Annotated in this window: 48 protein-coding genes, 5 pseudogenes and 1 riboswitch (1 of these 54 running past the window's edge); of the genes and pseudogenes, 33 read left to right on the top strand and 20 right to left on the bottom strand. The window is 71.7% G+C overall.

What is annotated here, in order from left to right; translation table 11 throughout:
* The 4 genes from ABZ434_RS28540 to ABZ434_RS28525 all read right to left on the bottom strand — a co-directional run.
* Positions 1–1,160 carry the 5' portion of an amidohydrolase family protein gene (locus ABZ434_RS28540; RefSeq protein WP_359142584.1) on the bottom strand. It extends 67 nt beyond the left edge of the window, so 1,160 of the gene's 1,227 nt are visible here — the first part of the coding sequence; it begins with the start codon at positions 1,158–1,160; its stop codon lies off the left edge, out of view.
* Entirely contained in the window at positions 1,157–2,434 is a 1,278-nt protein-coding gene (locus ABZ434_RS28535; protein WP_359142582.1) for an amidohydrolase family protein, read from the bottom strand. The genes ABZ434_RS28540 and ABZ434_RS28535 overlap by 4 nt, the downstream gene beginning before the upstream one ends.
* A 178-nt stretch (positions 2,435–2,612) precedes the next feature.
* Positions 2,613–3,497, bottom strand: coding sequence for an SDR family NAD(P)-dependent oxidoreductase (locus ABZ434_RS28530; protein ID WP_359142580.1), 885 nt, complete (start codon positions 3,495–3,497; stop codon positions 2,613–2,615).
* Positions 3,494–4,294, bottom strand: coding sequence for an acetoacetate decarboxylase family protein (locus tag ABZ434_RS28525; protein WP_359142578.1), 801 nt, complete (start codon positions 4,292–4,294; stop codon positions 3,494–3,496). Before ABZ434_RS28525 ends, ABZ434_RS28530 begins: the two co-directional genes overlap by 4 nt.
* Positions 4,295–4,406: 112 nt before the next feature.
* Here ABZ434_RS28525 and ABZ434_RS28520 point away from each other — a divergent pair, with 112 nt between their 5' ends.
* From ABZ434_RS28520 to ABZ434_RS28495, 6 genes are all read left to right on the top strand, one after another.
* Positions 4,407–5,054 (top strand): TetR family transcriptional regulator, encoded by a 648-nt coding sequence (locus ABZ434_RS28520; protein WP_359142576.1) that lies wholly within the window; start codon positions 4,407–4,409, stop codon positions 5,052–5,054.
* 37 nt (positions 5,055–5,091) lie between these two features.
* A complete protein-coding gene (locus ABZ434_RS28515; RefSeq protein WP_359142574.1) occupies positions 5,092–6,096 on the top strand; it encodes a DEDDh family exonuclease in 1,005 nt (334 codons plus the stop codon).
* 63 nt (positions 6,097–6,159) lie between these two features.
* Positions 6,160–6,393 carry a hypothetical protein gene (locus ABZ434_RS28510; RefSeq protein WP_078852816.1) on the top strand — a complete coding sequence of 78 codons (234 nt, stop codon included), beginning with the start codon at positions 6,160–6,162 and terminating at the stop codon, positions 6,391–6,393.
* Between the two features lie 71 nt (positions 6,394–6,464).
* Positions 6,465–7,268, top strand: a complete 804-nt coding sequence (locus ABZ434_RS28505; protein ID WP_359142615.1) for an SURF1 family protein — start codon at positions 6,465–6,467, stop codon at positions 7,266–7,268.
* A gap of 86 nt (positions 7,269–7,354) precedes the next feature.
* Entirely contained in the window at positions 7,355–9,166 is a 1,812-nt protein-coding gene (locus ABZ434_RS28500) for a glycoside hydrolase family 15 protein (protein WP_359142572.1), read from the top strand.
* Positions 9,167–9,170: 4 nt separating this feature from the next.
* Positions 9,171–9,926, top strand: coding sequence for an SDR family oxidoreductase (locus ABZ434_RS28495; protein ID WP_359142570.1), 756 nt, complete (start codon positions 9,171–9,173; stop codon positions 9,924–9,926).
* A gap of 79 nt (positions 9,927–10,005) precedes the next feature.
* Here ABZ434_RS28495 and amaP read toward each other — a convergent pair whose 3' ends face one another.
* Genes amaP through ABZ434_RS28470 form a run of 5 tightly spaced genes read right to left on the bottom strand, consistent with a single transcriptional unit; the run spans position 10,006 to position 12,333 of the window.
* On the bottom strand, positions 10,006–10,593 hold the full coding sequence (amaP, locus tag ABZ434_RS28490; protein WP_359142568.1) for an alkaline shock response membrane anchor protein AmaP: 588 nt from the start codon (positions 10,591–10,593) through the stop codon (positions 10,006–10,008).
* A complete protein-coding gene (locus tag ABZ434_RS28485; protein WP_359142566.1) occupies positions 10,590–11,261 on the bottom strand; it encodes a DUF6286 domain-containing protein in 672 nt (223 codons plus the stop codon). Before ABZ434_RS28485 ends, amaP begins: the two co-directional genes overlap by 4 nt.
* A complete protein-coding gene (locus ABZ434_RS28480; protein WP_359142613.1) occupies positions 11,258–11,611 on the bottom strand; it encodes a hypothetical protein in 354 nt (117 codons plus the stop codon). The genes ABZ434_RS28485 and ABZ434_RS28480 overlap by 4 nt, the downstream gene beginning before the upstream one ends.
* A gap of 5 nt (positions 11,612–11,616) precedes the next feature.
* A complete protein-coding gene (locus tag ABZ434_RS28475; RefSeq protein ID WP_136330255.1) occupies positions 11,617–11,808 on the bottom strand; it encodes a hypothetical protein in 192 nt (63 codons plus the stop codon).
* Positions 11,809–11,838: 30 nt separating this feature from the next.
* Complete coding sequence (locus tag ABZ434_RS28470) at positions 11,839–12,333, bottom strand: Asp23/Gls24 family envelope stress response protein (protein ID WP_359142564.1); 495 nt, start codon at positions 12,331–12,333, stop codon at positions 11,839–11,841.
* Between the two features lie 92 nt (positions 12,334–12,425).
* Here ABZ434_RS28470 and ABZ434_RS28465 point away from each other — a divergent pair, with 92 nt between their 5' ends.
* On the top strand, positions 12,426–13,151 hold the full coding sequence (locus tag ABZ434_RS28465) for a hypothetical protein (protein WP_359142562.1): 726 nt from the start codon (positions 12,426–12,428) through the stop codon (positions 13,149–13,151).
* A gap of 48 nt (positions 13,152–13,199) precedes the next feature.
* On the opposite strand, the gene ABZ434_RS28460 is transcribed toward ABZ434_RS28465, so the two are convergent.
* From ABZ434_RS28460 to ABZ434_RS28450, 3 genes are all read right to left on the bottom strand, one after another.
* Entirely contained in the window at positions 13,200–13,991 is a 792-nt protein-coding gene (locus ABZ434_RS28460; RefSeq protein WP_359142560.1) for an enoyl-CoA hydratase/isomerase family protein, read from the bottom strand.
* Positions 13,992–14,142: 151 nt separating this feature from the next.
* On the bottom strand, positions 14,143–14,364 hold the full coding sequence (locus ABZ434_RS28455) for a helix-turn-helix domain-containing protein (RefSeq protein ID WP_018518904.1): 222 nt from the start codon (positions 14,362–14,364) through the stop codon (positions 14,143–14,145).
* A gap of 401 nt (positions 14,365–14,765) precedes the next feature.
* Positions 14,766–16,364, bottom strand: a complete 1,599-nt coding sequence (locus ABZ434_RS28450; protein WP_219572420.1) for an ABC-F family ATP-binding cassette domain-containing protein — start codon at positions 16,362–16,364, stop codon at positions 14,766–14,768.
* A gap of 280 nt (positions 16,365–16,644) precedes the next feature.
* Between ABZ434_RS28450 and ABZ434_RS28445 the strand changes: the two genes are divergently transcribed.
* Positions 16,645–17,535 carry a neutral zinc metallopeptidase gene (locus ABZ434_RS28445; RefSeq protein WP_359142558.1) on the top strand — a complete coding sequence of 297 codons (891 nt, stop codon included), beginning with the start codon at positions 16,645–16,647 and terminating at the stop codon, positions 17,533–17,535.
* A gap of 119 nt (positions 17,536–17,654) precedes the next feature.
* Positions 17,655–18,068, top strand: a complete 414-nt coding sequence (locus ABZ434_RS28440) for a VOC family protein (RefSeq protein WP_359142556.1) — start codon at positions 17,655–17,657, stop codon at positions 18,066–18,068.
* 152 nt (positions 18,069–18,220) lie between these two features.
* On the opposite strand, the gene ABZ434_RS28435 is transcribed toward ABZ434_RS28440, so the two are convergent.
* From ABZ434_RS28435 to ABZ434_RS28425, 3 genes are all read right to left on the bottom strand, one after another.
* Complete coding sequence (locus ABZ434_RS28435; protein ID WP_359142611.1) at positions 18,221–19,528, bottom strand: hypothetical protein; 1,308 nt, start codon at positions 19,526–19,528, stop codon at positions 18,221–18,223.
* A 185-nt stretch (positions 19,529–19,713) separates the two neighbouring features.
* Positions 19,714–20,841 carry a hypothetical protein gene (locus tag ABZ434_RS28430; protein ID WP_359142554.1) on the bottom strand — a complete coding sequence of 376 codons (1,128 nt, stop codon included), beginning with the start codon at positions 20,839–20,841 and terminating at the stop codon, positions 19,714–19,716.
* A gap of 316 nt (positions 20,842–21,157) precedes the next feature.
* Positions 21,158–21,820, bottom strand: coding sequence for a class II aldolase/adducin family protein (locus ABZ434_RS28425; RefSeq protein ID WP_359142552.1), 663 nt, complete (start codon positions 21,818–21,820; stop codon positions 21,158–21,160).
* A 236-nt stretch (positions 21,821–22,056) separates the two neighbouring features.
* Here ABZ434_RS28425 and ABZ434_RS28420 point away from each other — a divergent pair, with 236 nt between their 5' ends.
* The 9 genes and pseudogenes from ABZ434_RS28420 to ABZ434_RS28380 all read left to right on the top strand — a co-directional run.
* Complete coding sequence (locus tag ABZ434_RS28420) at positions 22,057–23,319, top strand: inorganic phosphate transporter (protein WP_359142551.1); 1,263 nt, start codon at positions 22,057–22,059, stop codon at positions 23,317–23,319.
* 33 nt (positions 23,320–23,352) lie between these two features.
* Positions 23,353–23,586 (top strand): hypothetical protein, encoded by a 234-nt coding sequence (locus ABZ434_RS28415; RefSeq protein ID WP_359142549.1) that lies wholly within the window; start codon positions 23,353–23,355, stop codon positions 23,584–23,586.
* A 151-nt stretch (positions 23,587–23,737) separates the two neighbouring features.
* A riboswitch (cobalamin riboswitch) is annotated at positions 23,738–23,869 on the top strand.
* Between the two features lie 143 nt (positions 23,870–24,012).
* Positions 24,013–25,056: a cobalamin biosynthesis protein gene (locus ABZ434_RS28410; RefSeq protein WP_359142548.1), complete on the top strand. Its 1,044-nt coding sequence runs from the start codon at positions 24,013–24,015 to the stop codon at positions 25,054–25,056.
* Positions 25,053–26,594 carry a cobyric acid synthase gene (locus tag ABZ434_RS28405; RefSeq protein WP_359142546.1) on the top strand — a complete coding sequence of 514 codons (1,542 nt, stop codon included), beginning with the start codon at positions 25,053–25,055 and terminating at the stop codon, positions 26,592–26,594. Before ABZ434_RS28410 ends, ABZ434_RS28405 begins: the two co-directional genes overlap by 4 nt.
* Before the next feature lie 15 nt (positions 26,595–26,609).
* The gene (locus ABZ434_RS28400; protein ID WP_359142544.1) at positions 26,610–26,732 is read left to right on the top strand and encodes a hypothetical protein; all 123 of its coding nucleotides are present in this window, start codon (positions 26,610–26,612) and stop codon (positions 26,730–26,732) included.
* A 154-nt stretch (positions 26,733–26,886) separates the two neighbouring features.
* The gene (locus ABZ434_RS28395) at positions 26,887–28,908 is read left to right on the top strand and encodes a putative cobaltochelatase (protein ID WP_359142542.1); all 2,022 of its coding nucleotides are present in this window, start codon (positions 26,887–26,889) and stop codon (positions 28,906–28,908) included.
* Positions 28,908–29,507, top strand: a complete 600-nt coding sequence (gene cobO, locus ABZ434_RS28390) for a cob(I)yrinic acid a,c-diamide adenosyltransferase (protein ID WP_359142540.1) — start codon at positions 28,908–28,910, stop codon at positions 29,505–29,507. Before ABZ434_RS28395 ends, cobO begins: the two co-directional genes overlap by 1 nt.
* Entirely contained in the window at positions 29,501–30,907 is a 1,407-nt protein-coding gene (locus ABZ434_RS28385; RefSeq protein WP_359142538.1) for a cobyrinate a,c-diamide synthase, read from the top strand. The genes cobO and ABZ434_RS28385 overlap by 7 nt, the downstream gene beginning before the upstream one ends.
* Positions 30,895–31,236: pseudogene (locus tag ABZ434_RS28380) on the top strand (precorrin-2 C(20)-methyltransferase); the annotation flags it as partial. The gene ABZ434_RS28385 and the pseudogene ABZ434_RS28380, both read left to right, overlap by 13 nt.
* Before the next feature lie 12 nt (positions 31,237–31,248).
* Here the strand turns inward: ABZ434_RS28380 and ABZ434_RS28375 are convergent.
* Positions 31,249–31,971, bottom strand: a complete 723-nt coding sequence (locus tag ABZ434_RS28375; RefSeq protein ID WP_359142536.1) for a ZIP family metal transporter — start codon at positions 31,969–31,971, stop codon at positions 31,249–31,251.
* 130 nt (positions 31,972–32,101) lie between these two features.
* Here ABZ434_RS28375 and ABZ434_RS28370 point away from each other — a divergent pair.
* The 4 pseudogenes from ABZ434_RS28370 to cobC all read left to right on the top strand — a co-directional run.
* Positions 32,102–32,404, top strand: a pseudogene (locus tag ABZ434_RS28370) (SAM-dependent methyltransferase); the annotation flags it as partial.
* Positions 32,383–33,869 (top strand): annotated as a pseudogene (locus ABZ434_RS28365) (cobalamin biosynthesis protein); the annotation flags it as partial. The pseudogenes ABZ434_RS28370 and ABZ434_RS28365, both read left to right, overlap by 22 nt.
* Positions 33,864–34,343 (top strand): annotated as a pseudogene (locus ABZ434_RS28360) (CbiX/SirB N-terminal domain-containing protein); the annotation flags it as partial. The pseudogenes ABZ434_RS28365 and ABZ434_RS28360, both read left to right, overlap by 6 nt.
* A pseudogene (gene cobC, locus ABZ434_RS28355) lies at positions 34,315–35,421 on the top strand (Rv2231c family pyridoxal phosphate-dependent protein CobC); the annotation flags it as partial. The pseudogenes ABZ434_RS28360 and cobC, both read left to right, overlap by 29 nt.
* 152 nt (positions 35,422–35,573) lie before the next feature.
* On the opposite strand, the gene ABZ434_RS28350 reads toward cobC, so the two are convergent.
* On the bottom strand, positions 35,574–36,767 hold the full coding sequence (locus tag ABZ434_RS28350; RefSeq protein ID WP_359142534.1) for an SCO1860 family LAETG-anchored protein: 1,194 nt from the start codon (positions 36,765–36,767) through the stop codon (positions 35,574–35,576).
* A 334-nt stretch (positions 36,768–37,101) separates the two neighbouring features.
* On the bottom strand, positions 37,102–38,202 hold the full coding sequence (locus ABZ434_RS28345) for an amidohydrolase family protein (RefSeq protein ID WP_359142532.1): 1,101 nt from the start codon (positions 38,200–38,202) through the stop codon (positions 37,102–37,104).
* A 157-nt stretch (positions 38,203–38,359) separates the two neighbouring features.
* Between ABZ434_RS28345 and ABZ434_RS28340 the strand changes: the two genes are divergently transcribed.
* The 6 genes from ABZ434_RS28340 to ABZ434_RS28315 all read left to right on the top strand — a co-directional run bounded on the left by ABZ434_RS28340 (position 38,360) and on the right by ABZ434_RS28315 (position 44,315).
* Positions 38,360–39,466: an aminotransferase class V-fold PLP-dependent enzyme gene (locus tag ABZ434_RS28340; protein ID WP_359142530.1), complete on the top strand. Its 1,107-nt coding sequence runs from the start codon at positions 38,360–38,362 to the stop codon at positions 39,464–39,466.
* A 320-nt stretch (positions 39,467–39,786) separates the two neighbouring features.
* Positions 39,787–40,317, top strand: a complete 531-nt coding sequence (gene ectA / locus ABZ434_RS28335; RefSeq protein WP_359142528.1) for a diaminobutyrate acetyltransferase — start codon at positions 39,787–39,789, stop codon at positions 40,315–40,317.
* Positions 40,318–40,400: 83 nt separating this feature from the next.
* Complete coding sequence (gene ectB / locus ABZ434_RS28330; RefSeq protein ID WP_359142526.1) at positions 40,401–41,663, top strand: diaminobutyrate--2-oxoglutarate transaminase; 1,263 nt, start codon at positions 40,401–40,403, stop codon at positions 41,661–41,663.
* Positions 41,664–41,726: 63 nt separating this feature from the next.
* On the top strand, positions 41,727–42,125 hold the full coding sequence (locus tag ABZ434_RS28325) for an ectoine synthase (protein ID WP_219573115.1): 399 nt from the start codon (positions 41,727–41,729) through the stop codon (positions 42,123–42,125).
* Between the two features lie 3 nt (positions 42,126–42,128).
* Positions 42,129–43,022: an ectoine hydroxylase gene (thpD, locus tag ABZ434_RS28320; protein ID WP_359142524.1), complete on the top strand. Its 894-nt coding sequence runs from the start codon at positions 42,129–42,131 to the stop codon at positions 43,020–43,022.
* Between the two features lie 270 nt (positions 43,023–43,292).
* Complete coding sequence (locus ABZ434_RS28315; protein ID WP_359142522.1) at positions 43,293–44,315, top strand: VOC family protein; 1,023 nt, start codon at positions 43,293–43,295, stop codon at positions 44,313–44,315.
* Positions 44,316–44,384: 69 nt separating this feature from the next.
* Here ABZ434_RS28315 and ABZ434_RS28310 read toward each other — a convergent pair whose 3' ends face one another.
* Both ABZ434_RS28310 and ABZ434_RS28305 read right to left on the bottom strand, forming a co-directional pair.
* Positions 44,385–45,944: an arabinogalactan endo-1,4-beta-galactosidase gene (locus ABZ434_RS28310; protein WP_359142609.1), complete on the bottom strand. Its 1,560-nt coding sequence runs from the start codon at positions 45,942–45,944 to the stop codon at positions 44,385–44,387.
* 57 nt (positions 45,945–46,001) lie between these two features.
* Positions 46,002–48,047: a beta-galactosidase gene (locus ABZ434_RS28305; RefSeq protein WP_359142520.1), complete on the bottom strand. Its 2,046-nt coding sequence runs from the start codon at positions 48,045–48,047 to the stop codon at positions 46,002–46,004.
* A 181-nt stretch (positions 48,048–48,228) separates the two neighbouring features.
* Between ABZ434_RS28305 and ABZ434_RS28300 the strand changes: the two genes are divergently transcribed.
* The 5 genes from ABZ434_RS28300 (at position 48,229) to ABZ434_RS28280 (ending at position 57,585) form a co-directional block, all read left to right on the top strand.
* Positions 48,229–49,548, top strand: coding sequence for an extracellular solute-binding protein (locus ABZ434_RS28300; protein WP_359142518.1), 1,320 nt, complete (start codon positions 48,229–48,231; stop codon positions 49,546–49,548).
* Complete coding sequence (locus ABZ434_RS28295) at positions 49,545–50,471, top strand: sugar ABC transporter permease (RefSeq protein ID WP_359142516.1); 927 nt, start codon at positions 49,545–49,547, stop codon at positions 50,469–50,471. Before ABZ434_RS28300 ends, ABZ434_RS28295 begins: the two co-directional genes overlap by 4 nt.
* Complete coding sequence (locus tag ABZ434_RS28290) at positions 50,468–51,334, top strand: carbohydrate ABC transporter permease (protein WP_359142514.1); 867 nt, start codon at positions 50,468–50,470, stop codon at positions 51,332–51,334. Before ABZ434_RS28295 ends, ABZ434_RS28290 begins: the two co-directional genes overlap by 4 nt.
* 41 nt (positions 51,335–51,375) lie before the next feature.
* Positions 51,376–52,410, top strand: coding sequence for a LacI family DNA-binding transcriptional regulator (locus tag ABZ434_RS28285; protein ID WP_359142512.1), 1,035 nt, complete (start codon positions 51,376–51,378; stop codon positions 52,408–52,410).
* Between the two features lie 1,101 nt (positions 52,411–53,511).
* The gene (locus ABZ434_RS28280; protein ID WP_359142510.1) at positions 53,512–57,585 is read left to right on the top strand and encodes a carboxypeptidase regulatory-like domain-containing protein; all 4,074 of its coding nucleotides are present in this window, start codon (positions 53,512–53,514) and stop codon (positions 57,583–57,585) included.
* The last annotated feature ends 86 nt before the right edge of the window (positions 57,586–57,671 follow it).

The raw sequence follows: 57,671 nt of genomic DNA, 5'->3' as shown, positions 1-57,671 counted from the left end.
AGGGGTTCGGCGATCTCCTCGACGGTCGGGCCCACTTCCGCGGCGATACGGTCCAGCGCCGTCAGGTCGAATCCGTAGACGCGGGCCGCGTTCCCGCCGGCCATGGCGGCCGTCTCCGCGGGCGGCAGCCCTGCGTACGCGATCCGCAGGCCCTCGCGTGAGTACGGGGCGGTGCCCTCGTCGTGCGGGTAGTCGCTGCCCCACATGATCTTGTCGAGGCCGATCCGGTCGCGCAGCGGCACCTCGTGAGGGCGCATGAAGCTGGCGCCCACGTAGCAGTTGTCGCGCCAGACCTCGCTGGGGGGCGCGCCCATCGAAGTGGCGAGCCCGGCACCGAACTTGGACTCGGCGGTCGCCGCTCGGGAGGCCGCCGCGACGAGCCGGCCGTGGTAGTAGTCGAGCATCTCCACGACGCCCGGGATCCAGCCGGAGCCCTGTTCGGTGAGGACCAGTTGCAGCCCGGGGTGACGGCGGAAGGCACCGCCGAAGATCAGGTGCCACAGTGCCCGGTGCGAGAACCAGGTGGTCTCCACCATGAAGACGGCGCGGGCCGCCGGTTCGTCGCCGAGCGGCGGGGAGGCGGAGCCGCCGTGGTGGTTGACCGGTACGCCGAGCTCCGCGCAGACCGCCCACAGCGGGTCGTACACGTCGGAGTACAGCTCCGGGACTCCGCTGCCCGGCGGAGCGCCCGGCAGGAGGATGCCGCCGGTGAGGCCCGCCTGCGTGGTGCGGCGGACCTCACGGGCCGCCTCGGCAGGGTCGTTGAGGAGGACCTGGGCGACGCCTGCCCGGCGGCCCGGCGCCGCGGCGCAGAAGTCGGCGAGCCAGCGGTTGTGGGCGCGCAGCCCCGCCCAGCGCTGCTCGTACTCCTGCCGGGACGGTGCCGGCGCCATCAGGGAGGCGGAGGGGAAGAAGGGCGGGATGGTGTTGGGGAAGACGACTTCGGCGACGATGCCGTCGGCCTCCAGTTCGGCGAGGCGGCGGTCCGAGTTCCAGTTGCGGTCGGCGGTGTCGGCGACCAGGTCCTCGTACGGGTTGACGTAGGCCGCCGCCCAGGCATCGAAGTCCTCGTGGTGCTTCGACTCCAGGTAGGGCCGGTAGTCGAGGAGGTCCGCCCCGGCGTGGCAGTCGGCGGAGATGACGGTGTAGCGGTCTGTCATGACGCCCCCAGGACCGGGAAGTCGTGGTCGGTGAGCCAGTGCCGGCCGACCTCGCGCGAGCGGGCCCAGGACGCCTCGACCGCTGCCTGGTCGGTGCTCTGGCCCAGGTCGGCGGGGGTCGGGCCGATGCGCGCGGCCAGTGGGGCGAGCTTGTCCGTGTCGAAGCCGAAGACCTCGGCGGCAGCGAGGCCGAGCATCACGCGGGTCTCGGCGACGGGGATGTCGTGGAAGGTGTTGCGCAGCCAGTTCGCGGTGTCCGGCCAGGTGCCCTCGGGGTGCGGGAAGTCGCTCCCCCACAGGATGTTGCCGACGCCGATCTCGTACCGCTGGGCGAGTTCGCGGCGTTTGGTGTTGGTGGCGCAGATGAAGACCTGCCGGTCGAGGTACTCGTGCGGCGGCCGCTTGAGTTCGGCGAACGGGGAGAGCTTCTTGCCGCCGTGGGCACCGAGATAGAGCCGGTCCATGAACCACAGGAGGTTCGGCAGCCACCAGCAGCCGGACTCCGCGACGCCGAACTTCAGCCCCGGGTGCCGTTCGAAGGCGCCCGACCAGAGGAGGAACCAGAGCGGGCGGGACGGCCACCAGGTGACCTCGGAGACGTAGATGCCGAGGTGGTCTCCGTACTCGTGGCGAGGTGCCGCGCCGGAGTGGGTGACGACCGGCATGCCGGTCTCGGCGGCGGCCGCCCACACGGGGTCGTACCGGCGGTCGTGGTAGGGGGCCTTGTCCACCCACATGGAGGGGATCATGAGGGCGCCGAGTCCGGACTCCTTCGCCCGGTGGATCTCGGCGACGACCCGGTCGACGTCCCCGGTGACGGGCAGGAGGGCGACGCCGCAGTGGCGCTCGGGGTGCTGGGAGACGAAGTCGGCGAGCCAGCGGTTGTGTGCCTGCGCCCCGGCCATGCCCAGTTCCGGGTCCTGGTCGCCGGAGAGGCCGAGGCCGACCCCGAAGGGGGCCGCGGTACGGCTGTCGACGGCGTCCGCGTCGGGGAAGACGACCTCGGCCACCACGCCGTCGCCGTCGAGCTCCTTGAGGCGCTGCGCAGTGTCCCAGCCACCCTTCAGTCCTTGCTCGTTGTCGTGGAACCACTTGTCGGCGAAGGCCTCGTTGCGTACGCCGAGGCGGGTCATCTCCTCGCGCCGGCGGTCCCGGCCGGCCAGGAAGTCGTCGAACTCCCGGTGGAAGCGGCGGTCGAGGTAGGGCCGGTACTCCTCGGTGGGCAGCCCGGCGTGGCAGTCGGAGGAGATGATCAGGTACCGGTCGTCAGTCATCGCTGGGACCTGGGTCCTTTCGTTGGGACCGGGCCGGATCAGGGAGCCCGGTCTGGTGCGTGCGGCTGCAAGGCGGAGGATCGGGGCAACGCGGAGCGTCGGTGATCGACGACAGCGCAGCGGATGCGCGTGCCGGGCCCCGCGAGCCGGCCTGATCCGAACGACGGGCCCCCGCTCCTCAGTCGAGTACGAAGCTCTCCAGGTACGACGGATTGGCCCGCTCCAGCATCGACTGCGATCTGGCGCGGATCTGCCGGTCGCTGTGCTCGCTGTCGGGCAGCATCCAGAAGCGGTCGGCGCGTATCCCGTCCACGACGGTCGCGGCGACGTCCTCCACGGGGGTGAACTCCACCTCGTGGCCCGCCGATCTCATGGCGGTCTCCCACTGGTCGAGGCTGCGGTACGGGGTGCGGCGCGGGCGCTCCTTCGCGTAGCGCTCGGGCCGGTTGCGGTGCGACTCCCACAGCCCGGTGCGCAGCATGTGCGGGCCGGGGAAGAGGACCGAGGCGCCGATCGACGTACCCTCCGCCCGCAGGTGCGCGTACAGGGATTCGGTCATCGTGACGACGGCGGACTTGGTGACGGCGTACACGGACGCGGTGGGGAGCGGGGCGATTCCGCCGTCGCCCGACGAGGTGTTGACGACGTGGCCGGGGGTGCCGTCGGCCAGCATGCGGGGCAGGAAGGCCTGGATTCCGTGGAAGACGCCCCAGACGTTGACGGCGAAGGCCCACTTCCAGTCGTTCGGGTCGTGCTCCCACATCCGGCCCTCGGCGCCGGAGCCGACCCCGGCGTTGTTGCACAGCACGTGCACGGCGCCGAAGGTGTCGTACGCGGCATCGGCGAGGGCGGTGACGGACTCGCGCTCGCCGACGTCGACGACCGCGGCGAGCACCTGCGCACCCTCGCGGCGCAGTTCACCGGCAGCCTTGTCGAGTGCACCCTCCTCCACGTCGGCGAGCACGACCTTCAGGCCCTCGGCCGCGAACCTGCGGGCCATGGCGAGGCCGATGCCGCTCGCGGCGCCGGTGACGACGGCGACCTGGCCCTCCTGAAGTCTCATCGGACGCTCCCTCGCGGCGGGCCGTCGTGGATCTGCTGCGGGTCGTCGTAGCGCTGATGGATGTACGGCAACAGCGCGTCGGCGCTCACCCGCTCGACGGCCCGGCCCTGCTGGTCGCTGGTCTTCTCGCCGATGGTGATGTCGAGTACGCGCAGCACGGGAAGATCGGCGACCGGGTCGTACATGGACTCGCGGAGCACCACGTCGCCCGTGATCCGCTCCAGTCGGCGGACCTTCTCGTGGCGGGTGCAGTGGATCAGTACGGGGCCGGAGTCGAAGCCCTCGCCGTCCGCCGCGGGCAGGAACTTGAAGTAGAAGTCGAGCTTGGTGGCCGGTGCGGGCAGCGGGAGCGGTTCGGTGACCGCGCCGCGGATCTCGACGAAGGCGATGCCGTGGCGGGCGAGTGAGGCGTGCACGACGAGTCCCTCACGCTCCACGCTCACCTCGCCGAGCTTCTTCGGCTCACCGAACACCTCGCGGCCGCCGGTCAGGGCCCGTTCGTGGGTCATCGGCATCACCAACGGGTACCAGCCCTCGTGCCCGTCGTGGACCGCGGCGACGGCGACGGAGCCCGCGCCGAGGGGGTAGCCGGGGAGATCGACCTTGCTGATGCCGGCCCGGACGAGCGGACGCGCGGCGGGTTTCAGGGGCGGCGGGAGAACGGCGGCCACCGCGTCGGGATCGCTCTCCCAGACGGCGGCGACGCCGGTGGACCAGATGTCGGGGAGCCGGGAGCGGGCCTCGCGGGCCGCCGCGATCTCGGCCTCGGTGCGCGCGCCGTACCGTACACGTGCCATGCGGTGCCACCCTTCTCGGTTGTCCGTGCCGGGTTCTGTAACACAGTTACACCGGAGCTCGTGAAGGGTAAAGAGCCGTGCGTGTAACGGAGTTCCGGAGTCTGGAGGAGTCGTGGCGCGTTCGTCGCTGACCCGTGAGGAGGTCCTCGCGGCCGCTGCCGGGCTCGTGCGGCAGCACGGCCCGCAGACCCTCACCATGCGCAGACTGGCCGCCGAGCTGGGGACTGCGGTCACCTCGATCTACTGGCACGTCGGCAACCGCGAGGCGCTGCTGGACGCCCTCGTCGAGCACACCGTCCAGGAGATGGGCACCCTGCGCCCCACCGGCCGCACCCCCGGCACCCGGATCGTCTCCGTGGCCCGCGGGCTGCGCCGGGAGTTGCGCGCGCGCCCGCATCTGATCGCGATGGTCCACGAACGAGGACTGACAGAACGCATGTTCCTGCCGGCCCAGCAGGCGCTCGTCCACGAGGTGCACGCCGCCGGGCTGCGCGGCGCCCGCGCGGCCTCCGCGGTGAGGGCGGTGCAGTTCCACACCGTCGGCTTCCTGCTCGTCGAGCGCAACCGGGAGCGGTCCCCCGTCCAGTCACCGGCCGAGGGCGAGCTGTGGAGCGCCTCGACGGCCGACGGCGACCCGGCGCTGGCCCGGGCGCTGGCGCGGCCCGCCGACCAGGACCGGCTTTTCGTCACGTCCCTACGGGCCCTGGTGGACGGGCTGCTGGCCGGCCCGCCCCACGACCGCGCGCCCGGGAGGGGGTGACCGAATAGGGGACTGTCGGTGGCGGCCCGTATTCTCTGTGACCATGCTCGACGACCGCCAGACCGCAGCACCGTGGCCGACCGCCTACCCGCAGGGGTACGCGGTCGTCGACGTGGAGACCACCGGACTCGCACGGGACGACCGGATCATCTCCGCCGCCGTCTACCGCCTGGACGCGCAGGGCAACGTCGAGGACCACTGGTACACCCTCGTCAACCCGGAGCGCGATCCCGGCCCCGTCTGGATCCACGGGCTGACGAGCGATGTCCTGGAAGGCGCCCCGCTCTTCCCCGAGGTCGCCGCCCAGCTCTCCGAGCGGCTCGCCGACCGCGTGCTCGTCGCGCACAACGCCGCCTTCGACTGGTCGATGCTGGCCCGGGAGTACGCGCGGGCCGCGGTCGTCGCCCCCGTACAACAACGGCTGTGCACGATCGCGCTCTCCAAGGAACTGCGGTTGCCGCTGCCCAACCACAAGCTGGAGTCGCTGGCCGCGCACTTCGGTGTGGTGCAGGAGCGCGCGCACCACGCACTGGACGATGCCCGGGTACTGGCCGAGGCGTTCCGCCCGAGCCTGCACGCGGCGGCGCGGGGCGGGGTGCGGCTGCCGCTGCTGGAGTGCCGGCCGCTGACCGAGTGGTCGGACTCCCCCGTCACCCCGCGGATCGGCTACCAGCCCTCGTACGGGTCGCAGAACAGCTGGCGCCCGTCGCGCAAGCGTCCGGCCTGCCCCTATCCGAATCCCGGACGGTACGAGAAGGACAAACCCCTCATGCAGGGCATGCGGGTGGCGTTCTCCGGCGACACCTCGATCGACCGTGAGCTCCTGGAGGACCGGGCCGTGGAGGCGGGGCTGCACGTGGCGACGAGCGTCTCCCGGCTGACGAGCCTGCTCGTCACCAACGACCCGGACGCCGCGACGTCGAAGACGGTGAAGGCCAAGTCGTTCGGCACTCCGATCCTGGAGGAGAGCGCCTTCACCCATCTTCTGCGGGACGTGGCCGCGGCCGTGAAGGTCCCGGGCCCGACACCGTCATCGGAGTGAACCGGGGGCGACTCGCCCGCCCGCCGCTCGCCCCCCGCCGCCCCGCGTCCCACCCTGTGGCGCATGGCACGTTGCGAGGTATGCGGAAACGACTACGGGATGTCCTTCGAGGTGCACGCGCAGGGCGCGGTGCATGTCTTCGACTGCTTCTCCTGCGCCATCCACCGCATGGCGCCCATCTGCGAGCACTGCCGGGTCCAGGTCATCGGCCAGGGTGTCGAGGTCGACGGGCACTGGTTCTGCGGAGGCCACTGCGCCCGCGCCGAGGGGAAGGTGGGCATCATCGACAAAGTCTGAGCACCGGGCGCCACACCCCTGTCCCCACCCCCTCCGCGATGCACCCCATGACGCAGTTGTACCGTCATGGGGTGTACCGCTTCCTGTTGACCCGGCAGTGGCTGATTCTCGCCCTCATCGCCCTCGTCCTGATTCCGACGATGGTCGAGCTGGGCTTCTGGCAGCTGCACCGGCATGAGCACAAGGTCGCGCAGAACGCCCTGATCACGCACAACCTCAAGGCGAAGCCCGTGCCGGTCGCCGGGCTCACCTCGCCCGGTCACGTCGTCCCGCGCTCGGACTACTGGCGTGCGGTGACGGCCACCGGGACGTACGACGAGGAGCACGAGGTCGTCGTCAGGCGCAGGACCGCCACCGACGGCAGCATCGGCGTGCACGTGCTGATCCCGTTCGACCTCAAGGGCGGCGGCACGGTCATGATCAACCGCGGCTGGGTCCCGTCCGCCGCCGACCAGCACGCCTTCCCCGACGTGCCTGCCGTGCCCGAGGGCGAGGTGACCGTCACGGGCCGGCTCAAGGCCGACGAGACGACGGGCAGCAGCGGCATCAAGGACCTCTCGGACCTGCCGGACCGCCAGGTGATGCTGATCAACAGCGCCCAGCAGGCGAAGCTCCTGGCCCGGCCGGTGCTCGGCGGCTACATCGAGCAGACCGGGCCGGAGCCGAAGGGCGACACCCCCGAGCTGATCGAGGCTCCCGACGACAGCTCCATCGGCCCGCACATGGCGTACGCCGTGCAGTGGTGGTTGTTCGCCGCCGGTGTTCCGGTCGGTTATGTGGTGCTGGCCCGCCGGGAGAAGCGCGACCGGCTCGCGGCCGCGGCCGAGGCCGACGCCGAGGCCGACGCGGCGGAGCCCGAGCCCGCGAAGGCCTGACGGCACATCCGTCCGCGGGGGTGACTCCCGCCTCTCCTGACCCCATGGCTGCTTAACGCGGGTCAGGTTCGGGAACACGCCAGAACGTGACCCCACGCATCGAGGACTACGCCCTCATCGGCGATCTCCAGACAGCCGCCCTGGTCGGCAGGAACGGTTCTGTCGACTGGCTCTGTCTGCCCCGCTTCGACTCGGGCGCCTGCTTCGCCGCGCTGCTCGGCGACGAGGAGAACGGCCACTGGCGCATCGCTCCGAAGGGCGCGGACACCTGCACGCGCCGCGCCTACCGCGGTGACTCCCTCGTCCTGGAGACGTTCTGGGAAACCCGCACCGGCACCGTCAAGGTCATCGACTTCATGCCCCAGCGCGACCACGAACCCGATGTGATGCGCATCGTCGAGGGAGTGAGCGGAACGGTCGACATGGCCTCGGTGATCCGGCTGCGCTTCGACTTCGGCTCCATCGTGCCGTGGATGCGCCGCTCCCAGGGCCACCGGGTGGCGGTCGCGGGACCCGACTCCGCGTGGCTGCGCAGCGAACCGCCCGTCAAGACCTGGGGCCAGCAGTTCTCCACGTGCTCGTCGTTCAGCGTCCGTGCGGGGGAGCAGGTGGCCTTCGTCCTGACCTGGCACCCCTCGCACTCCCCTCGCCCCGATCTCGTGGACCCGTACGAGGCGCTGGAGAACACCCTGACCGACTGGGCGGAGTGGTCCGCCCGGTGCAAGTACGAAGGGCCCTACCGGGAAGCCGTGATCCGTTCGCTGATCACCCTCAAGGCACTCACCTTCGGTCCTACCGGCGGCATCGTGGCGGCCCCCACCACCTCGCTCCCGGAGGACATCGGCGGCGTACGGAACTGGGACTACCGCTTCTGCTGGCTGCGGGACTCCACCCTCACCCTCGGCGCGCTGACCTCGGCCGGCTATCTGGAGGAGGCCGCAGCGTGGCGGGACTGGCTGCTGCGCGCGGTGGCCGGGGACCCGGCCGATCTGCAGATCATGTACGGACTCGCGGGCGAGCGGAGGCTGCCCGAGGCCGAGCTGCCGTGGCTGCGCGGCTACGAGAACTCCGCCCCGGTCCGGATCGGCAACGCCGCGGTGCGCCAACGCCAGCTCGATGTGTACGGAGAGGTCATCGACTCGCTCCGGCTCGCCCGGGCCGCGGGTCTGGACGACGCCCCGCACGCGTGGAGTCTCCAGCTCAGTCTGCTCGGCTTCCTGGAATCCACCTGGCGCGAACCGGACGAGGGGCTGTGGGAGATCCGCGGCCGGCGCCGCCACTTCGTGCACTCCAAGGTGATGGCCTGGGTGGCGGCCGATCGCGCGGTGCGCAGTCTGGAGGAGGACCCGTCGCTGCCCGGAGACGCGGACCGCTGGCGGGCGATGCGGGACGCCGTGCACCGTGAGGTGTGCGAGAAGGGGTACGACCCGGTGCGCAACACCTTCACCCAGTCGTACGGGTCGCGGGAACTGGACGCGGCGACACTGCTGATCGCCCGGACCGGGTTCCTGCCGCCGGACGATCCGCGCGTCGTCGGGACCGTGAACGCCGTCCGGGACGAGCTGGGCAGCGACGGCCTGGTACGCCGCTACAGCACCGACGGCACCACGGTCGACGGACTGCCGGGCAGCGAGGGCGCGTTCCTCGCCTGCTCGTTCTGGCTGGCGGACGCCTTGCGGATGACCGGACGCACCGACGAGGCCACCGAACTCTTCGAACGACTGCTGGCGCTCCGCAACGACGTGGGGCTGCTCGCCGAGGAGTACGACACCGTGGCCATGCGCCAGCTCGGGAATTTTCCGCAGGCCTTCAGCCACATCGGGCTGGTCGGCACGGCGGTGGCACTGGCCGAGGACCGGACCGCCGAGGACGCGGCACGGGATGACCGGGCAGGATAGGGCCATGGATCTTGGATTGAAGGACCGTGTGTACATCGTCACCGGAGCGACCCGGGGGCTGGGCAACGCCACGGCACGCGCCCTGGTCGCCGACGGCGCGAAGGTGATCATCACCGGCCGCGACGAGAAGCGCGTCCGGGAGGCCGCCGACGAAATGGGCCCGGACGCCGTCGGGCTCGCGGCCGACAACGCCGACCCGGGCGTGGCACAGCGACTGATGGAGACCGCGCAGGAGGGGTTCGGCCGGCTCGACGGCATCCTCATCAGCGTCGGCGGTCCGGCGCCGGGCTCCGCAGCGGACAACACCGACGCCCAGTGGCAGTCGGCCTTCGAATCGGTGTTCCTCGGCGCGGTTCGCCTGGCCCGCGCAGCGGCCGCGGCGCTCGGCGAGGGTGGGGTCATCGGCTTCGTGCTCTCCGGCTCCGTCCACGAGCCGATCGCCGGACTGACCATCTCCAACGGACTGCGACCCGGCCTGGCGGGCTTCGCGAAGTCACTGGCCGATGAGCTCGGCCCGCGGGGCATCCGCGTGGTGGGCGTCCTGCCGGCCCGGATCGACACGGACCGGGTACGTGAGCTGGACGCGCTGTCAGGCAACGCGGCGGCCTCACGCGCCGCCAACGAGGCAGCCATCCCGCTGCGCCGCTACGGCACTCCGCAGGAATTCGGCCGGACCGCGGCCTTCCTGCTCTCCCCCGCGGCCTCTTACCTGACGGGCATCATGGTGCCCGTAGACGGGGGATCGCGGCGCGGTTTCTGAGCCGCGCGACCGAGGCGGAACGTGACCGGGGGCCGGACGATCGCGACGTCCGGCCCCCGGTCACGTCGTCCACTGCCCGTCAGCTCACCCGTTCCGCCCGGTGCTTGACCGCCTTCAGCCGCACCTCGGCGGGCAGCTCCGCCAGCCCCGCGGAGTCCCTGGCGTGGGCCAGCGCCTCGTCGGTGAGCCGTCCCAGTGCCTCGTCCGGTGCGGCGTGCGGCTCCATCAGCATCCGGATCCTGGCCTGCGGCGCGCTGCGCCGGCCGGTCAGGACGACCTGGGCCCGGGCCACCCCGTCCAGGGCTCCCGCCTCTCCCGCGAGCACGCCCTCCAGGGCACGGCCGCGCAGCAGCGCACCCTCGCCGTCGCCGCTGTCCACCAGCACTTCGGCGAGGCGGGCGCGGCGCAGTTGGGCCAGCAGCCACCACAGGGCGAGCACCACCAGGACCGCGAGGACCGCGATCACGACCGGCCACCACCAGCTCTCGGAACGCCAGCGCTCCCGGTCGGCGTCACTGAGCAGCACGTCATGCTTGCCGTACCAGGGCCACCAGGACGGTACGGAGAGACCGAGCGCGGCGGCCAGCACCCCGCCGCCCACGCAGACCAGCACGAGTCCGGCCAGGGCCAGCAGTACCCGGTTGACGGTCCCGATCACGCCGCTCACCCCTTCTTCGCCGGACGGCGTACGTGGACGGACAGGCTCGGCTGCCTGGCCAGCCCGAGTTCCCTGATGCCGGTGGAGAGCACGGAGTCCAGATCGGCCCGTACGTCGTCGAGTTCACGGAAGTGCGAGACGGCCCGCACTCCGACCTTGCCCCGGCCCATCCGGACCCGGACCGACTGCACCCCGGCGACCTCCACCGCCCGGTCCCGCAGGACCATGGCCGCCGCCGTCCGGTCCAGGGCCGCCCGTACGCCTGGGCGCCCCTGGCGCATCGGCAGCAGATCGCGCAGTCCGGGCGTGAGCGCGAGGACGAGCAGCCACAGGCCGAGGGCCACCGCGACCGACGCGCCCGTCAGCACCCAGACATCGTCCAGGCGGCGCTCGGCCAGCTCGTTGGCCAGGGAGCGGCGCCACTGCATCGCCGGGTGATCGGCGCGGACCGCCGCGACGTCGTAGAGCAGCAGTCCCGCACCGCCCAGGACCACCAGGGCGGTGATGGCCGCGGGGATACGGCGGGCCGACCAGAAGCGGCCTGATCCGCCCTCGCTCCGTTCCCCGGCCGGGGCCGGGCCGTACGCCGCGGACGACGCCGACTGGTCGAGCGCGAGCACGTCCCCGTGTTCCGCCTGGTGTTCCGCGCCGTTCTCCGGGTCCTGGGGCTCGGTCATCGGATCCTCCCCTTCGCCGCGAGGCTCGCTCCTGTGGGGTGCAGGCGCTCGACCTGTACGGCCACTTCGGGCACCTCCATCCCCGCCAACGCCTCTACCCGCTCGGCGACCCGGCGACGCACGGCACCGCACTGCCGCCCGATGTCACTGGGATACCCGAGCTCCAGACTCACCCGTACGCGGGCGGTGTCACGGTGCACCGTGACCGTGGCCCGCGGCGACGCGGCGTCCTTCGCGGGCTCGTCGACCGCCTCCTTCGCCGCCTGCGCGGCGATCTTCGCGACGACCCGGTCGGCGATCCGGGTCTCCCCGCGATCCGCGGCGGCGACCCGGCCGCCCGCCCCCGACAACGCCGTCACCGCCGTCGGTCGCCGCGATCGCGACTCCGGAAGAAGTCGCCGGGCTCCAGGTCACCGTCGAGGAAGCGACCGGCGATGAAGCCGATCGCTCCCAGGGCGGCCACCAGCAGAAAGGCTCCGAATCCGCCGAAGTACCCGGCGAACCCGAGCGCCATGCCGGCCACCATGCCGACCACAGCCATGCTCATCTGGGCTCCTCAACTGCCTTGACGGGAGAACTACTGGAGGCGTGGCTCGGGCTGGTCCTCGTCGTCGTCCTCGTCGGGCAGCTTCACATCGCTCACCGCGATGTTGACCTCGACGACTTCGAGACCCGTCATCCGCTCGACGGCCGCGACGACGTTCTCCCGCACGTCGCGGGCGACATCGGCGATCGACACGCCGTAGTCGACGACGATCTCCAGGTCGAGGGCGGTCTGGGACTCACCGACCTCGGCCTTCACACCGCGGGTGACGGACTTGGAACCGCCGGGGACGCGGTCGCGCACCGCGCCGAACGTCCGGGAGAGTCCACTGCCCATCGCGTGCACGCCGACCACGTCGCGTGCCGCCATTCCGGCGATCTTCTCGACGACCCCGTCGGCGATCGTCGTACGGCCGCGGGTCGCCGGGTCTCCCCCGCCGCGCTTGGTCAGCGAGTTGCTCCTGCTGTCGCCGCCCGTCGAGTCCTTGTCGGGGTTCTCGGGCCGGTTCCGCTGTGGGGTCTCGGTCATCGCCGTTCTTCCCTTCGGGGCAGATTGGACTTCCTTGCCCACATTAAGGGCGCTTGCACCGTCTCGCGCCGTGGATGCGGCAGGGTGGAGCAATGACGACGGCTGACGGATCGCGCAGGGCACAAGGATGGACGGCTGCGGTACGGCAACGGCTCGGCCTGGGCCGCCTCCTCCCGCTGGGCGGACCGGCGGACGGGGCCTGGATCTCGGAGCGGGCCGCGGTCGGCGTGCTGCGCCAAGCGGTGGGCAGGCCGGGGCCGGTGGTTCTGGAGCTGCGGATCGCGGTGGCCGATGCGCAGGCGGCACCCGAACCGCAGGTGCCCTCGCCGCCGAGTGCTCTGCCGCCGGGCCCGCTGCGCATCGAGGCCACCGTGGCCGCGACGGCGCACCAGCCGCTGCCGGCTGCCGCGGCGGCGCTGCGTTCGGCTCTGCTGGCGGCTGCCGCGCAGCGGCTCGGCCTGGTGGTCGACGAGGTGGACGTCCAGGTGACGGAGTTGCTGGACACCGAACCGGAACGGGCCGAACCACCCCGTGTCGAGGTGCGTCCGGCCGATCCGGAGGATGCGGCGGGCCGGGCGGCCGCTGGAGTGACGGGGGTCGCGACACTGACGCGGGTGCTGGGCGCATCCGTGCACACGGCCGCGGACCACGTCCGGATCGAGCTGGCGACGGAGGGCGGTCACCGGGCGCTGGACGTGGCCCGCGGGGTGCGGTCCGCGGTGACCCGGGCAGTGGATGGGCATCCGCCGGTCGCGGTGCTGGTCACGGCGGTGACCGCCGAGCCGGCGCGCCGGAGCTCTCCCGGCCCGGCCGGCTGACGTGGCCCCGGGCCCGGGGGACGCCCGGGGCCCGGCGCTCGGTGGCTGTCAGTCGGCCGTGCCCGAGAGGTCCCGCAGCCGGCGGCCCTGCGCGGCACGCTCGGCGGCGCGCTGCTCCTCGTACGTACGGGAGACGGCACCGCTGAGCAGGGCCTTGGTCTCGATGACGGCGTCGCGCGGGGCGGCGATCAGCGCACCGGCCAGATCGCGGGCGGCTCCTTCGAGCTCCTCGGCGGGCACCACCAGGTTGGCCAGACCGGTGCGTTCGGCCTCGGGGGCGTGCACGAAGCGGCCGGTGGCGCAGATTTCGAGCGCGCGTGCGTACCCCACCAGGTGCACCAGGGGGTGCGTGCCGGTGAGGTCGGGGACCAGCCCGAGGCTGGTCTCGCGCATGGCGAACTGCACGTCCTCGGCGACGATCCGCAGATCGCAGGCGAGGGCGAGCTGGAAGCCGGCGCCGATGGCATGCCCCTGAACGGCCGCGATCGACACGATGTCGTTGCGGCGCCACCAGGTGAACGCCTCCTGGTACTCGGCGATGACCGCGTCGAGCTCGGCCTCCGGGCCGCGCCCCATGTCGAGGAACGACGGCTCACCGTCGAAGCCCTCGGGGGTGAACGCCTGGCGGTCGAGGCCGGCGGAGAAAGACACACCTTCGCCGCGCAGCACGACGACCCGCACACTGCCGGGCAGGGCCCGACCGGCCTCCGTCAACGCCCGCCACAGAGCGGGGGACTGAGCGTTGCGCTTGGCCGGGTTGGTGAGGGTCACCGTGGCAACCGCGTCGTCGACGGTGAGTCGTACGCCGTCCTTGTCGAGCACAGTGTCGAGCGAGGTCATGGAGCGCCTCCGGATCGGGTGCAGTCAGCACATCGAGCTAAGTGACTGAACAGTAACCACCCGATCGACCGCACGATCGACCGGGTGGTCACCACCGAACCGGTGGGTCCCGGGGCAGGTCGCACGACTCGCCCCGATCCGCGGACAGCCGTCAGGCGGTCGCGGCCTTCTTGCCTCGTGTCGCTCCGCCACGTCCCCGCAGCGTCACTCCGGACTCACTGAGCATCCGGTGGACGAATCCGTAGGAGCGGCCGGTTTCCTCGGCCAACGCCCGGATACTCGCACCGGAGTCGTACTTCTTCTTCAGGTCTGCCGCGAGCTTGTCGCGCGCGGCGCCGGTTACCCGGCTGCCCTTCTTCAGAGTCTCGGCCACCCGTGCCTCCTCGTGGGAAGTGCGCTCTGGACTCTCATGATCACCCCTAGGGGCCGTCCTGGCCACCCATTCGGCAAGGTCCGTGCAAGCGGATCAGCACCCCGGGAAGGCGCCGACACGAACGGAATCATGCATTCCGCACGGCTGTGGGGTCAGCGCGGAGAGAACACCGGAGGAACGGGCAGGTCAGGGCCACACAGGGCCCGAGGCCTCTCATGCATGCACCCGACAGGTATCTGCCGGGTGCCGCGCCGGGGTACGAGACGCCCTCACACAGATGATGGATCACGCGTAGGCCGAATGATCCAGAGGGAGTGGATCTCCGGGCCGCGGCGGCCCGGAGTCCGGCCGCCACGGGCAAGGGCGGCGGCCGGGTACGGGCCCGGGGAGTGCCCGCTCGGTCAGGCCAGCGAGACGAGGTCGCGGTAGTCCGCGCCCCACAGGTCCTCGACGCCGTCGGGCAGCAGGATGATGCGCTCGGGCTGGAGCGCCTCGACCGCGCCCTCGTCGTGCGTGACGAGCACGACCGCACCCTTGTAGGTGCGCAGCGCGCCGAGGATCTCCTCGCGGCTGGCCGGGTCGAGGTTGTTGGTGGGCTCGTCGAGCAGGAGCACATTGGCGGAGGAGACCACCAGCGTCGCCAGGGCGAGCCGGGTCTTCTCACCACCGGAGAGCACTCCGGCGGGCTTGTCCACGTCGTCCCCGGAGAAGAGGAACGAACCGAGGGTCTTGCGGACCGCCACGAGGTCGAGGTCCGGGGCCGCGGAGCGCATGTTCTCCAGGACCGTGCGGTTGGGGTCGAGGGTCTCGTGCTCCTGGGCGTAGTAGCCGAGCTTCAGCCCATGGCCCTCGATGATGTCGCCCGTGTCCGGCTTCTCCGCACCGCCGAGCAGCCGGAGCAGCGTGGTCTTGCCGGCGCCGTTGAGGCCGAGGATGACGACCCGGGAGCCCTTGTCGATCGCGAGGTCGACATCGGTGAAGATCTCCAGCGACCCGTAGGACTTGGAGAGGCCCTCAGCCATCAGCGGGGTCTTGCCGCACGGCGAGGGGTCGGGGAAGCGCAGCTTGGCGACCTTGTCGGAGACCCGGACGGCCTCCAGGCCGGACAGCAGCCGGTCGGCACGCTTGGCCATGTTCTGCGCGGCCACGGTCTTGGTGGCCTTGGCACGCATCTTGTCGGCCTGGGCGTTGAGGGTCGCGGCCTTCTTCTCCGCGTTCTGCCGCTCGCGCTTACGGCGCTTCTCGTCGGCCTCGCGCTGCTGCTGGTAGAGCTTCCAGCCCATGTTGTAGACGTCGATCTGCGAGCGGTTGGCGTCGAGGTAGAAGACCTTGTTGACGACCGTCTCGACGAGCTCGACATCGTGGGAGATCACGATGAAGCCGCCGCGGTAGCTCTTGAGGTAGTCGCGCAGCCAGACGATCGAGTCCGCGTCGAGGTGGTTAGTGGGCTCGTCGAGCAGCAGGGTGTCAGCGTCCGAGAAGAGGATCCGGGCCAGCTCGACCCGTCGGCGCTGGCCGCCGGAGAGCGTGTGGAGCGGCTGGGCGAGCACCCGGTCGGGCAGGCTGAGCGCCGCGGCGATGGTGGCCGCCTCGGCCTCCGCCGCGTACCCGCCCTTGGTGAGGAACTCCGTCTCCAGGCGCTCGTACTTCTTCATCGCCTTCTCGCGGGTGGCGCCCTTGCCGTTCGCCATCCGCTCCTCGTTCTCCCGCATCTTGCGCAGGATCTCGTCGAGGCCCCGGGCGGACAGGATGCGGTCCCGGGCCAGCACGTCGAGGTCGCCGGTGCGCGGGTCCTGCGGCAGATAACCGACCTCGCCGGAGCGGGTGATGGTGCCGGCCGCCGGGGTGCCCTCGCCCGCGAGGCACTTGGTGAGGGTGGTCTTGCCCGCCCCGTTGCGGCCGACGAGGCCGATGCGGTCGCCCTTGGCGATACGGAAGGAGGCGGATTCGATGAGCATGCGGGCGCCGGCGCGCAGCTCGATGCCGGAAGCGGTGATCACGGGGAAAAACTCCAGAGCGGTATGGACGGCGGAGGAACGACTAGCGATTCACGACTCGACGCCGTTACTCACGCACACGCACAAGGAGAATTGCCATGAGAACCAGTCTACTGGCGGTGTCCAACCACTTTTCCGCCTGCTCCCGCCGCAGTTGCCGAAAGCTCGCCCAGTGCGCCCGCCTCACTCCACCACGTAAGCAAAAGCGGGCAATGCGGTGTGAATTATCCGATACTCGGCGCATGGCTGTGTGGCAGCCGCGAGCGGAGCAGAGGGTGGTGCCATGCAGTTCGACGACGACGCCGATCTGGACACGTCCGAGGTCCGGGACACGCGCGGCAGCCGCATCCCGGGCGGCAGGGCCACCGTGGGCGGCGGGATCGCGGGGGTCATCGCACTGATCCTGGGGCTGCTCTTCGGGGTCGGCCCCGACCAGCTCGGGCTCTCCTCCGGCGACTCGGGGACGACCGCGACCGCCTCGTCGGCCGCACAGGTCGACCAGAACTGCCGGACGGGCCGGGACGCCAACACCAAGGACGACTGCCGGACGGTCGCGGTGGTCAACAGCGTGCAGGACTACTGGCGCCAGGAGTTCCAGCGGCGTGACGCCACGTACGGGGGCGCGCGCACGGTCCTGTTCACCGACCGGGTCGGCACGGCCTGCGGGTCGGCGACCTCCGCCGTGGGGCCCTTCTACTGCCCCGGTGACCGGCAGGTCTATCTGGACCTGGGCTTCTTCGACGAGCTGCGGACCAAGTTCGGGTCGAGCGGCGGACCGTTCGCCGAGGCCTACGTCGTCGCGCACGAGTACGGACACCATGTGCAGAACCAGATGGGGACACTGGCCCGCGCACAGGACGGCCGGACCGGCGAGAACAGCAACGCGGTGAAGGTGGAACTCCAGGCGGACTGCTACGCCGGGGTCTGGGCGAACCACGCGACGACCACACCCGACGAGTCGACCGGCCGGCCGCTGATCACCGAGCTCACCCGGGCGGACATCAGGGACGGGCTCGACGCGGCCGCGTCGGTCGGGGACGACCGCATCCAGGAGAAGTTCCAGGGCCGGGTCACCCCCGAGTCCTGGACCCATGGCTCGGCCGCGCAGCGTCAGCAGTGGTTCACCACCGGCTTCCGCAGCGGCGACGCGGCCGCCTGTGACACCTTCCGCTGACCTGCGCGACCGGCGCGCGTCAGGCGTAGCTCAGGGCGTTGTCAGTGCCCGGTGGAAGAATGAGACGCAGATCACAGACGGGCCGCACGGGCCCGCTCCGGCAAGAAGGGATGCGCACGATGGCAGACGCGACAGCAGGCGTTCCGACGATCTGTCCGACGATCCTGTACGACGACGCGAAGGCCGCGATCAAGACGCTGACCCAGGGCCTCGGCTTCACCGAGGAAGCGGTGTACGAGGGCGAGGACGGCACGGTGATGCACGCGGAGCTGTCCTGCGGCAACGGCCGGGTGATGCTCGGCTCCAAGGGCCGCGAGGGCATCTTCGCCAAGGCGATGCGGGGGGCGGGGCCGGCCGGCGTCTACGTGGTGGTCGACGAGGTCGATGCCCACCATGCGAGGGCCGTGGAGTACGGCGTGGAGATCCTCATGCCGCCCACGGACCAGGACTACGGCTCCCGGGACTACATGGCACGGGACGCGGAAGGCAACGTGTGGAGCTTCGGGACGTACGCCCCCGGGGCGGCGGGCTGAGCGAGCGGGGCTACGGACGGCGAGGCGTCCGCCCAGGCCCGGCGGCTCCCCGCGGCCTGGGGGGTGCCGCCGCTGAGCGGTCCGCGGAAACGGTGCGCCGGGAAGCGGGCCGCGCTGGTTGAGGCGCCGCCCGTGTGTACCTGAAACCTGCTTCAGGCTCCGCCGGTGTGCACCTGGAACGCCGCCTTGCGGACCGCTTTGGCGAGCGCGGGGTCGGGGTGCGCGGCGGCCAGGGCCACCAGCACCTGGACGGTGCGCGGGTGGCCGACGGCCCGTACCTCGTCCAGCAGCGCCGGGACGGTGCCCTGCACGGCCGCGTCGAGGTGGCGGACCAGCAGCCCCGTCTCGCCGTGGTCGGCGACGGCCGCAGCGGTGTCGACCCAGAGCCAGGTGGCCTCTTCGCGACTGAGGACCTCCTGGGCGTCCTCGGGGTCGGCCCCGTCGTACTCGGCGAGCCAGAGCAGCGCGTAGGGGCGCAGTGACGGGTCGGTGACGACGGAGCGCACCACGGGTTCGGCCGGTGCGCCGACGACCCGGAGGGCCTCGAAGGCGAGCCCGCGCAGCAGCGCGTCCTCGCCGCGGGCCACGCCGAGCAGTTCGGCGACGGCGCTGCCGACGGGGCGGGCGGCCAGCCAGGCACGGTATTCGGCGCGGGCCGGTCCTGGGGTGAGGCGGGCGCAGCCGAGCAGCATGTCGGCGGCGGACTGCTCGATGTTCCCGGCCGGACTCTGGGCGGCGACGCAGATCTGCTCCAGCTTGACCCAGACCGCCCAGTTGCCGAGCGGGGTCAGGGTGGCGGTCCCGGCGCCGAGGGTGAGCGCGCCGACGGCGGCCAGCCCCTCCAGGGCCCAGTCCAGCAGGAGGGCGACCAGTGCGGCGGGGTGGGCGGGCGCGGGCTCGGCGGGGGCGGGCAGCGGCTGGGGCCCGTACGGCACCTCGCAGCGCTCCTCGTGCAGTTCCGCCACGCGCTGGCCGAGCAGGTCGAGGAGGGCGGGCACCGTGACCGGGCCCGCCGAGAGCTGGAGGAGGGAGAGCACCTGGGGCACGGCCTCGACGGCCTCGGCGACCGCCGTGGACTCGATGTCCTGGGGTGCGGGGTGCACGAGCGACCAGGCGTCGAAGAGCGCCACCCAGCCGCGGAGCACGGCGGAGTCGTCGCGGTCCCAGGCGCGCAGCCGCCAGCCGGGCCGGGCAGTCTCGCCGTGCAGTTCCACGAGGCCGGCCAGCCGGGCCCGGTCCCAGCCTGAACGCACCTGGGCCGGGGACAACTCCAGCGCCGCCGCGGCCCGTTCCAGGGCCCTGGCGGCCAGCGGGGGCGTGCCGGAGCTCGCGCCGTCGGCCGCCCAGCGGGCGATCCTCACGGCGTCGGCGAGGGCGGCCCTGGCCTGGCGGGCCAGTTCCGCCCGGGGCGGGGTGCCCTCGGGCGGGCGGGGCGCCGGCCTGGTGCGCCGGGTGGTCACGGCCTTGCGAGCGGTGGCGAGGGGTCGCGGGCGGACAAGTCGCAGCCTGGAGTCGCGCGGGGTACGGGACGTCACGGGGAGCAGTCTTGCCTCTGACGGCCCGAAAGCCCAAACGGAACCCGGATCACCGGTGTCCGGGCCCGGCCGCACGGGCCGGGACCAATCGGCTGAAGCGGCGCATCACCTCACATCAGGGGCGTGAGAAAGCGCCTCAGCGTCTCTTCGTAGCGGGCCGGGCCGGCGTTCCACATCGCCGCATGCGGAGCCTGGGGTACGGCGTGCAGGGAGATCAGTCCGGGGCGGCGGGCAGCGAGCTCCCGGGACGGCTGCCAGGGAGCCAGGGCGTCGTCGGGCCCGTGGAAGATCAGCGTCGGCACGTGCAGGGTCAGGGGCAGCGATGTGTCCAGGAGCCGCGCTCCGTGCAGTCCGGTCTTCCCCTGGGCGGCCCGGACGGCGAGGGGCAGCAGGGCCGAGGGGACGCCGCGGGCGGCGGCCAGGGCACGGAGCGTGGCCTGCCAGTCCAGCACCGGCGAATCGAGGACGAGACCGCAGATCCGGTCCCTCAGCGCGGAGTTGACGCAGGCGTGGAGGGCCATCGAGGCACCGGTGGACCAGCCGTACAGGATGACCTGTTCGGCGCCGTAGCGCACGGCGAAGCGGATGGCCGCGTCCAGGTCCCGCCACTCGGACTCGCCGAGGTGTCCGAGCCCGTCCGGGGAGCGGGGGGCTCCCTGGTCGCCGCGGTAGGCGAGGTCGAGCACCGGCAGCTGCTGCCCGTGCAGGAAGCCCGTCACGTTCAGCGGGTGTTCCCGGGTGGCGCCGAGGCCGTGCACGGCGATGACCCAGGTGTCGCGGGGGCCCGGTACGAACCAGGCGGGCAGGCCGCCGAGTTCGCCGGGGATCTCCACGTCGCGGAATTCGAGGCCGAGAGCGGTGGCGGGGTCACCGCTGTGGAGTTCCGGCGTGATGCGGACCTTGGCGCCGGGGCGCAGGGTGCCGCGGTTCACACGTTCCAGCCGGCGCACGACCGTGTCGGCCGCCTGGTGGGCCTGGTCGATCACCGGCCCCACCACGGCGTGGACGTCGTCGCCCACCAGCCCGTAGGTGCCTGGCCGGAGCGAGGCGAATGACCGGGTCAGGGTGACCTGTCCGGCCGCCGTCGCGTGCACGGTCAGCCGGCGGTCGGCGGGCAGGGGGCGTCCGGACGGCACCTTGAGGGCGACGTCGCCGGCGTACCGGCCGGCGGCGACCGCGGCCGCGCCGACGCCGAGGATGGTGGTGACGGCAGCTGCCGTTGCTGTAGCGGGGCGCACGGCTTCAGTGTCGTGGGCTTCCCCGCGCTCGGCCAGTGGGCGGGGCCGTCCGGTGCGCCGGCCGGGTCGCGCAGGGCCCCCGTCCGGGCGCGCGGGCCGTCCGGATCGCGCGGGGCCCGGTCCGCGTGCGGCGGGCCGCCCAAATCGCGCGGGGCGCGGTCCAAGGATGCGAGCCGCCCGGGTCGCGCGGGGCCTCCGTCCGGGCGCGCGGGCCGTCCGGATCGCGCGGGGCACGGGCCACACATGCGGGCCGCAGGGCCCCGGGCAGCCCGCGCGCCACGCCGCAGCCCGGCCCCGGCCCCGGCCCCGGCCGGGGTCAGCCCGGCTGCTGTCCGTACCCCTTGAGCGCTTCGCCGACGTCGCTCAGCTGCTCCGGTGTGAGCAGGGCCGGGGTGCGGCCGGGCACGGAGCTCGCGGTGAGCCAGAGGCGGCACAGCCATTCGAGCTGGGCGGTGCGGTCGTAGGCCTCGTCGAGGGTGGCGCCGTAGGTGACCGTGCCGTGGTTGCCCAGCAGGCAGCCGGTGCGGTCGCGGAGGGCCACGAGCATGTTTCCGGCCAGTTCGTCCGTGCCGTACCGGGCATAGGCGGCGACCCGGACGGGACCGCCCAGCATCGCTGCGGCGTAGTGGACCGACGGCACCTCTGCGACCAGGGTCGAGACGGCCGTGGCGTGCACCGCGTGGGTGTGCACGACGGCGCAGGCGTCGGTATTCCGGTACACGGCGAGATGCAGCGGGAGTTCACTGGTGGGGGCCATGGTGCCGAGGACGCGGTTGCCCTCCAGATCGACTCCGGTCAGGTCCTCGGGGCGGAGCCGGTCGTACGGCACTCCGCTCGGGGTGACCAGCACGGTCCCGCCGACCCTGGCCGACACGTTGCCCGAGGTTCCCACGACCAGCCCGTCGGACGCTGTCCTCCGGGCCGTGGCGACGACCTCGTCCCAGGCCCGTTCGATCGATTCCCGCCACTCACTGCTCATTCGAAGATCCTTTCAACGGATGAGCGGCCCTTCGCCACCCCTCCTCCGAGAGTCCGCCCGAACGCCGGATTCCGGGCCCACACCGGCCCCCACCGGAATCCCGCGGTCACCGGGCGGACGAAGAGGGCAGCGTCCCTCCGGTTGGGGTCACCGCAACGCCCTGCCCAGTTCATCTTCCGTTCACCCGGATTGCCTACGGTCCACGTGCCACTGACGTCGAACGATTGCCTGGGTAAATGGAACACATCACGCTGCTGCTCGCGATTGTGATCGTGACAGCTCTAGTGTTCGATTTCACGAACGGTTTCCACGACACCGCCAACGCGATGGCCACGACCATCTCGACCGGCGCACTCAAACCCAAGACAGCGGTGGCCATGTCCGCCGTTCTCAACCTCGTAGGCGCGTTCCTGTCGGTGGAGGTCGCCAAGACGATCTCCGGCGGGATCATCAACGAAGACGGGCTCAGAACCGAGGTCATCTTCGCGGCGCTCGTCGGCGCCATCCTGTGGAATCTGCTGACCTGGCTGGTCGGCCTGCCGTCCAGCTCCTCCCACGCACTGTTCGGCGGCCTGATCGGCGCCGCGGTGATGTCCGCGGGCTGGTCGTCGGTCGACGGCGGCACCGTCGTCACCAAGGTGCTGCTCCCCGCGGTCGCCGCGCCGGTCGTCGCCGGCCTGGCCGCGCTGCTGGCCACCAAGCTGACGTACCGCATCGGCGGGAAGGTCACGGGCGGCGCCCAGGAGAAGGCCACCGCGAAGGGATACCGCGCCGGCCAGATCGCCTCCGCCGGGCTCGTCTCGCTCGCCCACGGCACCAACGACGCGCAGAAGACCATGGGCATCATCACGCTCGCCCTGGTCACCGGTGGCGTCCTCGCCCCCGGGTCGAATCCGCCGGTCTGGGTCATCGTGTGCGCCGGCCTCGCCATCGCACTCGGCACCTACCTGGGCGGCTGGCGCATCATCCGCACCATGGGCAGCGGTCTGACCGAACTGAAGCCTCCGCAGGGCTTCGCCGCACAGACCAGCGCGGCCACCGTCATCCTGGCCTCTTCGCACCTCGGCTTCTCCCTCTCCACCACCCAGTCGTGCTCCGGTGCCGTCATGGGCGCGGGCCTCGGCCGCAAGGGCGGTGTGGTCCGCTGGTCCACCGCCACGCGGATGTTCGTCGCCTGGGGCCTGACCCTGCCGGCCGCCGGTCTGGTCGGCGCGGGTGCCGAGCTCCTCACCAAGCAGGGCACCTGGGGTGTCGTGGTCGTCGCGGCGCTGCTGGTCGCGGGCTCCGGTGCGATCTGGATGCTGTCGCGCCGCAAGCCCGTCGGGCACGGGGACGTCGCCCCGTCCGACGCCGACGCCGAGCCCGCGGGCGTCGTCACCACCGCCATCGCGGCCGTCAGCCCGCCGCCCACCGCGGCTGCCCAGACCCACGACCTCATGGCGACCATCCCGGCCCCGGCCGGACCGGTCACCGACCCGGCCCGACCCGCCACGGTCTAGGGACCCCAAGAGCTCCGGTAAGGACAGATCCACATGAACATCGACTGGGCAGCCCTCGGCACCGTCTTCGGCGTCTCCCTCGTCGCCACCGTCGCTCTCGTGGGACTCTTCACCCTCGGCATCGTCGGCCTCTCCAAGCAGCCGGAACCGGCCGCGCAGGGTGGTTCCGCAGGCGGATCGCTCATGCTGGCCCGCACCGGCGCGTACGTCTGCTTCGGACTGTGCGCCGCGGCCGTGGCCTACGGCATCTATCTGATCGTCGCCTGAGCCCCACCACTCCCACCCGCATCGGGCCGGCCGCACCTCGTGCGCGTCCGGCCCGATGTGCGTCTCAGCACACCGGACCGTCGCAGGTCAACGGCAAGTTGACGGGCGTTCGCACAGCGTGGTGGACTGCCGGAGCCATTACGGCGACAGCAGAGGAAGCCGGTGCGAATCCGGCGCGGTCCCGCCACTGTCACCGGGGAGCAGTCCCCCACCACGGAAGTCACGGTCCACGCGAGCGGACTGGAAGGCCGGGGGAACTGCGGATCCGGAAGCCAGGAGACTCTCGTCGCCGTCACGTCGAACCAGGGCGCGGACCCTGAGTGAGGACATATCGCCATGCCCGGCCGCCGTGCGTCTCTTCCCGCGTTGCTCCTGCCAGCAATGGCCTGTACGAGGACCCTTCGAGGCGCGACGGCCGGCTGAAGCGTGCGTGCCGATCGCATCTTCGCGTACGGCGCCACGGCCGGTCTGATCGGCGATCTGCTGCTCGGTGACCCGCGCAGGGGGCACCCGGTCGCCGCCTTCGGGCGGGCCGCGGCAGGCGTCGAACGCCGCCTGTGGCGCGACCACCGCGGGTGGGGCGCACTGCACACCCTGGTCTGCGCCGGAGGTGCCGCCGGGGGTGCCGCGCTGGTCTCCCGTGCGCTGCGCCGCCACCCCGCCGCGTCCGTCGCCCTGACCGCCGCCGCCACCTGGGCCGTCGTCGGTGGTACGTCGCTGGGGCGCGAGGCCCGGTCCATCGGTGACGCCCTGGCCGCCGGGGACCTCGAACTGGCCCGTGAGCGGCTGCCGCATCTGTGCGGCCGCGACCCCCAGTCCCTGGACGGTCCGCAGATCGCCCGCGCCGTCGTGGAGTCCGTCGCCGAGAACACCTCGGACGCCGTGGTGGGCGCCCTGGTGTGGGGCGCGCTCGGCGGGATCCCCGGACTCGTCGGCTTCCGGGCCGCCAATACGCTCGACGCGATGGTCGGCCACAAGTCACCCCGCTACCGGCGCTACGGCTGGGCCTCGGCCCGCCTCGACGACCTCATGGGCTGGCCGGGCGCGCGGCTGACCGCTCTGCTCGCCGTGACCGCCGGGGGGCGGCCACGGGGAGCGGCGCACGCCTGGCAGGCGGACGCGGCCAAGCACCCGAGCCCCAACGCGGGGCCGGTGGAGGCCTCGTTCGCGGGGGCGCTCGGCGTGCGGCTCGGCGGGACGCTCGCCTACGACGGCCGGGTCGAGCACCGTCCCGTGCTCAACGGGGGGACGGGCCGCGCGGTGGAGCCCGAGGACATCGAGCGGGCCGTACGGCTGTCGCGCCGGGTGAGCGCGCTGGCCCTCGGCGTCAGCGTGGCGGCCCGGCTCGGCGCGGGGCTCGCGGCTCGGCGGATCGCGGGCGGCCGTGCGCCGATCGCCCGCACCACAGGACTTCGTACCGCAGCACCTCGTACCGCAGCACCTCGACTCTCAGGACGGAGACCGACATGAGCGGCGGACTGCTGGTCGCCGGAACCACCTCGGACGCGGGCAAGAGCGTCGTCACGGCGGGCATCTGCCGCTGGCTGGTGCGCCGGGGCGTGAAGGTCGCGCCGTTCAAGGCGCAGAACATGTCGCTCAACTCCTTCGTCACCCGCGAGGGGGCAGAGATCGGCCGCGCCCAGGCCATGCAGGCCCAGGCCGCCCGGGTGGAGCCGACCGCCCTGATGAACCCGGTGCTGCTCAAGCCCGGCAGCGACCGTTCCAGTCAGGTCGTCCTGATGGGGCGTCCGGTCGGCGAAATGAGTGCCCGCGGCTACCACGGCGGCCGGCAGGAGTCGCTCCTGTCCACCGTCGTGGACTGCCTGGAGCAGCTTCGGGGCACGTATGACGCGGTGATCTGCGAAGGGGCGGGCAGTCCGGCCGAGATCAATCTGCGGCGCACGGACATCGTGAACATGGGCATCGCACGGGCGGCGGGCTTCCCGGTGGTGGTCGTCGGCGACATCGACCGCGGCGGGGTCTTCGCCTCGTTCTTCGGTACGACCGCGCTGCTCTCGGCCGAGGACCAGTCGCTGATCGCCGGCTACCTGGTCAACAAGTTCCGCGGCGACGTCTCGCTGTTGGAGCCCGGCCTGGACATGCTGCGCGACCTGACGGGACGTCCGACGTACGGGGTGCTGCCGTTCGCGCACGGCCTCGGCATCGACGAGGAGGACGGTCTGCGGGTCTCGTTGCGCGGGACCGTACGCGAGTCGGTCGTCGCGCCGCCGCACGGCGAGGACATCCTGCGCGTCGCCGTGTGCGCGGTGCCGCTGATGTCCAACTTCACCGACGTGGACGCACTGGCCGCCGAACCGGGCGTCGTCGTGCGGTTCGTGGACCGGGCCGAGGAACTGGCCGACGCCGACCTCGTCATCGTGCCCGGTACCCGCGGCACCGTAAAGGCGCTCGCCTGGCTGCGTGAGCGCGGGCTCGCCGACGCACTGCTGCGCCGTGCCGCCGAGGGCCGTCCGGTCCTCGGCATCTGCGGCGGCTACCAGATCCTCGGCGAACACATCGAGGACGACGTGGAGTCGCGCGCCGGGCAGGTGGACGGGCTCGGGCTGCTGCCCGTACGCGTCCGGTTCGAGCGCGAGAAGACCCTCGCCCGCCCGGTCGGCGAGGCGCTCGGCGCCCCGGTCGAGGGCTACGAGATCCACCACGGCGTCGCAGAGGTGCGAGGCGGCGAGCCGTTCCTCACCGATGGCCGGGGACAGCACCTGGACGGCTGCCGGTCCGGCGCCGTGTGGGGCACCCACTGGCACGGCTCGCTGGAGAGCGACGCCTTCCGCCGCCGCTTCCTGACCGAGATCGCGAGGGCCGCCGGCCGCCGTTTCGTGCCCGCCCCCGACACCTGCTTCGCCGGGCTGAGGGAGGAACAGCTCGACCGCCTCGGCGACCTGATCGAAGAACACGCGGACACCGAGGCGTTGTGGCGGCTCATCGAGTCGGGCGCGCCGACGGGGCTTCCCTTCATAGCCCCCGGAGCACCTGGAGCACGCGTATGAACGCCTCGCGCCCCGGTGCGCACCGTTGCCGGGGGCGGCGACGAGGCCTGGGACATCGGGGCGCTCGCCGGTCCGGACCTGCCGGTGCTGCAAGGGCTGTGCCTCACCTCCTCGCGCGCCGTCGAGGGGGACGCGTGAGCGGGCGTCGCATGGCACCCGCGGCGGGTGTTCTTCCCTGTCCCGCCCCTCTACGGATCTGGGGGCCCGGCCCTCCGACCCGCCTTCCTCGATCGCCGGAAGGGCTGCGACGCCCGCCGGAACTGCTGGAACACGCCACGCCCAAGGAGGCCTCGTGAGTACGCCGTATCCGTTCACCGCCATCGTCGGGCAGGACGACCTCCGGCTCGGGCTGCTGCTCAACGCCGTGAGCCCTGCCGTGGGTGGCGTCCTCGTGCGCGGTGAGAAGGGAACCGCCAAGTCCACCGCCGTGCGCGCGCTGGCGGCGCTCATGCCGGAGGTGGCCGTCGTCCCCGGGTGCAGGTTCTCCTGCGCTCCCGGCTCGCCCGATCCGGCGTGTCCGGACGGGCCCCACGAGACCGGGTCCGGCGTGTCGCGGGCTGCGCGGACCGTGGAGCTGCCCGTCGGCGCGTCCGAGGACCGGCTCGTCGGGGCGCTCGACATCGAGCGGGCGCTCGCCGAGGGGGTGAAGTCCTTCGAGCCGGGGCTGCTCGCGGATGCGCATCGCGGGATCCTGTACGTGGACGAGGTCAACCTGCTCCACGACCACCTGGTGGATCTGCTGCTGGACGCGGCCGCCATGGGTGCCTCGTACGTCGAGCGCGAAGGCGTCTCCGTACGGCATGCGGCGCGCTTCCTGCTCGTCGGGACCATGAACCCCGAGGAGGGGGAGCTCAGGCCTCAGCTCCTCGACCGTTTCGGGCTGACCGTCGAGGTCGCCGCCTCCCGTGAGACCGATCTGCGGGTCGAGGTGGTGCGGCGGCGACTCGCCTACGACGACGATCCGGCCGCGTTCGCCGCCCGGTGGGCCGACGAGGAAGGCGCGTTGCGGGCCCGGATCGTGGCCGCGCGGGCGCTGCTCCCCCATGTCCGGCTCGGCGACGGCGCGTTGCGGCAGATCGCGGCCACCTGCGCCGCGTTCGAGGTCGACGGCATGCGGGCCGACATCGTGATGGCCCGGACGGCCACTGCGCTGGCCGCCTGGGCGGGACGTGAGGACGTCGTCGCGGAGGACGTGCGGCAGGCCGCCCTGCTCGCGCTCCCCCACCGGCGCCGGCGCAACCCCTTCGACGCGCCGGGCCTGGACGAGGACAAGCTCGACGACACGCTGGAGCAGAACAGCGGCGAGGACGACGGTCCGGACCCGGACGGCCCGGGCGGTGGCGGCCGGCCGCCGGAGGGCGACGGGCCGGACACGCCGCCGCAGCCCGAGGGCGGGGCCGACGACACGCCTGCGCAGTCGGTGCCCGGGCAGGGCAGGGAGCAGGAGCCGGCCCAGGGCCGGCCCTCCGGCGGCGGCGAGCAGCAGCCCGCGCGGGCCGGTGAGCCGTTCCGTACGAAGATGCTGAGCGTGCCCGGTCTGGGCGAGGGCGCGGCGGGGCGGCGGTCCCGGGCGCGTACCGAGCACGGAAGGACGACCGGGGCACGGCGCCCGCAGGGTGCGCTGACCACGTTGCATCTGGCCGCGACCGTGCAGGCCGCCGCCCCTCATCAGCGGGCACGGGGCCGGTCGGGGCGGGGTCTGGTGGTGCGGCGGGACGATCTGCGTCAGGCGACGCGCGAGGGGCGCGAGGGGAACCTCGTGCTGTTCGTCGTGGACGCGTCCGGGTCGATGGCCGCACGGCAGCGGATGACCGCCGTGAAGGGTGCGGTGCTCTCGCTGCTGATGGATGCCTACCAGCGGCGGGACAAGGTCGGGCTGATCACCTTCCGAGGCAAGGACGCCGAGGTGGTGCTGCCGCCGACCTCGTCCGTGGACGCCGCTGCCGCGCGGCTGGAGATGCTGCCGACCGGAGGGCGCACTCCGGTGGCCGCAGGGCTGCTGAAGGCGCATGACGTGCTGCGGGTGGAGCGGATGCGTGATCCTTCGCGACGGCCGTTGCTGGTCGTGGTGACCGACGGGCGGGCGACCTGGGGGCCGGAGCCCGTGGCGCTGGCCGCACGGGCGGCGCGGCTGCACGCGGCCGAGGGCACGGCGTCCGTCGTCGTGGACTGCGAGTCGGGGCCGGTGCGGCTCGGGCTCGCGACGAGCCTCGCGGGTGAGCTGGGCGGCACCGCCGTCACGCTCGACGAGCTGCGGGCCGATTCGATCGCCGGGCTGGTCAAGGACGTTCAGGGCAACAGGAGGGCCGCATAATGCCGCAGGGACAGCCGACCAGTGTGCCGGACGACGGGCTCACCACCCGTCAGCGTCGCAACCGACCGTTGCTGATGGTGCACACCGGCATCGGCAAGGGGAAGTCGACGGCGGCCTTCGGGCTCGCGCTGCGCGCCTGGAATCAGGGGTGGTCGATCGGGGTGTTCCAGTTCGTGAAGTCGGCGAAGTGGAAGGTCGGCGAGGAGAACGCGCTGAAGGTCCTCGGCGCGAGCGACGAGGGCGGGTCCGTCGCCTGGCACAAGATGGGCGAGGGCTGGTCCTGGGTCCAGCGCGACCGGCAACTGGACAACGAGGCGGCCGCGCGGGAGGGCTGGGAACAGGTCAAGCGCGATCTGGCCGCCGAGACGTACCGGCTGTACGTGCTCGACGAGTTCGCCTACCCGATGCACTGGGGGTGGGTCGACACCGACGAGGTGGTCGAGGTGCTGCGCGACAGGCCCGGTACGCAGCATGTGGTGATCACCGGCCGCAACGCACCTGCCGCGCTGCTGGAGGTGGCGGACCTGGTGACCGACATGTCGAAGGTGAAGCACCCGATGGATGCCGGACAGAAGGGCCAGAGGGGCATCGAGTGGTGACCGTTCCGCGCCTGGTCATTGCCGCGCCGTCGTCCGGCAGCGGCAAGACCACGGTGGCGACGGGCCTGATGGCAGCCTTCGCCGGGCGGGGGCTCGCCGTGTCCGGGCACAAGGTGGGGCCCGACTACATCGATCCGGGCTACCACGCCCTTGCCACCGGGCGGCCGGGGCGCAATCTCGACGCGTACATGTGCGGCCCGGACCTGATCGCCCCGCTGTTCGCGCACGGTGCGCGCAGCTGTGACCTGGCGGTCGTCGAGGGCGTGATGGGGCTGTACGACGGAGCGGCGGGGCAGGGCGAGCTCGCGTCCACCGCGCAGGTGGCGAAGCTGCTGCGGGCGCCGGTGGTGCTCGTCGTGGACGCGTCCTCGCAGTCGCGGTCCGTGGCGGCGCTGGTACACGGTTTCGCCTCGTGGGACACGCAGGTGCGGATCGGCGGGGTGATCCTGAACAAGGTGGCCTCGGACCGGCACGAGGCGTTGCTGCGGGAGGCCCTGGACGAGTGCGGGGTGCCTGTCCTGGGTGTGCTCCGGCGGGCCGACCCGGTGTCGGTGCCGTCGCGGCATCTGGGGCTGGTGCCGGTGGCCGAGCGGCGGGGCGACGCGGTGGACGCCGTCGCGGCGATGGCGGGGCAGGTGGTGGCGGGGTGCGATCTGGAGGCGCTGATGACCCTGGCACGATCTGCGCCCTCCCTGCCGGGGGCGGTGTGGGACGCGGTGGAGGCGGTGGACGCATGCGGCGGCCCGGTTGCCCTCACCGCGCCTTCCCAGGACGGGGGCTCGGCGCCTCGGACGCCGGGGCCGGGAGTGGTCGCCGTCGCCTCCGGGGCCGCGTTCACCTTCTCCTACGCCGAGCACGGCGAGCTGCTCGCCGCCGCCGGGGCGACCGTCGTGCCGTTCGATCCGTTGCGGGACGAAGCGCTGCCCGACGGGACCGGGGGGCTCGTCATCGGAGGTGGGTTCCCCGAGGTGTACGGCCCCGAGCTGTCGGCCAACGAGCCGTTGCGCAGGGCCGTCGCGGAGCTGGCTGCTTCCGGCGCCCCGGTGGCCGCCGAGTGTGCGGGGCTGCTCTATCTGGCGCGGTCGCTGGACGGGCTGCCGATGTGCGGGGTGCTGGACGCCGAGGCGCGGATGTCGGGGCGGCTGACGCTCGGTTACCGGGACGCCGTGGCGCTCTCCGACAGCGTGCTGGCGGCCACGGGGACGCGGATGCGGGGACACGAGTTCCACCGGACCGTGCTGGAGCCCGGCGCGGGGGACGTCCCCGCCTGGGGCATGCACCAGCCGGAGCGGCGCGTGGAGGGGTTCGTGCAGCAGGGCGTGCACGCGAGCTATCTGCATACGCACTGGGCTTCGGCGCCCGGCACGGCCCGCCGATTCGTGGAGAGGTGCACGAGGTGAACACCCTGGCCGGGGTCGGGCCCGGTGCTCCGGAGCTGGTGACCGTCAAGGGCGTCAGGGCGCTGCGGTACGCCGCTGTCGTCGTGGTGCCCGTGCTGGGCACCGGTGAGCAGGGGCGCGCCGGGGCGGCGGTGCCGCACCGTGTCGGCGCCGAAGGGGTCGCCGAGGCGTTGCGGGAGACGGGTCGGACCGAGGACGCGGTGTGGGGTTCGGCGCTCGGGCCGCCGGAGGAGTCGGTCAGGACGGCGGCGGAGCCGGCCGACGGCCCGTTGCCGTACCTCTCGACGCTGATCGCACCCGTGCCGCGCGGCGGCGGACGGGGGCGGAAAGCTGTGAGGCGGTCACTGCGCGAGGCCCACCACCAGCCAGATGAAGCCCACTCCCGCGACCGTGCACAGCAGGGTGGAGCGGGCAGGGTGGTCGTGGTGCGCCTCGGGCAGGATCTCGGCTGCGGCGAGGTAGAGCAGGGCGCCGCCGAAGAAGCCGAGATAGCAACCGAGGAGTTCCTCCGGAAGGGTGAACACGAGTGTCGTCGCCGCGCCCACGACGGGCGCCGCCGCGTCCGCGTACAGCATCGTGAGGGCCTTGCGGCGGGCGTTTCCGTACAGACTGGTGATCGTGTACGTGTTGAAGCCGTCGGCGAAGTCATGGGTGATGACGGCGAGCGCGACGGCCGCTCCCATGCCGCCGCCGACCTGGAAGGCCGCGCCGAGCGCCACGCCGTCCATCAGGCTGTGCAGAACCATGGCGGCCGCCGCTGTCAGCCCGACCTGGGGCACGCGTTCCTCGCTCGCGCCGTGTGCCGCCTGGCGTACGGCGAGCAGACGCTCCACCAGGTGCGCGAAAAGGAAGCCGCCCACGAACAGCAGCAGGGCCGCCGGTACGCCGAAGACGAGACCGCCCGCGGCTTCGATGGCCTCCGGCAGCAGGTCGAGTCCGACGACACCGAGCATCAGTCCGCCGGCCAACCCGAGCACCAGGTGGCGGCGGTCGGTGACACGCTGGGCGACCCAGCCGCCGACCAGGGTCATCAGGAACGCGCCGAGCGCGACGAACACCGCCATGGGCTCTTGCTAGTCGATCGACCCCGGTGAGCGCATCTTCGGGTGCCATCGGCATGTCCCGATTCCGACCTGAAAGGACCGTTCCGTGGCAGAAGCAGTCGGCGCAGCCGCCGCGCTCGCCCGCGCCACCGTGACGTGCGTCGGTGCCGGCCCCGGCGCCGCCGATCTGCCGTCCTGCCGGGCGGCGCGGGCCACCGCGGGCGCGGACATCGTCATCTGGGCGGCAAGCCTGGTGCAGGCGGAGGTCCTCGACCACGCCCGGGAAGGTGCCGAAGTCCTGGCCCCGGACCCGATCCCCCTCGAAGAGGCTGTCGCCGTGTACCGGCGTGCGACGGACGAGGGGCTGCGGGTGGCCCGGATCCACTCCGGCGCTCCGTCGCTGCGGGGCGGCAGGCAGGAGCAGGTCGACCGGTGCGACGAGCTGGGGGTGGCGCTGTCGCCTGTGACCGGCCGGCAGCGGCCTGGCCCGGACGGGCCGTGGTCTACGACGGCCCGGTACGCGAGGCCGTGCGGCGGGCGTTCGCCGGGTGCGAGCAGCTGGTGTGCTTCCTGGCGACGGGAGCCGTGGTGCGCCGCCCCGCTGCTCGCGGACAAGCCGATCCAGGTGTCGTCTCTGTCGACGAGGCGGGGCGCCACGCGGTGGCGTTGCTCGGCGGGCACGGCGGCGGGGCGGACGCCCTTGCGGTGGCGGTCGCCGGGGTGCTGGGTGCGGCACCGATGGTGACGGCGGCGACGGACGCGGTGGGCGTGCCCGGTCTCGACATGCTGGGGCTTCCCGTGGAGGGGGATGTCGCGGGAGTGTCGCGGGCGATGCTGGACGGTGCGCCGGTGGCGTTGCACGCGGACGCGGTGTGGCCGTTGCCCGCGCTGGCGCCGAACGTGGGCCCGGGGTGCGCGGGTGCGGCGGTGCTGTACCTCACCGACCGGACCGTGGAACTCGGCTCGCGGGAGGCCGTGTTGCGGCCGGCCTCGCTCGCCGTCGGGGTCGGCGCGTCCAGGGGCGTGTCCGTCGGCGAGGTACTGGGGCTGATCCGGGACGCGCTGGCCGGGGCCGGCCTTTCGGAGCTGAGTGTCGCGGAGCTGGTCACCGTCGACGCGAAGGCCGGGGAGCCCGGGATCGTGACGGCCGCGGCCGAGCTGGGCGTGCCGTTGCGGACGTATGCGGCGGCGGAGTTGGCCCGGATCGACGTGCCGCATCCGTCCGACGCCCCGCTCGCCGCCGTCGGCACGCCCTCGGTGGCGGAGGCGGCGGCGCTCGCGGGGGGCGGCGAACTCCTCGTGCCCAAGCGGAAGTCGGCCCCCGAGGGGCGGGCGGCGATGGCCACCTGTGCCGTGGTGCGCCGGGCTCCGCGCGGACGGCTCGCGGTCGTGGGGATCGGTCCCGGGGCGCGCGTCCTGCTGACGCCGCGGGCCCGCGACGAGTTGTGGCGGGCGTCGGTGCTGGTCGGGCTCGATCAGCACGTCGACCGGATCCGGGATCTGCTGCGGCCGGGTACGACGGTTCTGGAGTCGGGGCTCGGCGCGGAGGAGGAGCGGGCCCGTACGGCGGTCGCCGAGGCGCGCAAGGGCCATGCGGTGGCGTTGATCGACAGTGGCGACGCGGGGGTGTACGCGGTGGCCTCGGCGGCGCCGGCCGAGGCGGGCGCCGACATCGATGTGGTGGGCGTGCCGGGGGTGACGGCCGCACTGGCGGCGCCGGCCGAGGGGGCGCACCCCTGGGCCACGACCACGTATCGGTCAGCCTCTCCGACCTGCACACGCCGTGGGAGGCCATCGAGCGCAGGGTCCGCCCCGCGGCCGAGGCCGACATCGTCGTGACGCTCTACGACCCGCGCAGCCGGGGTCGCGACCGGCAGCTCCCGAAGGCGCTGTCGATCCTGGCGGAACACCGGGACCCGGACGCCGACGCCGAGGTGTACAAGGCGGCGCGGCTGTTCCGGGAGGGCCGGGGCTACGCGGGCGTGGAGACGGCGTTCGTCTCGCCGGCCGCCCCTGACGTGCCGTCCGGTCTCGACCGTTGCGTGAAGCCGGGTGCGGGGCGCATAGTCGTTCTGCCGTACTTCCTCTTCACGGGCATCCTGCCGGACCGGGTGCGTCGTCCGACCATGGAGTGGGCCGCCGCCCACCCTGAGCCGGACGTCCGGCCGGCCGAGGTGATCGGTGCCGCGGAGGAACTGCTCGATCTGGTCATGGAACGCTACCGGGAGGCAGTCGAGGGCGATCTGCGGATGAACTGCGACTCTTGCGTGTACCGGATCGCACTGCCGGGCTTCGAGGACAAGGTGGGACTACGGCAGCAGCCGCACTTCCACCCTGACGACGACGGCCATCACCACCACCCCCACCATGGCGGTCATGCACACTCCCACTGAACGCCCCGACGCCACCGGCGCGGGCGCGCACGACCTGCGTCATCACGGTGACGCGGAGGTACGGGGACGGGGCCGGGATCTGACCGATCTCGCCGTCAACGTACGGGCCGGGACCCCACCGGCCTGGCTGAAGGAGCGGATAGCCGCGTCCTTGGGCGCGCTCGCCGCGTACCCGGACGGACGCGCGGCACGCGCCGCGGTCGCCGCCCGGCACGGGCTGCCGCCCGAGCGGCTCCTGTTGACGGCCGGTGCGGCGGAGGCGTTCGTCCTGATCGCGCGGGCCCTGCCGGCCAGGCGGCCTGTCGTGGTCCATCCGCAGTTCACCGAGCCGGAGGCGGCGCTGCGCGCGGCCGGGCACGACGTGGGACGGGTGTTGTTGCGGGCCGGGGAGGGCTTCCGGCTGGATCCGGCGGCCGTGCCGGCCGATGCGGATCTGGTGGTGGTCGGCAATCCGACCAACCCCACGTCCGTGCTGCATCCGGCGGCCGTGCTGGAGCGGCTGGCGCGCCCCGGGCGGACGCTGGTGGTGGACGAGGCGTTCATGGACGCGGTACCGGGCGAGCGCGAGGCACTGTGCGGCCGTACGGACGTCCCGGGGCTCGTGGTCCTGCGCAGCCTCACCAAGACGTGGGGGCTCGCCGGGCTGCGGATCGGGTACGTGGCAGCCGCGCCGGAGACCATCCGTACGCTGGAGCAGGCGCAGCCGTTGTGGCCGGTGTCGTCCCCGGCGCTCGCGGCGGCCGAGGCGTGTGTGGAGCCGCGGGCACTGGCCGAGGCGGCCGCGGCGGCGGACCGGATCGCGGTGGACCGCTGTCATCTGGTGGCGGGTCTGCGGGAGTTCACCGAGATCCGTGTGGTGGAACCGGCTCAGGGACCCTTCGTGCTGGTCCGGCTGGAGCGGGCCGCGGAGATACGTGAGCGGTTGCGGATGCTGGGCTTCGCGGCCAGGCGCGGCGACACGTTTCCGGGGCTCGGCGACGAGTGGCTGCGGCTGGCGGTGCGCGACCGTACGACGACCAACCGCTTGCTGCAGGCGTTCGACCAGGCACTCCAGGCCCTGTCCGCGGTGAGCCGGTAGCCCTCGACCGGCCGGCCCGGGTGCCGGCCGTCGCAAGGCGTGTATCGAGCGGGGAGCGGTGCTCCGTGGACGGAGCACCGCTCCCCGTTCCCCCTCTTCCCCCTTACGGCCCCCCGGCCGCCCCCTCGGGCCCTGATGCGTTCCCCCGCGTGTCAGTCCTGGGCACGCCGCCGGGCCACGACCATCGCACCGGCGCCGACCGCCAGCAGAAGAGCGGCGCCACCGGCGACGTACGGCGTGGTGGAACTGCTGCCCGTCTCGGCGAGGTCGGCGTCGGTGGCGGCCTGCGGTGCGTCACCGGTGCCGGTCTGGGGCTTCACGTCACCGCCGGTGTCACCGGCCGAGGAACCCGCGGTGGAGCCTGCGGTACCGGACCCGCCATCGGTCGAGCCACCGTCGGTGGACCCGCCATCGGACGAGCCACCATCGGACGAGCCACCGTCCGTGGACCCGCCATCGGTGGACCCGCCATCCGTCGAGCCACCGTCCGTGGACCCGCCATCGGACGAACCACCGTCGGACGAACCACCATCGGTGGACCCGCCGTTGTGACCGCCGCCGTTGTGACCCCCGCCGTTGTCACCCCCGCCGTTGTGTCCACCGCCGTTGTCTCCGCCACCCGTGCTGCTCCCCCTGGGCGTCCGGCAGGTGGCCTCGGCCAGTGTGACCTCGCCCTTCACATCGGCGACGTTCAGTTCGAGCGGGTTGACGGAGACCTTCAGCTGGAGGGCCGCCGCGGCCGCGGTGCGCGAGGTGGTCGTCGTTTTCGACAGGTCGAGCGTCACGGATCCGACGCCGGGAACCGCGATCTGCGTGGTGCCTCCGGCGGTCAGGGTGACGCGCTTGCCGAGGATCTTCAGATGCCCCAGCACGTTCGACTCGGCGACCGGCTTGCGGCCCACTACGCAGACAGCCTTGGAAGTGACCTGCTCGACCTCGACCAGCGAGAGCAGCGGCAGACCGGGCACGTGCAGGCGTGCCTTGACGACATTGCTGTAGCCCTCGGCGCGGTGCTTGCCGACGGTCGCCTTCGCGGTGGCCACATCGGCACGCAGCACGCGGACCGGCTTTCCGCCCTCCACCCCGTCGAGCTTCACGCTGAGCGCGGTCTTCTCGGCGCTCCGCGGCGCCTGCACCTCGTTGAGCGTGGCCTTGAGCGGCACATCGATCGTCTTGTTCAGGAGCGAGATGTCGAGTGCGGTGCGGAGCACGACCGCACTCGCCTTCCCGTCGCCGGTGGTCGTGGCCGTGGCCGCGGTGGTGGCCTGGGCCGGGACGGCGACCAGCAGGGCGACGGGAGCGGCGGCGACCGCCAGGGCGGCGAGGCGGAAGGTGTTGCTGTTCAAGATGGTGGAACCCCCACAAGAGACATGGAGCCACCGGCGCCGTCCAATGGGGGACATCGCGGGCACCGGTGGCCTCGACTCCGTGAATCTTTACGCACAGAGGGTGAACTGGCAGACACCTGACGTGAGTTCACCCCAAAGGGGGGTTTCCGTGCCTGTATTCGATTATTCCGGCACGTGCGTTCCTCGAGTTCACCCGTTTCACTGACACGGGCGACTCGGACGGCCCGAGCACCGGAGCGCGCGGAAGTGATTCAACGAGCGGGTGCGCTCCGGGTAACTGCCGGTCAACACGGCGCATCCCGGGGCCGCCCGGGCCCCGGGACCCTCCGCTTCAGCCGATCACGCGCCCGTTCAGGACGACCCGGCGCGGAGCCGCCAGCACGCGCACATCCCTCCGCGGGTCCTCGTCGTACACCACCAGGTCGGCCGGCGCGCCCTCCTCGAGCCCCGGCCTGCCGAGCCAGGCACGCGCGCCCCATGTCGTCGCGGACAGCGCCTCCAGGGCGGGGATGCCCGCCTTGACGAGCTCCGCGACCTCGTCGGCCACCAGGCCGTGGGCTAGCACGCCGCCGGCGTCGGTGCCGACGAACACCGGTACCCCCGCGTCGTAGGCGGCGCGCACCGTGTCGTAGCGGCGCTCGTGCAGCCGGCGCATATGCGCGGACCAGCGGGGGTACTTGGCCTCGCCGCCCTGCGCGAGCGAGGGGAAGGTGGCGATGTTGACCAGGGTGGGGACGATCGCGACCCCGCGCTCGGCGAAGAGCGGGATGGTCTCCTCGGTCAGCCCGGTGGCGTGCTCGATGCAGTCGATCCCCGCCTCGACGAGATCGCGCAGCGAGTCCTCGGCGAAGCAGTGCGCGGTGACCCGGGCCCCCAGCCGGTGCGCCTCGGCGATGGCCGCCGCGACGGCCTCACGCGGCCAGCAGGCGGTCAGGTCGCCCACTTCACGGTCGATCCAGTCCCCGACGAGTTTCACCCAGCCGTCGCCGCGGCGTGCCTCCTGCGCGACGTACGCCACCAACTCGTCCGGCTCGATCTCGTACGCGTAGTTCCTGGTGTAGCGACGGGTCCTGGCGATGTGCCGGCCGGCCCTGATGATCTTCGGGAGGTCGTCGCGGTCGTCGGTCCACCGGGTGTCGGCGGGCGAGCCCGCGTCCCGCAGGAGAAGCGCGCCGGCCCCCCGGTCGTCGAGGGCCTGCTTCTCGGTGGTCGCCCTGTCCACGGCGCCGTGGTGGTCCAGCCCGACGTGGCAGTGGGCGTCGACGAGTCCGGGCAGGGCCCAGCCGGTGACGACGACCGCCTCGTCCGCACCGGCGGGCCGCTCGTACGTCACACGTCCGTCGACCGCCCAGATCTCATCCCTGACGTCCTCGGGGCCGACGAGCACCCGCCCCTTCACCTGCAGCACCCGCGGCGCCTCGTGATCGCTCATGGACAGCACTGTACGAGGCACCGGGCGGGGGGCCGCATCCTGCCGGATCCCGTCCGGCGGACGGGTCCCGGCCGCCCGCACAGGGCTCGGTACCCTCGGTGCAGGCCTGCCCGCAGGCCGGGCCGCACACCGATCCGATCCCGAAGAGAGCACCACCGTGACGCACCCCTTCCTCGACCTGACCCCTCTCACCGCCGCGCATTTCGCGGCGATCGAGCGGCGCGTGGCCGGTCTCCTCGCCACCGAGCAGGACGTCGTCATCATGCAGGGCGAGGCGCTCCTCCCCCTCGAAGGCTGCATCAGGGGCGGCGCCCGGCCAGGTTCGACGGCGCTGAACGTCGTCACGGGGCCGTACGGGCAGACGTTCGGCAACTGGCTGCGCGACTGCGGTGCCGAGGTCGTCGATCTGGCGGTGCCCTTCCATACGGCCGTCACCGCCGCCCAGGTCAGCGAGGCACTGGCCGCTCACCCGGAGATCGACTTCGTGTCCCTGGTACACGCGGAGGCCGCCACCGGCAACACCAACCCGGTCGCGGAGATCGGTGAGGTCGTCCGGGCGCACGGGGCGCTGTTCATGCTGGACGCAGTCGCCTCGGTGGGCGCCGAGCCGCTGCTGCCGGACGCCTGGGGTGTGGACCTGTGCGTGATCGGGGCGCAGAAGGCGATGGGCGGACCGGCCGGGGTGTCCGCGGTCTCCGTGAGCGCACGCGCCTGGGAGCGGATCGCCGCCAACCCACAGGCACCCCGACGTTCCTACCTCTCCCTGCTGGACTGGAAGGAGCGCTGGATCGACGGCGGCCGCCGGGCACTGCTGCACGCTCCGGCCCAGCTGGAGATGCTGGCCCTGGAGGCCTGCGTGGAGCGGATCGAGGCGGAGGGCCTGGACGCGTTGATGGCGCGTCACGCCGCCGCGGCCGCGGCCACCCGGGCCGGTGCGGTGGCGCTGGGCGGCGGCCTCACGCCGTACGTGCACGAGGCGCGGGACGCGGCGCCGGTGGCGACCACACTGCGGACGCCGGACGGCGTGGACGCCTCGGAACTGGTCGTGCGGGCCCTGGCGGCCGACCCGTCGCTGCCGCTCATCGCGGGAGGCGGGTCGCTCTCCAAGGAGATGATCCGGGTCAATCACTACGGGGTGGATGCGACGCGGGGCGCGGTGCTCTCCTCGCTCGCGGCTCTGGGGGCGGCGCTGGCGGACAACGGCCAGCAGGTCGATCTGGAAGCTGCCCGGAAGGCCGTTTCGGAAACCTGGACCGGAGCTTAAATCCCGGCGTAATCAACAAATGCGGGGAGCTGCCTTATCCAGAGCAGCTCCCCGCATTCTTATGCCCGCTCTCCCGAAGGCTAAACACCCGGGTTTCAACGACGCCCCAGCTCCGCAATTCGATTGCGTCGCGCGAGAGTTACGACCTTGTGACCGACTCCACAACCAGGGTCGATATGCCGGATAAATGCCTACCAAATCGGAAGAAAGGGTGCCGATTTCGCGCTGGGGCGCGCGCTCGCCTGATAACACAGCACAGCGCTTCACCCAACCCCCTGGGTCGATGCAATTTCGAAATTTGCTGGGTAAATTCAATTCGCATGACCGCCGCACCAGCAGATTTTGCACGTGCCCGAAGCGAATTCATCACCATCGACACCCCACGAGTGGAGGACGGAGCCGCGATCTGGCGCATTGCCCGCGATTCCGAGGTCCTGGACCTCAACTCCTCGTACAGCTACCTGCTGTGGTGCCGTGACTTCGCGGCGACCTCCGTGGTCGCCCGCGACGAGACCGGCTCCCCGGTCGCCTTCGTGACGGGGTACATCAGGCCCGACCGCCCCGAGACGCTCGTCGTCTGGCAGGTGGCCGTCGACCACGGCCACCGCGGTACGGGACTGGCCGCGAAGCTCCTGGACGCCCTGACCGCCCGCGTCGCCGGCGAGCAGGGACTGGCTTCGGTCGAGACGACCATCACCCCGGACAACAAGGCATCGGACCGCCTGTTCACCTCCTACGCACAGCGCCATGACGTGGCACTGGAACGCGAGGTGCTCTTCGACGGCGGCCTGTTCCCCGAGGGCAGCCATCTGCCGGAAGTGCTCTACAGCATCGGCCCGTTCCACACCTGAGCAGGCTCCTTCCGGCGGGCGCCCGCCCGTCGTAGTCACCTTCACCGCCGCTCGTCACACCCCCCTCACGTAGGAGACCCGCTGTGACCATCACCCCGCCCGCCCTGAGTGTCTTCGAGACCCTGGAGTCCGAGGTCCGGAGCTACTGCCGCGGCTGGCCCGCCGTCTTCGACCGCGCGCAGGGCGCCCGGCTGACCGACGAGGACGGCCACACCTACCTCGACTTCTTCGCCGGGGCCGGCTCGCTCAACTACGGCCACAACAACCCGGTCCTGAAGCGCGCGCTGATCGACTACATCGAGCGCGACGGCATCACCCACGGCCTCGACATGGCCACGACGGCCAAACGCGCTTTCCTCGAGACGTTCCAGAACGTGATCCTGCGACCCCGCGACCTGCCCTACAAGGTGATGTTCCCCGGCCCCACCGGCACCAACGCGGTCGAGTCGGCGCTCAAACTGGCCCGCAAGGTCAAGGGCCGCGAGTCCGTGGTCTCGTTCACCAACGCCTTCCACGGAATGTCACTCGGCTCGCTCGCCGTGACCGGCAACGCCTTCAAGCGGGCCGGGGCCGGCATCCCGCTGGTGCACGGCACGCCGATGCCGTTCGACAACTACTTCGACGGCCAGGTACCCGACTTCCTCTGGTTCGAGCGGCTCCTGGAGGACCAGGGCTCCGGCCTCAACAAGCCCGCAGCGGTGATCGTGGAGACCGTGCAGGGAGAGGGCGGGATCAACGTCGCCCGCGCGGAGTGGCTGCGCGCCCTCCAGGAGCTCTGCCACCGCCAGGACATGCTGCTGATCGTCGACGACATCCAGATGGGCTGCGGCAGGACCGGCGGCTTCTTCTCCTTCGAGGAAGCCGGCATCACGCCGGACATCGTCACGCTGTCGAAGTCCATCAGCGGCTACGGACTGCCCATGGCCCTCTGCCTGTTCAAGCCCGAACTGGACATCTGGGAGCCGGGCGAGCACAACGGCACCTTCCGGGGCAACAACCCGGCGTTCGTCACCGCCGCCGCCGCGCTCGACGCCTACTGGGCAGACGGCCAGATGGAGAAGCAGACGCTGGCCCGCGGCGAGCAGATCGAGTCGGCGCTGCTGGCGATCTGCGGCGAGCACGACAGCGCTCAGTTCCGCGGCCGCGGTCTGGTGTGGGGCATGGAGTTCGACGACCCGGCGCGCGCTTCCGCCGTCTGCGCCCGCGCGTTCGAGCTGGGGCTGCTGCTGGAGACCTCAGGCCCGCAGAGCGAGGTCGTGAAGCTGCTGCCGCCGCTGACCATCACCCCCGAGGAACTGGACGAGGGCCTGCGCACGCTGGCCCGCTGCGTCCGCGAGACCGCCTGACCCGGGGCCGTCCCGAACGGCCCCGCAGAGAAACACCGTTGAAGAGAAAGGCACCGACCCACCGTGATCGTCCGATCGTTCAGTGACATCGAGAACACCGACCGGCATGTGAAGTCCGCCTCCGGAACCTGGGAGAGCAAGCGCATCGTGCTCGCCAAGGAGAAGGTCGGCTTCTCGCTCCACGAGACCGTGCTGTACGCGGGCACGGAGACGTCGATGTGGTACGCCAACCACATCGAGGCCGTGCTGTGCACCGAGGGCGAGGCCGAACTCACCAACGACGAGACCGGCGAGAAGCACTGGATCTCCCCCGGCACGATGTACCTGCTGAACGGGCACGAGCACCACACGCTCCGCCCCAAGACGGACTTCCGCTGTGTCTGCGTCTTCAATCCCCCCGTCACCGGACGGGAGGACCACGACGAGAACGGTGTCTACCCGCTGCTGACCGAGGAGGGCTGAACCATGACCACTGATGTACGCGCCGACCTGTACCCCTCGCGCGGTGCCGCCGAGATGACCACTCCCCGCCAGGACCCGGTCATCTGGTCCGCGCCGGGCGCACCGGGTCCGGTCGCCGCCAAGGAGCTCCAGGGCTTCGAACGCGACGGTTTCCTCACCGTCGACCAGCTGATCACCCCGGACGAGGTGGCCGGCTACCACGCCGAACTGGAACGACTGATCGCCGATCCGGCGGTGCGGGCCGATGAGCGCTCGATCATCGAGCCGAAGTCGGACTCCGTACGGTCGGTCTTCGAGGTCCACCGGCTCAGCGAGGTCTTCGCCCGGCTCGTCAGCGACGAGCGCGTGGTGGGCCGGGCCCGTCAGATCCTCGGCTCGGACGTGTACGTCCACCAGTCACGGATCAACGTCAAGCCCGGTTTCGGTGCCTCCGGCTTCTACTGGCACTCGGACTTCGAGACCTGGCACGCCGAGGACGGTCTGCCGAACATGCGGGCCGTGTCCGTGTCGATCGCGCTGACCGAGAACTACGACACCAACGGCGGGCTGATGATCATGCCCGGCTCGCACAAGTCGTTCCTCGGCTGTGCGGGCGAGACGCCGAAGGACAACTACAAGAAGTCCCTGCAGATGCAGGACGCCGGCACCCCGTCCGACGAGGCGCTGACGAAGATGGCCGACCGCCACGGCATCAGGCTCTTCACGGGCAAGGCCGGTTCGGCGACCTGGTTCGACTGCAACGCGATGCACGGGTCGGGCGACAACATCACCCCGTACGCGCGCAGCAACGTCTTCATCGTGTTCAACAGCGTGGAGAACGCGGCCCAGGAACCCTTCGCGGCGCCGATCCGCCGCCCGGAGTTCATCGGGGCGCGTGACTTCACGCCGGTGAAGTAGGGGCGTACGGCGGTCAGGAAGGGCGGGACGCGTAGCGCGTCCCGCCCTTCCTCGTCCCGTGGAGACCGGCGCCCGGCCCGGCGGCCCGCGGGGTCCCGGCCGTCCGTCGTGCGGGCCTCGGAACACACGAGTCCTGGCACGGCCCTCCGCCAGGCCGGAGCCGGTGACCGGGAGCGACGCGAGCTTCGCCTTGCACCGGCCGGCCCATGTGAGCGCCCCCGGCGCTCAACTCGCTGGACCTCGGCACGGGTCAGCCGAGACAGTGACCCCATGACTTCACACGTACACCACGTCACCGTCGACTGCGCCGACGCCTACAAGCTCGCCACGTTCTGGGCCGAGGTGCTGGGTTCCTCCCTCGCCGACGACGACTTCCCCGGTGACCCCGAGGCGCTCGTCGAGTCCCCCGGGGCCGCCCTGCTGTTCGTCACCGTGCCCGAGCCGAAGAGCACCAAGAACCGGGTCCATTTCGACATCCAGCCCGACCGCACCCGGGACGAGGAGGTCGAGCGGCTGCTCTCCCTCGGCGCCACCCTGGTGGCCGACCACCGCAAACCGAACGGGCGGGGCTGGGTGACCCTGGCGGATCCGGAGGGCAACGAGTTCTGTGTGGAGTGCAGCGCGCGCGAGAGGGCGGCACTGACCGGGACGCGGCTGCCGGTCACCGCGGACGACGTGACGTCGGCGGTACGGCTGGCGGTGGACACGCTCGCGGAGTCGCCGGCAGAGGACTGGCACATTCCTGCGGGCACGCTCGCCTGGGACTGCTGGGAGACCGTGGAGCATCTGAGCGACGACCTCTTCGCGTACGCCGTACAACTCGGCCCGCGCAAGCCCTCGTTGGAGAGAGACGTGCCCTATCGCTGGGCTCCGGACCGCGAGGGCGGCCCCTGGAACGCGATCTCCGCGGACCCGGAGGCAGGAACCGCGGGGCTGCTCCAGACCCTGGAGGCGAGCGGCGCGCTGCTGTCCGCGATGGTGCGGACGGCCTCGCCCGATGTCCGCTCTTTCCACTCCTACGGCGTCTCCGACCCGGAGGGCTTCGCCGCGATGGGCATCGTGGAGACCCTCGTGCACATGTACGACGTCGCTGCCGGTCTGTCGCTCTCCTGCGCCCCGCCCCAGGACCTGTGCGACCGGGTGCTCGCCCGGCTCTTCCCCGACGCCCCGGCCGACGAGGACCGGTGGACCGTGCTGCTGTGGTCCACCGGCCGTGCGGATCTGCCGGGCCGCGAGCGCGTGACGTCGTGGAAGTGGCACGGGGCCCCGCTGGACGGGACCCCGCAGCCGTAGGGCGCCTCGGGCAAGCACCGTCCGCCCGGAGGACGGGCGGAGCCCTGGGGCCCTCCCTGATCCCGTTCCCTACCGGTGGGAGAACCAGGTCGCTGCCGGGAGCAGCTTCGTGTCGTAGCCGAAGAGTGCCTGGTTCTCCCAGGCGTTGCCGGAGGCGGGGTCGGCCGGGTCCCAGCCGCTGCCGCTGACGGCGGTCCACGCCGGCTCCCAGTACACGGCACCCAGTCCCCGGCCGCCGGGTACGGCCTCGACGACGTTCATCACGTCACGCAGGTTGGCCGCCTGGCCCGCCGGCGTGGCGGGGTATCCGGTGACGAGCTGGTCCGCGGTGGCGATGTTGTTCTCCAGGCCGTCGGCGTCCGCGAGGGTGTGGGCGTAGGCCGTCTCGGCGACCAGCACCGGCTTCCCGTACCGGGAGGCGGCGTCGTCGAGATTGGTCTGGAGGTCGTTGAGCGGGCCGTGCCAGTACCCGTAGTACGAGAGCGCGATGACGTCGAAGGGCACGCCGTACGCGACGGCGTTGTCGAACCACCAGCGGGTTCCCGCATTGTCACCGCCGTTGGCGAGGTGCAGGGCCACCTTCGTGCCGGAGGAGACGGCCTTCGCCGCGTTCGCGCCGGAGGTGAGCAGGCCGGCGAGCTGGGACCAGTTGTCGGTGGACCCCTCGGGCCAGAGCATTCCGGCGTTGGTCTCGTTGCCTATCTGGACCATGTCGGCAGTGGTGCCCTGTGCCTTGAGGGCCGCCAGCACGTCGTGGGTGTGGTCGTAGACGTCCTTCTTGAGCTGTGTGTAACCGTGGCCGGACCAGGCGGCGGGCTTGTACTGCTTGCCGGGGTCGGCCCAGGCGTCGGAGTAGTGGAAGTCGACGAGGGTCTTCATGCCGAGGGCCTTGGCGCGCTTGGCCATGGCCAGGACGTGGGTCCTGTCGTTGTAACCGTCGGCCGGGTTCACCCACACCTTGAGGCGGACGTAGTTCATCCCGGCGGACTTCAGGAGCCCCATCGCGTCCCCGGTGGTGCCGCTCGCACTGCGGTAGACGGCGCCGTGTGCCTCGTTCTTGGGGAGAGCGGAGAGGTCACCGCCCTTCACGGTCAGCCCGGTGGAGCCGGGGGTGAAGGTGATGTCGTCGAAGTTGGCCCACTCCCCCGCGTGGGCGTCCGAGTTCAGGCTGATCGTGCAGGAGCCGCCGGTGACCTTCACCGAGGTGACGAGACGGATCCAGGCGCCGTTCGCGGTGGGCGGGAGGTCGGTGCGCTGTTCGGCGCTGCCGCAGTTGCGCAGGGCGATGTACGCGGAGTTCTGGCCACCACCGGAGCGGACCCAGGCGCTCAGGGTGTAGGTGCCGCCGGTGAGGCCGGTGAGGTACTGGTACGTCTCCACCTTGTAGGCGGAGGCGGACCAGTGGCTGAGCCGGGTGCTGCCGCTGTGGCCGCCCGCCTCGGTGAAGGAGGCGGCGTTCTGCCCGCCGGCCGAGTAGGTCGACCAGCCGGAGCCGCCGGACTCGAAACCGGTGTTGGCGGGGGCGGTGGCGGTCGTGGCCGCCTGGGCCGGGAGTGCGGCCAGCAGGAGGCCGGAGAGCGAGGCCGCCAGCACCGCCGTTCTCTTCTTGCCGTGCGTCGTTCCGTACATCGTCGATGTCCCTTCGACCTTGCGCGGGAAGTGCATGGGGAGGAGCGGTCGTGCACCTCAGCCGTCGAGGTGGACCACACGGACGGCACCTGCCGGGACGGCGAGGTGGCCCGTGGCCGGTTCTTGGGTGAGGAGTTCGGTACCGGGGGCGTCGAGGGGCACCTTGGCCTCGCCCCCGGTGTGGTTGATGACGAAGAGGTACGTGCCGCCGGCGCCGGTGCGGGTGACCACCTCGACGTCGTACGGGAGGCCGGTGCGGGGGGCGATGCGGGCGTCGGCGCAGGCCCGGTCGAGGACGGCGTCCAGGTCGGCTCCGGTCAGGCGGGTGGAGACGTACCAGGCGGTGCCCTCGCCGAGGCGGTGGCGGGTGACGGCGGGCCGGCCGGCCGGGATGCCGTCGGCGTACGACCACATGGTCTCGGCGCCGCGCGGGATCACGACGTCCGACCAGAGGTCACCGGTCAGTTCGGGGCCCTCGGGCGCACCCTCCGGGGTGATGAGACGGACGGTGCCGCCCGCGGCGAGCGGGGAGAACTCCTCGACCGTCAGCCCCAGTACGTCCCTGAGCGCGCCCGGGTACGGCCCGGGGTGCACGGCGTCATCGGCGTCGACGATTCCGGAGAAGTACGAGACGACGAGCGTGCCGCCGCCCTCCACGTACCGGCGGAGGTTGCGGCCGGACTCCTCGGTGGCGAGGTACAGGGCCGGGACGACGACCAGGGGGTAGCCGGACAGGTCGGCATCGGGGTGGGCGAAGTCGACGGTGAGGTGCCGGTCGAAGAGCGAGGCGTAGAAGGTGTCGGCGCGCTCGCGGGCGTCGTGGTCCTGGCTCGGGCGCCACTCCAGGGACTGCGCCCACCAGGACTGCCAGTCCCAGACCATGGCGACGTCGGCGACGGTCCGGGTGGTGCGGATCCCGTCCAGCAGACCGAGATCGGCGCCGAGGCGCGAGACCTCGCGCCAGATCCGGGAGTCCGTGCCGGCGTGCGGCAGCATCGCCGAGTGGAACTTCTCCGCGCCCCGCAGCGACTGCCGCCACTGGAAGAACATCGCGCCCTCGGAGCCGCGGGCGACATGGGCGAGGCTGTTGCGGGCCATCTCGCCGGGCCGCTTGGCGGGGTTGCGGGGCTGCCAGTTGACGCCGCCCGCGGAGTGCTCCAGGAGCAGCCAGGGGGCGCCGCCCGCGACCGAGCGGGTCAGGTCGGCGGCCATGGCGAGGTTGACATGGGTGCGGCGGCCGTCGGTGATCAGGTAGTGGTCGTTGGTGACGAGGTCGACCTCACGTCCCCAGGCCCAGTAATCCACCGAGTCGCACTGGCTGAGGGCGGTCATGAAGTTGGTGGTGACGGGGATGCCGGGGGCGAGCCGGTGCAGGATGTCGCGTTCGGCACAGAAGTTCTCGCGCATGGTGGCGTCGGCGAAGCGGGTGTGGTCGAGCTGCTGGGCGGGGTTCCCGACGGTGGGAGTGGCGCGGGGCGGGTCGATCTCGTCGAGGCTGCGGTAGCGCTGGCCCCAGAAGGCGGTGCCCCAGGCCTCGTTGACGGCCTCGACGCTGCCGTGGCGGGCGGAGAGCCAGCGGCGGAAGTGGCCGGCGCAGCTGTCGCAGTAGCAGGCGCTGACCGGGACGCCGTACTCGTTGTGGACGTGCCACAGGGCGAGGGCCGGGTGGCTGCCGTACCGGCGGGCGAGCTGTTCGGTGATGTTCGCCGCGGCGGCCCGGTAGTCGGGGTTGCTGTGGCAGATCGCGCCCCGTGATCCGAAGGCGTACCGGACCCCGTCCCTGCTGACCGGCAGGGCCTCGGGGTGCGCCCGGTAGAACCAGGCGGGCGGCGCGACGGTGGGGGTACCGAGGTCGGCGCGGATGCCGTTGACGTGCAGCAGGTCCAGGAGCCGGTCGAGCCAGCCGAAGTCGTAGCGGCCCGGCTCCGGCTCCAGCAGCGCCCAGGAGAAGATCCCGACGCTGACCATGGTGACGCCGGCCTCCCGCATGAGGCGCATGTCCTCGTGCCACACCTCTTCGGGCCACTGCTCGGGGTTGTAGTCGCCTCCGAATGCCAGCTGGTGCAGACCCTGCGGGGCAGTCGCGCGAGGGGTGTGCGGCATGGGCGTCTCCTGGGCTCTTCGGTACAACTTTCTGGGAACGTGCACACACACTCTCGGTGGCGCAGAGCCAACATAACCGCACAGCATCAACCATTGACAAGTGTCGGTTTCGTTTCTCTACTGTGAACGCTCACAGCGCACATCAGCGCTGCACCCTCGCTTCTCGTCAGGGGAGACATCCATGAAGTACCGCATCGTCGCGGCGTCCTCGGCCGCCGTGCTCGCCGCCACCGCACTGCTCACGGGCTGCGGCTCGTCGGACGACGACGGCGGCGACGGCCCGGCCGCCTCCGGCCCCGCGTCGCTCACCTACTGGGCCTGGGCCCCCGGCCTGGACAAGGTCGCGGACATCTGGAACAAGGGCGAGGGCAAGAAGGCCGGCATCACGGTCACCGTGAAGAAGCAGGCCTCGGGCGACGACCTGGTCACCAAGATCATCACCGCGGCGAAGGCACACAAGGCCCCCGACCTGGTGCAGGCCGAATACCAGGCGCTCCCCACCCTGGTCTCCAACGACGTGCTGGCCGACATATCCAAGGAGGCGGGCGACGCCGAGGGCGAGTTCGCCGACGGCGTCTGGCAGCAGGCGACACTGGGCTCGGACGCCCTGTACGCGCTGCCGCAGGACTCGGGCCCGCTGATGTTCTACTACCGCCAGGACCTGTTCAAGCAGTACGGGCTCTCCGTCCCCACCACCTGGGAGGAGTTCGCCGAGACCGCCCGCGCGCTGAAGAAGAAGGCGCCGGACAAGGACCTCACCACCTTCTCCTCGAACGACTCAGGCCTCTTCGCGGGCCTCGCCCAGCAGGCCGGCGCCCAGTGGTGGACCACCTCCGGCGACAAGTGGAAGGTCGCCATCGACGACCCGGCCACGCAGAAGGTCGCGAGCTTCTGGGGCGGTCTGGTCAAGGAGGGCGCCATCGACAACCAGCCGATGTACACCCCGGCCTGGAACAAGGCGCTCGACACCGGCAAGCAGATCGCCTGGGTCAGCGCGGTCTGGGCACCGGGCACCCTCACCACCGCCGCGCCCGACACCGCGGGCAAGTGGGCCATGGCCCCGCTCCCCCAGTGGAAGTCCGGCGAGAACGTCACCGGCAGCTGGGGCGGCTCCTCCACCGCGGTCACCACGGACTCGAAGCACAAGGAGGCCGCGGCCACCTTCGCCAAGTGGCTGAACACCGACCCCGCCGCGCTCGCCGCACTGGTCAAGGAGAGCGGCATCTACCCCGCCGCCACGGCCGCCCAGACCGGTGGCGCGCTCGCGAAGCCGCCGGCCTACTTCGCCAACCAGCCGGACTTCTACACCGCGGCCGCCGAGATCGCCAAGGGCACCGCACCCGCGGCCTGGGGCCCGAACGTGAACGTCGCCTACACCGCCTTCAAGGACAACTTCGCCGAGGCCGCCAAGGGCAGGTCCGACTTCGCCCCGGCCCTGACCGCGATGCAGGACGCCACCGTCGCCGACCTGAAGAAGCAGGGCTTCGGAGTCTCCGAGTGACTCGCGCACGCCGCCGGAAGCCGTACGGGGTCAAGAGCGCCCCGTACGTCTTCCTGATCCCCGCCACCGTGCTGTTCCTGCTCTTCTTCGCCCTGCCCATCGGCTACGCACTCCAGCTCAGCTTCCGCCGGACCGAGGTCAGCGGCCTGGGTCTCGGCAAGGGCGCCCGTCGGGAGGTCTGGGCCGGGTTCGCCAACTACACCGACGCGCTCTCCGACTCGGAGCTGCTCCACGGGGCACTTCGCATCCTCGGCTACGGCGCGGTCGTCGTCCCCGTGATGCTGGGCCTCGCCCTGCTCTTCGCCCTGCTCCTGGACACCGAACGGCTCCGGCTGCGCGGCTTCACCCGGCTGGCGATCTTCCTCCCGTACGCCATCCCGGGCGTCGTCGCCGCCCTGATGTGGGGCTTCCTCTACCTGCCCGACGTCAGTCCGTTCTACTTCCTGCTGGACAAGGCGGGTCTGCCGCAGCCCGATCTGCTCGACGGCGGACCGCTCTACCTGGCCCTGGCCAACATCGCGGTCTGGGGCGGCACCGGCTTCAACATGATCGTGATCTACACCTCTCTGCGGGCCATTCCCGCCGAGATCTTCGAGGCGGCCCGGCTCGACGGCTGCTCCCAGCTGCAGATCGCGCTCCGGATCAAGATCCCGATGGTGGCGCCGTCACTGGTGCTCACGTTCTTCTTCTCGATCATCGCGACCCTGCAGGTGTTCAACGAGCCGACGACGCTGAAGCCGCTCACCAACTCCCTCTCGACCACCTGGAGTCCGCTGATGAAGGTCTACCAGGACGCCTTCGTCAACAACGACATCTACGCGGCGGCCGCCCAGGCGGTCATCATCGCCGTCGCCACCCTGGCCCTGTCCTTCGGCTTCCTCAAGGCGGCCAACTCCCGTACGAAGCAGGGAGGCTCCCAGTGACCACGCCGCACCCGAGGCCGCTGCCCGCGGCCCCGCGCCGGTTCGCCGTCGTGCCGACCGCCGCCCTGCTGCTCGGCGCTCTGTACTGCCTGCTGCCCGTCGCCTGGATCCTGGTCGCCTCGACCAAGTCCGGCAGCGAGCTGTTCTCCACCTTCACCTTCCTGCCCGGCTCCGGTTTCGCGGACAACATCGCCGATCTCTCGGCGTACCGGGACGGCGTGTACTGGAAGTGGATGGCCAACTCGGCTCTCTACGCGGGTGTCGGCGCGCTGCTGTCCACGGGCGTGTCCGCGGTCTCGGGGTACGCGCTGGCGGTGTACCGCTTCCGCGGCAGGGAGAGCATCTTCAACATCCTGCTCGCCGGGGTGCTGATGCCGCCGGTGATCCTCGCCGTGCCGCAGTACCTGCTGATGGCGAAGGCCGACCTGACCGACTCCTACCTGTCGGTGATGCTGCCGGTGATCCTCTCCCCGTACGGGGTGTACCTGGCCCGCATCTACGCGGCGGCCGCCGTGCCGGGCGATGTGATCGAGGCCGGGCGGATGGACGGCGGCGGCGAGTGGCGGATCTTCCGGACCATCGCGCTGCCGATGATGCTGCCGGGCCTGGTGACGGTCTTCCTCTTCCAGTTCGTCGCGATCTGGAACAACTTCCTGCTGCCGTACATCATGCTCGGCGACGACGAGAAGTTCCCGGTCACCCTGGGGCTGTTCACCCTGCTCCAGCAGGGCTCCAACACCCCGGCCCTCTATACGCTGGTGATCACGGGGGCGCTGCTGGCGATCGTCCCGCTGATCGCCCTGTTCCTGGTCATCCAGCGTTTCTGGAGCCTCGACCTGCTCTCCGGGGCCGTAAAGTCCTGACGGGCCCCGCCAGGACGTCACTTGATGAAAGATCACGCACCATGAGCCGCACAGAACAGACCGGTACGGGACGCCGACGGCCGCCCACGATCCATGACGTGGCGCGGGAGGCGGGCGTCTCCCGGGGCACGGTCTCCCGGGTGCTGAACGGCGGTCACAACGTCAGCCCGTCCGCGCTCGACGCGGTCAACACCGCCATCCGCAAGACCGGTTACACGGTGAACCGCCACGCCAGGTCACTGATCACGGGCCGCTCGGACTCGGTGGCGTTCCTGCTCACCGAGCCCCAGGAGCGGTTCTTCGAGGACCCGAACTTCAATGTGCTGCTGCGCGGCTGCACGAGCGCGCTCGCCGCGCACGACATCCCGCTGCTGCTGATGATCGCCGGCACGGAGGCGGAGCGCCGCCGGAACATGCGGTACATCGCCGGCCACGTGGACGGGGTCCTGCTGGTCTCCAGCCATTCCGGCGACCCGGTCGCCGCGCAGCTCCACGAGGCCGGTGTCCCTCTCGTCTCCTGCGGGAAACCGCTCGGGCAGAAGTCGAAGGTCAGCTATGTGGCGGCCGACGACCGGGACGGCGCCCGGGACATGGTGCGTTTCCTGTACGAGTCGGGGCGCCGCCGGATCGGTACGGTCAGCGGCCCGCTGGACACCCCGGGCGGGGTGGAGCGGCTCGCCGGCTACCGCGAGATGCTGGCCGACTGCGGGCTGCCCGCCGACGACGCGCTGATCGTGCCGGGCGACTACAGCCGGGCGGGCGGCGAGGCGGCCGCCGGGCTGCTGCTGGAGCGGGCCCCCGACCTGGACGCGGTGTTCGTCGCCTCGGACCTGATGGCGCAGGGCGTGCTCGCGGCGCTGGAGAGGTCCGGGCGCCGGGTGCCCCAGGATGTCGCGGTGGGCGGTTTCGACGACTCCCCCGCGGCGCTCGCCTCCCGTCCGGCGCTGACGACGATCCGCCAGCCCTGGGACCGGATCAGCGCCGAGATGGTGCGGGTGCTGCTGGCGCAGATCGGCGGGGAGGACCCGGCCGCCGTCATACTGCCCACCGAGCTGATCCGCCGCGAATCGGCGTAGGGGCGGGGCCGCTCTCGCCTTCCGGCGGTCCCACCGGGACCGGCAGCCGCCGGCCCGGAGGGCCGGGCCCGGAGGGCCGGGCCCGGTGAAGCCCCGACCGGTGAAGCCCCGACCGGTGAAGCCTCACGGCGCCCGCGGCCCGTTCGGGGCCTGAGCGCTTGACACCAAGGTTGTCTAGACCTCTAAGCGGCAAGCGAGCTCTGCCTCCGCGCCGACGCCGGCCGCCGCGACGACCGACGGGAAAGCCCCGGCACAGCGGGCCCCACACCCCGGCCGACATGGGCCCGCCCCTCCGGATGGAAGACCACTGGCCCTGGTTTACCTTTCGAACCCTGCCGGTATATGCACCGAACTGCTGAAGATAAACCTCCGGATACCCCCTGCCGTTCAGCCGGACTTCCATCCGACACCTATCCGGCCTGCAGAACCGGCAAAGCGGAGTCACCTTTTCCATTCATGCCTGTACGCAGAAATTCATCACACCGGTGCAACTTACACAGATCTTGTCCTAAAGCGATCCCTCGGACCCACCGCCCCCCGACAAAGGAGCCGGTCGGAGCCACCAGGCAAGATCGGCGGGGCCAGAAGGCCTTCCCGGACGGCTGGAATCGAACCCTGCACCCTGGCGGGTTTCGACTCCCTTCCTTCCGCACACCGCTCGGCCGCCGACGGTCCTGCACCACCCGCCAGGAGGCCCGCCGCTCCTCACAATGAGCTGAACAGGGCCCAAATGGCGCGCATTGGACGCCACCGCGCGCCGGCCTGGACGCCTGGAGGAACAGGGGCGTGAAGCCCGGTGCCTAGACCATTGAAAACGCCCGGGCGCCCTTTTCTCTCGATTCGCTCGAAAATGACCCCCTTCAGACCGCAGGGAAATAAATCATTAACGATTGCGTCATTGACATATGCCTCTCGAATGCCGACTAAGTGGTGGACGGCGAAAACGATTCGCCGTCGACCTGTAAAGCGTGTGGTCGACCCGTGCATCACATGGGAGACACGCAATTGTCTGTCACCGGCATATCCCGTCCGACTCTCAGACGCAGGAGATCGACCTGGACCGGGCTGACCGCCCTGGCCAGCGCTTCAGCCATCGCCGTGATGGGACTCACCGCTCCCGCGGCGACCGCGGCGGCCCCCGCCAGTTCCGACCTCGGCACCAAACCGTCCGTGGAAGCCTCCTGCGCCGAACCCGGCCCCGGTGAGGTCCGTTGCTTCGCGCTGCGCCGTACCGACGTGGCGGCGAAGGAGGGTGTGCAGCCCAGCGCCGCCACCCCGAGCGGGTGGGGCGCCACCGCGCTCCAGGGCGCCTACAACCTGTCGGCCGACGGCGGGGCGGGCCAGACGATCGCCATCGTCGATGCCTACGACGACCCGACCGCCGAGGAGGACCTCGCGGTCTACCGGGCGCAGTACGGACTGCCCGCCTGCACCACGGACAACGGCTGCTTCAAGAAGGTCGACCAGCGGGGCGGCACCGACTACCCGCAGGCCGACAGCGGCTGGGCCGGTGAGATCTCGCTCGACCTGGACATGGTCTCGGCGGCCGCGCCGTACGCGAAGATCGTGCTGGTCGAAGCCGATTCCGCCAGCTTCGAGGACATGGGCGCCTCGGTCGACCAAGCGGTCGCGCAGGGCGCCAAGTACGTCTCCAACTCGTACGGCACGGGCTACTCCAGCACTCCGGGCAGTGGTGAGGACCCGTCGGAGACCACCGACTTCGACGCCCACTACAACCACCCGGGTGTGGCCGTGGTCGCCTCCTCGGGCGACAGCGCCTACGGCGTCTCCTACCCCGCGGCGTCGCAGTACGTGACCTCCGTGGGCGGCACCGCGCTGGAGCAGGACTCCTCCACCACCCGTGGCTGGTCCGAGTCGGTCTGGTTCAACAGCTACGGCGGCCCGGGCTCGGGCTGCTCGGTCTACGAGACCAAGCCCGCCTGGCAGGAGAGCACCGGCACGGACTGCGCCAAGCGCGCGGTCTCCGATGTCGCCGCGGTCGCCGACCCGTTGACCGGTGTCTCGGTCTACCAGACCTACGGCGGCGACGGCTGGGCCGTCTACGGCGGCACCAGCGCCTCGTCACCGATCATCGCCGGTGTGTACGCCGCGGCCGGCACGCCGACCGCGGGCTCCTACCCGGCCGCCTACCCCTACGCGGCCGGCGGCAGCGGTCTGAACGACGTCGTCGACGGCGACAACGGCTCCTGCACCCCGGCCAAGCTGTGCACCGCCGGTACGGGCTGGGACGGTCCGACCGGACTCGGTACTCCCAACGGCGTACAGGCCTTCCGCAACGGTCCGCACGGCGTGCTGAGCGGCACCGTCACCAGCAGCGCTACCGGCGACCCGGTCGCGGGCGCGGAGATCACCGCGGGTGACTCCCAGGCCACGTCCGGAGCGGACGGCACCTACGCGCTGACTCTGACGCCCGGCACCTACGACCTGACAGTCGCCGCATACGGCTACACCACGGCCACCGTCTCCGGCATCGAGATCACCGACGGCGGCTCGGTTACCAAGGCCCTCTCACTCGCCCCGGTTCCGACCCGGACCGTCTCCGGCAAGGTCACCGACGGCTCCGGCCACGGCTGGCCGCTCTACGCGGCGGTCAGCGTCGAGGGGATGCCGGGCGCGCCCGTCATGACCGACCCGAGCACCGGCGCCTACGCGGTCGACCTCCCGGCCGGCAAGTCGTACTCCCTCAAGGTCACCAGCAACTACCCGGGTTACCACAGCGCCACCAAGGACATCACCGTGGGCGACTCGGCGGTCTCCGCCCCCGTGAGCCTGCCGGTCGACGCCTGGGCGGGAACCGCAGCGGGGTACACGGTGACGGACGCGGGTACCACCGAGCCCTTCGACTCGACCACGTCGGCTCCCGAGGGCTGGACCGTCGACAACGCCGAAGGCACCACCGGCGGCTGGCAGTTCGACGACCCGGGCAAGCGCTCCAACACCACCGGCGGCAAGGGTGCCTTCGCCATCGTGGACAGCGACAAGGCGGGCAGCGGCAAGATCCAGAACTCCACGCTGACCAGCCCGTCCTACGACTTCTCGGGCGTGGATCTGCCCGAGCTGAGCTACCGGACCAGCTACAAGCCCTACTCCAGCCAGAAGGCCGACGTCGAGGTGAGCTCGGACGGCGGCACGACCTGGTCCACGGTCTCCTCGCACACCACCGCTGTCACGGGTTCCAAGATCACCGTCGCGCTCACCGACTACGCGGGCAAGTCCGACGTCCGGGTGCGGTTCCACTTCACCGGCAAGTTCAGCTGGTGGTGGCAGCTCGACGACGTGTTCATCGGCTCCCGCAGCCTGTCGACCGTCCCCGGTGGACTTGTCGTCGGGCAGGTCACCGATGCCAACACCGGTGACGGCATCACCGGGGGCACGCTCGACGGCACCGGCGAGGGCGCCGTGAGCACGACCTCGGCCGCCACCCCGGACGACGCGGCGCTCGGCGACGGCTTCTACTGGGCCTTCGCGCCGGCCGGCAAGCAGACCCTGACCGCCGCGAAACCCAAGTACACCAGCCTCTCCAAAGCCGTGACCCTCGCCGCCGACTCGACCGTGACCAAGAACTTCTCCCTCAAGGCCGGCCGTCTCAAGGTCACCCCGGCCGCGGTGAACGCCCCGGTCGCCTGGGGTGGTTCGGCGGCCAGGACCGTCACGATCAAGAACACCGGTGGTGCCGACGCCACCGTCAAGCTGGCCGAGCAGGCAGGCACCGTCACGCCGGCCGCTTCGGGTGCGCCGCTGATCAGCAAGAAGGGGGACTACTCACCTCTGTCGGCGAAGGGCCGGGCCGGCAGGTCGGCCGGGGCCGCGGCCGCTCCGGCCGAGGGTGGCGACGCCTGGCAGACCGTGGCTGATCTGCCCGACGCCATCATGGACAACGCGGTCGTCGCCGGCAACGGCAAGATCTACTCGGCGTTCGGCTACGACGGCACGGACGACACCCGTTCGCTGTACTCCTACGACGCGGCGGACGGCTGGACGAAGCTGGCCGACGCGGCCGACACCCGCGAGGCTCCGGCCCGCGGCTTCATCAACGGGAAGCTGTACATCGCCGGCGGCTGGGGCGCAAGCGGGGCGCCGGACGCCAAACTGGAGATCTACGACCCCGCCTCCAACACCTGGACGACCGGTGCCTCCTCACCGGCGCCGCTTGCGGGCTCCGGCTCAGCCGTCCTCGACGGCAAGCTCTACTCCGTCGGCGGCTGCACCACCGCCTGCGGCTCCACTTCGGTGACGGTCTACGACCCGTCGGCCAACTCGTGGTCCACCGCGGCGAACTATCCCGAGAACGTCGCCTGGGAGTCCTGCGGCGCCATCAGCGGGCTGCTGTACTGCTCCGGCGGCACCAACAGCGCCGGCGAGCTGAAGTCCGCATACGCCTACGACCCGGCAGCCGACTCCTGGTCCGCCCTGCCGGACATGCCGAAGACCCTGTGGGCCTCGTCCTCCACGGCGGCCAACGGTCTGCTGCTGATCTCCTCCGGCGTCAGCGGAGGAGCTCTCACCAACGCGGGGTACGCCTACGACCCGGACGCCGGGACCTGGTCGGCCCTGCCCAACGCCGATGTGGCGACCTACCGCGGCGGTGGCGCCCCGGGCTTCTACAAGGTCGGCGGTGCCAACGCGCCCAGCACCCCGTCCACCGCCGTCGAACTGCTCGCCGGCTACGACCAGACCGGGGGCTCGGACGTCAGCTGGCTGGCGCTGGGCTCCTCGGAGTTCAAACTCGCTCCGGGGGACAGTGTCTCGGTCGCGGTGACGGTGAAGTCCTCGGTCGACGAGATCACCCAGCCGGGTGAGTTCACGGCCGCGATCGGCATCTCCGCCACCACCCCGTACCCGGTGGCTCCGGTCCCCGTCACCATGACGGTGGCCCCGCCGAACACCTGGGGCAAGATCACCGGAACGGTGCTCGGCAAGTCGTCCACCGGAACCACGGCTCCCCTCAAGGGGGCGACCGTCCAGATCGACTCGTGGGCATCCTCGTACACCTTGATCACGGACAAGGACGGCCACTACGCCCTCTGGCTGGACGCCCGGAACAACCCCCTCTCCGTGATCGTCGCCAAGGACGGTTACGCCCCGACAGTGGCCACCGTCAAGGTCGCCAAGAAGGGAACCGTGACCACCGACTTCACCCTGAAGAAGGCCTGAGAACGCGGCGGGGGGGGGCGGGGGGGCCGGGCGCCCCGCGGGGGGCCCCGCGCGCGCGGCGCGGCGGCGGGGGGGGGGGCGGCCCG

Origin of the sequence: Streptomyces sp. NPDC005761 (assembly GCF_040630635.1) — a bacterium.
Taxonomy (GTDB): Bacteria; Actinomycetota; Actinomycetes; order Streptomycetales; family Streptomycetaceae; genus Streptomyces.
Note: the sequence above shows the minus strand (reverse complement) of the source record. Positions and strands in the feature narration are given on the sequence as shown.

Excerpts from the sequence above, each read along its gene's own strand:
- ABZ434_RS28465 (WP_359142562.1), top strand. The coding sequence starts at position 12,426 with ATGACGACGGCTGACGGATCGCGCAGGGCACAAGGATGGACGGCTGCG.
- ABZ434_RS28525 (WP_359142578.1), bottom strand. The coding sequence starts at position 4,294 with ATGGCACGTGTACGGTACGGCGCGCGCACCGAGGCCGAGATCGCGGCG.
- ABZ434_RS28415 (WP_359142549.1), top strand. The coding sequence starts at position 23,353 with ATGAACATCGACTGGGCAGCCCTCGGCACCGTCTTCGGCGTCTCCCTC.
- ABZ434_RS28530 (WP_359142580.1), bottom strand. The coding sequence starts at position 3,497 with ATGAGACTTCAGGAGGGCCAGGTCGCCGTCGTCACCGGCGCCGCGAGC.
- ABZ434_RS28425 (WP_359142552.1), bottom strand. The coding sequence starts at position 21,820 with ATGAGCAGTGAGTGGCGGGAATCGATCGAACGGGCCTGGGACGAGGTC.
- ABZ434_RS28535 (WP_359142582.1), bottom strand. The coding sequence starts at position 2,434 with ATGACTGACGACCGGTACCTGATCATCTCCTCCGACTGCCACGCCGGG.
- ABZ434_RS28460 (WP_359142560.1), bottom strand. The coding sequence starts at position 13,991 with ATGACCTCGCTCGACACTGTGCTCGACAAGGACGGCGTACGACTCACC.
- ABZ434_RS28345 (WP_359142532.1), bottom strand. The coding sequence starts at position 38,202 with ATGAGCGATCACGAGGCGCCGCGGGTGCTGCAGGTGAAGGGGCGGGTG.
- ectA (WP_359142528.1), top strand. The coding sequence starts at position 39,787 with ATGACCGCCGCACCAGCAGATTTTGCACGTGCCCGAAGCGAATTCATC.
- ABZ434_RS28440 (WP_359142556.1), top strand. The coding sequence starts at position 17,655 with ATGGCAGACGCGACAGCAGGCGTTCCGACGATCTGTCCGACGATCCTG.
- thpD (WP_359142524.1), top strand. The coding sequence starts at position 42,129 with ATGACCACTGATGTACGCGCCGACCTGTACCCCTCGCGCGGTGCCGCC.
- cobO (WP_359142540.1), top strand. The coding sequence starts at position 28,908 with ATGCCGCAGGGACAGCCGACCAGTGTGCCGGACGACGGGCTCACCACC.
- ABZ434_RS28470 (WP_359142564.1), bottom strand. The coding sequence starts at position 12,333 with ATGACCGAGACCCCACAGCGGAACCGGCCCGAGAACCCCGACAAGGAC.
- ABZ434_RS28510 (WP_078852816.1), top strand. The coding sequence starts at position 6,160 with ATGGCACGTTGCGAGGTATGCGGAAACGACTACGGGATGTCCTTCGAG.
- ABZ434_RS28300 (WP_359142518.1), top strand. The coding sequence starts at position 48,229 with ATGAAGTACCGCATCGTCGCGGCGTCCTCGGCCGCCGTGCTCGCCGCC.
- ABZ434_RS28315 (WP_359142522.1), top strand. The coding sequence starts at position 43,293 with ATGACTTCACACGTACACCACGTCACCGTCGACTGCGCCGACGCCTAC.
- ABZ434_RS28305 (WP_359142520.1), bottom strand. The coding sequence starts at position 48,047 with ATGCCGCACACCCCTCGCGCGACTGCCCCGCAGGGTCTGCACCAGCTG.
- ABZ434_RS28375 (WP_359142536.1), bottom strand. The coding sequence starts at position 31,971 with ATGGCGGTGTTCGTCGCGCTCGGCGCGTTCCTGATGACCCTGGTCGGC.
- ABZ434_RS28285 (WP_359142512.1), top strand. The coding sequence starts at position 51,376 with ATGAGCCGCACAGAACAGACCGGTACGGGACGCCGACGGCCGCCCACG.
- ABZ434_RS28420 (WP_359142551.1), top strand. The coding sequence starts at position 22,057 with ATGGAACACATCACGCTGCTGCTCGCGATTGTGATCGTGACAGCTCTA.
- ABZ434_RS28280 (WP_359142510.1), top strand. The coding sequence starts at position 53,512 with ATGGGACTCACCGCTCCCGCGGCGACCGCGGCGGCCCCCGCCAGTTCC.
- ABZ434_RS28445 (WP_359142558.1), top strand. The coding sequence starts at position 16,645 with ATGCAGTTCGACGACGACGCCGATCTGGACACGTCCGAGGTCCGGGAC.
- ABZ434_RS28485 (WP_359142566.1), bottom strand. The coding sequence starts at position 11,261 with ATGACCGAGCCCCAGGACCCGGAGAACGGCGCGGAACACCAGGCGGAA.
- ABZ434_RS28310 (WP_359142609.1), bottom strand. The coding sequence starts at position 45,944 with ATGTACGGAACGACGCACGGCAAGAAGAGAACGGCGGTGCTGGCGGCC.
- ABZ434_RS28475 (WP_136330255.1), bottom strand. The coding sequence starts at position 11,808 with ATGAGCATGGCTGTGGTCGGCATGGTGGCCGGCATGGCGCTCGGGTTC.
- ABZ434_RS28495 (WP_359142570.1), top strand. The coding sequence starts at position 9,171 with ATGGATCTTGGATTGAAGGACCGTGTGTACATCGTCACCGGAGCGACC.
- ABZ434_RS28405 (WP_359142546.1), top strand. The coding sequence starts at position 25,053 with ATGAGCGGCGGACTGCTGGTCGCCGGAACCACCTCGGACGCGGGCAAG.